Consider the following 54,829-nt stretch of genomic DNA (forward strand, 5'->3'; position numbering starts at 1 on the left):
GGGTGGAAAACCCTCCTTGAAGCAGGGGGTGCGGGGGGCGGCAGCCCCCCGCCCTCGGTCGCCCGAGGCACGAGGGCGAAACCCTGACGCCTCAATCCAGGGCCGTCTCGGTCGGAGCGGTCGCGGCATTGGCGGTGTCGACCGCGGCATCGATGGCTTCGCGTTCCGCGTCGCTGAGCCCGCCCCACCAGTAGCGCGAGGCGAGGATCGCCCGGGCCGGGATGATCACGCCCGGATCGGCGTCATTCCTGACGAAATCGGTCTGGCCGACGCTGATCGCATGAAGGGCAGCGCGGCATAGGCGAGGCGCCAGTCTTTGAGGGCGGCGAGGGCGGTGAGGGTGCCGACCAGGCATTTGCCCAGGGGCGGCGGGACCAGCAGGTCATCTGGCCGGTCTCCAGCACCGGATAGGGCGAGATGCAATGCCCCTCGGTGATCGGATTGCGGGGCGCTAAATTTGAAAAGCGCGATGGCACTGGGCAGCGGGCCGGGCGCCATCGGGTAGGTCCGGCACCCTGCCCCTCGGTCAGGACCGGGGCGTGTCGCGCGGCCGGACTTCGGCCAGAAGGGAATCGACGATCTGGCGGCGCAGGGCCTTCTGCCCTTCCTCCGAGAAGAAGCCTTCGCCGAAGAGCGCGGAAAAGGTCGGCCGATTCGAGACGTTGAAGAAGCTCAGCGCGCTGATCTGCCAATGCAGCGCCACCGGGTCGAGCCCCGGGCGGAACAGGCCCTCGGCCTCGCCCCGGCGGCAGATGTCGCGCAGCTTCTCGATGGCCGAGACGTTCATGTTGCGGATCACCTCGGAGGCGGCGAGGGTCTCGGCGTTGTGGATGTTCTCGATCATCACCATGCGGATGAAATCGGGATTGCTGCGGTGGTGGTCGAAGGTGAAGGCGACGAGCCGGGCCAGAGCCTCGTCCGGGGGCAGCGTGCCGAGGTCGAGCTGATCCTCGCCCGCGCGGACCTTGGCATAGGCGGCTTCGAGCGCCCGCATGTAGAGGCCCATCTTGTCGCCGAAATAATAGTAGATCATCCGCTTCGATGTCTGGGTCCGCGCTGCGATCTCGTCGATGCGGGCGCCCGACAGGCCGCTTTCGGAAAAAACCGCGACGGCGACGCGCAGGATGTCCTCCTGCACGGCCTCGGGGTTCTGTTTCCAGCGTCTCCTCGCCCCCTCGGCGGCCTCTGAAGTCACGGATTTTCCTCCTCTATCCCGACCCGGGCCCGAGACTAGCACAGGGCGCGGGGCGCGGACAGGCAGCAAATTAACCGGCTGGTATATTCTCTTGCAAAATTGTACCAACTGTTACATTAAGGGGAAAAGCAGCTGGGAGGAGACCCGCGTGCATCGTCAGCAAGACCCGGCCAGCACGACGGTCCGCGTGGGCCTGATCGGGCGGGGCATCCAGAAATCGCGCACCCCCGGCATGCACGAGGCCGAGGGACAGGCGCAGGGGATGACCTATCGCTATGACCTTTTCGACACCGCCGCGGGCACGCCGGACGATCTGGCCGGGATCCTCGACCGGGCCGAGGCCGAGGGATACGCCGGCCTCAACGTCACCTACCCCTACAAGCGCGCGGTGATGGCGCTGCTCGACACGCTCTCGCCCAATGCCGAGCGGGTCGGCGCGGTCAATACCGTGGTCTTCCGGAACGGACGGCGGCAGGGGCACAACACCGATGCCTGGGGCTTCGCCGAAGGGTTCCGGCGCGGCCTGCCGGGGGCGGGGCTGGACAGGGTTCTGCTGCTGGGTGCGGGTGGCGCGGGCGGGGCGGTGGCGCATGCGCTGGTCGATCTGGGCGCGCGGCGGCTGTTGATCCGCGATACGGCGCGGCCCGCGGCCGAGGCGCTGGTGGCCTCGATCAACGCCCATGCCCGGGCCGAGATTGCCCGGGTCACCGAGGACGGGGTCGCCGAGGCGGACGGCATCGTCAACGCCACCCCCGTCGGCATGCTGGCCCTGCCCGGCACGCCGCTGGACCCTTCGGCGCTGAGCCCGCACCACTGGGTCGCCGATATCGTCTATGTGCCGCTGGCGACCGCCCTTCTGACCGCGGCCGCGGCGCGGGGCTGCCGGGTGCTGAGTGGCGAGGGGATGGCGGTGTTCCAGGCAGTCCGGGCCTTCGAGCTGTTCACCGGCCGCCCCGCCGATCCCGAGCGGATGCGCGCCACCTTCCACCGGCTGGGCGCCACGGCGGGCATTCAGGCGTCGGGGGTTCAGGCATGAAGACCGGGATCGCCACCGTCTCCATCTCCGGCACTCTGGAGGAGAAGATCGTCGCCATCGCCGCGGCGGGTTTCGACGGGATCGAGATCTTCGAGCAGGATTTCATCGCCGACACCCGCTCGCCGCGCGAAGTCGGGCGGCGGATCCGCGACGCCGGGCTGGAGCTGCTGCTGTTCCAGCCGTTCCGCGATTTCGAGGGGCTGCCGGGCGATCTGCGGCGCCGGGCGTTTGACCGGGCGGAACGCAAGTTCGACCTGATGCAGGAGCTGGGGACCGATCTGGTGCTGGTCTGTTCCTCGGTCCATCCCGAGGCGCAGGGCGGCATCGACCGCTCGGCCGAGGATTTCGCCGAACTCGGCGCCCGGGCGGCGAAGCGCGGCCTGCGGGTGGGCTACGAGGCGCTGGCCTGGGGCCGCCATGTCAACGACCACCGCGACGCCTGGGAGATCGTGCGCCGCGCGGATCATCCGAATGTCGGGCTGATCCTGGACAGTTTCCACACGCTGGCCCGAGGCACCGATCCCGACACGATCCGCCGCATCCCGGGCGACCGGATCTTTTTCGTCCAGCTGGCCGATGCGCCGCGGATCGAGATGGATCTGCTCTATTGGTCGCGGCATTTCCGCGCGATGCCCGGCGAGGGCGATCTGGATGTGCAGGGGTTCATGCGGGCGGTGATGGCGACGGGCTATGCCGGGCCGATCAGCCTTGAGATCTTCAACGACCAGTTTCGTGGCGGCAAGACCAAGCAGCTGGCACGGGACGGCCACCGTTCGCTGGTCGATCTGATGGATGCGGTGCGCCGGGCCGAGCCGGGGCTGACGGTCGATCTGCCGCCGATGCCCGCGCCGGTGCCGCCGCAGGGCACGGCCTATGTCGAATTCGCCACCCGCGGCGCCGAGGCCGAGGCGCTGGCGGCAACGCTGTCGGGCCTTGGTTTCGCGCAGACCGGGCGGCATGTCGGCAAGGATCTGACGCTCTGGCAACAGGGCGGGATCCGGCTGGTCCTGAACCACGAAAGGTCCGGGCATGCCGAGGCGATCTTCACCACGCATGGCACCAGCGTCTGCGATCTGGGGCTGAGCGTCGCCTCGGCCGCGGACACGCTGGACCGGGCCCGGGCGCTGGGGGCCGAGGTCTTTGCCCAGCCGCGCGGCCCGGCCGAGATGGAGATCCCGGGCATCCGGGGCCTTGGCGGGTCGGTGCTGCATTTCCTCGACGAGGGCAGCGGGCTGGACAAAGTCTGGGTCCGGGAATTCGGCGCCGGGTCCGATCCGGTGCCGGGGGTCGGGCTGCGGCGGGTCGATCACATCGCCCAGACCATGAGCTATGACGAAATGCTGTCGTGGTCGCTGTTCTACACCTCGCTTTTCGCGATGAAGAAGGCGCCGATGGTCGATGTGATCGACCCCGACGGGCTGGTGCGCAGTCAGGCGGTGGCGGCGCCCGGCGGGGATTTCCGCATCACGCTGAACGGGGCCGAGACGCATCGCACGCTGGCCGGCGCCTTTCTGGCGGAGAGTTTCGGCGCCATCGTCCAGCATCTGGCCTTCGCCACCGACGACATCCACGCCACGGCCGAGGCGCTGGCGGCGCGCGGATTCGAGCCCTTGCCGGTCTCGGCCAATTACTACGACGACCTCGCCGCCCGCTTCGACCTGCCGCAGGCCGAGATCGCGCGGCTCCGGGCGCTGAACCTGTTTTACGACGCGGATGGGCGCGGCGGGGAGTTCCTGCAGCTCTATTCGCGGCCCTTCGCGCATGGGCTCTTCTTCGAGATCGTCGAGCGGCGCGGTGGGTACGACGGCTATGGCGCGGCCAATGCGCCGGTCCGCATCGCCGCGCAGAAGCGGCTGGGGCGGCCCAAGGGGATGCCTTCTTCCTGAAAGCGCGACATGAAGGGATAGATAATCTCTGACATTCTTGATATTGACCTATAGATCATAGAATGCGGAACTGAGAACGACCGAATCTGAACCGACGTCAAAGGGAGGAAACCATGACGCCCATTACCCGCCGCGCGGCCCTTGCCACCGGGCTTGCCCTCACCACGGCCCTGACCGCCGCGCCGCTCTTTGCCCAGAACCGGCCGGTCCTGCGCCTGTCGTCGGTGGTGTCGAACAACGACATCCGGGCCGAGGCCTTTGCCGCGATCTCGGAAGCGGTCGCGGCCGAGTTCGACCTGCAGGTGTTCAATGGCGCCACGCTGGTGTCGCAGGGGACCGAGCTGATCGCCCTGCAGCGCGGCAACCTGGAAATCGGCCTGGTGGCGCCGCAGACCATCGCCGAACAGGTGCCGGAATGGTCGATCGTCACCTCGGCCTATCTGTTCAATGACGTCGACCACCTGCAGCGGGTCTTCGACAGCGAGGTCGGCGAGCAGCTGCTGGCGCTGACCGAGGGGATCGGCATCCATGTGCTGGCGCCGGTCTATTTCGGCACCCGCCAGGTCAACCTGAAGCCCGAGATCGAGGTGCAGACGCCCGCCGATCTGAACGGCCTGACCCTGCGCATGCCCGGCGGTGACGCCTGGCAGTTCCTGGGGTCGGCCATCGGCGCAAACCCGACGCCGCTGGCCTATGCCGAGGTCTATACCGCGCTGCAGACCGGGGCCATCGACGGCCAGGACAACCCGCTGCCCAACGATTACAACATGCGCTTTTACGAGGTCACCTCGCAGATCGTCATGACCGGGCATCTGATCGGCTTCGACGTGCTGGCCGTCGCCAATGACACCTGGAACGGCATGACGCCCGAACAGCAGCAGCTGCTGCAATCGGCCGTCGACACCGCCATCGCCGAAAGCACCGAGCGTCACCTGGCGCGCGAAGCCGAGCTGGTGCAGTTCTTCCAGGACCAGGGGCTGCGGGTCTATGAACCCGACCGCGCCGCGTTCCGCGAGTATGCCCAGGCGCGCTATCTGGAAAGCGAGTTTGCCGCCAGCTGGCCCGAGGGCATGCTGGAGGCGATCAACGCCCTGGCCGAGTAACACCGCCTGCGGCAGGCGGGGCGGCGGGCGGCAGCGCCTGCCCGTCGCCCCGCCTTCATCGGAGATGCCCGAATGACACCCCCTGCCCGCAGCTGGACCCGACTTGCCGCGACCCTGGCCGATACCGTGCCCGGGATCCTGCTGGCGATCATGTTCCTGTGCTTCATCCTTCAGGTCTTCATGCGCTACGTCATGGGCAGCCCGGTCGGCTGGACCGTCGAGGTCTGCGTCATCGCCTGGCTGTGGGTGATCCTCTGGGGCCAGTCGGTCTCGGCCCGGGAAGAGGACGAGATCCGCTTCGACATCGTCTATGGCGCGGTCCCGCCCCGGGTGCGGCGGGTCTTCCGGGTGATCTTTGCCACGGCGCTGGTGGCGATCTATGCCATCGCCATCCCGGCCAACTGGGACTTCGTGACCTTCATGAAGATCCAGGACACCGCCTATTTCGACATTCCCTTCAGCTGGGTCTTCTCGATCCTGATGGTGTTCCTGGTCGTCTCGATCCTGCGCTACGCCTGGATCGGCTGGAGCGCGCTGACCGGGCGCGAGGTGCCGGCGGGCGAGGCCGCCCCCCATGAGGCGACACGCAAGGATTTCACCGAATGAGCTGGCAGTTCGACCTTATCGTCGCGGTGATCGTGCTCACCGCCGTCCTCGGCCTGCCCATCGGGCATGCCATGCTGGGCTCGTCGATCCTGTATCTGCTGCTGATGGGCCGGGACATGTCCATCGCCACCGAGCAGATGCTGAACGGGCTCTATGGCTCCTATGTGCTGCTGGCGATTCCGCTCTTCATCTTCGCTGCGGACCTGATGAACGTGGGATCTCTGTCCGACCGGTTGCTCGATTTCTGCAAGGCGCTGGTCGGGCGGTTCCGGGGCGGGCTGGGCCATGTCAACGTCGTCTCGTCGCTGATCTTTTCCGGCATGTCGGGCTCGGCCATCGCCGATGCCGTGGGCATGGGACGGATCATCATCAACCTGATGACGCGGGACGGGAAATACCCCGGCGCCTATGCCGGGGCGATCACCGCCGCCTCGGCCATCATCGGGCCGATCATCCCGCCTTCGATCCCGATGGTGCTGTTCGCGCTCGTCTCGGATACCTCCATCGGCTACCTGTTCCTGGGCGGGGTGATGCCGGGGCTGATCCTGGGCGTCCTGCTGATGATGGTGAACGCCTGGCAGGCGCGGGTCCATGACTACCCGGTCGAAGAGCCGGTGCCGCTGCGCGAGATCCCGCGCGTCACGCTGCGCGCCCTGCCCGCCCTGCTGATGCCGGTGATCCTGCTGGTCGGCATCTATGGCGGCATCACCACCCCCACCGAGGCCGCCGCGCTGGCCGCGCTCTATGCCTTCGTCGTCTCGACGGTGTTCTACCGCTCGGTCAGCCTGCGTCAGGCCTTCGACACGGTGCGCCAGAGCGCGCGGTCGACCGCCAGCGTCGGCTTCCTGATCGCCGGGGCGCTGGCCTTCAACTATGTCGTCACGGTCGAGCAGGTCCCCAACGTGATCCGCGACTCGCTGGGCGACACGCAGCTCACCTGGTTCTCGTTCCTGCTGATGGTCAACGTGATCCTGCTTCTGCTGGGCTGCGTGCTGGAGGCCAATGCGATCCTGCTGGTGATCGTGCCGATCTTCCTGCCGACCGCCATCTCGCTGGGCGTGGACCCGGTGCATTTCGGCGTCATCGTCGTGGTCAACACGATGATCGGCCTCGCCACCCCCCCCTATGGGCTTTTGCTGTTCGTCGTCTCGTCCATCACCAAGGCCCCGACCGGCGCCACCATCCGCCACCTGCTGCCGTTCCTGGCGGTCATGGTGCTGGGGCTGGCCATCATCACCTTCGTTCCCGACCTCATCCTCTGGCTGCCTCGGCTTTACGGCTACAGCGGCTGATCCCCCCGGAGACCTGAATGTCCGACCCGAAAACCATCCTCGTCATCAACGGCCCCAATCTGGACATGCTGGGCACCCGCCAGCCCGAGGTCTATGGCCACGACACGCTCGCCGATGTCGAGGCGCTCTGCCGCCAGACGGCCGAGGCTCAGGGCATCGCCGTCGATTTCCGCCAGAGCGACAGCGAGGCCGAGATCATGGGCTGGATCAAGCGCGCGCGGGGCACCGCGGCGGGCATCCTGATCAACCCGGCCGGCTTCACCTCGACCTCCATCGCCATTCTGGATGCGCTGCTGATCTATGATGGCCCGATCATCGAGGTGCATATCTCGCCGCTGTTCCGCCGCGACGAATTCCGGCACCTGTCCTATGTGTCGAAGGCCGCGACTGCCAAGATCGAGGGGTTCGGCATCCAGGGCTATGCCTTTGCCCTGACCCGGCTGGCCCAGCTGTCGCGCGCGGCCTAGGAGGGGATCATCCCCGTCGCCAGCACGTAATCCATGCCCGCCTGCACGTGATCGACCAGAAGCGCGCAGGCGGCATCCGCCTCGCGCGCCAGCACCAGATCGCGCAATTCGCGGTGCTGCTGCGCCACGCCTTCGCCACGGAAATCCAGCACCAGCATGTGATAGCGCGCGTAGCGGTCGAAGACCGAGGCATGGGTCTGCATCAGCGCCTCCTGCTGGCAGGCGGCGATGGTGGCGTGGTGAAAGCCCCAGTCATGGCGCACCCAGCGCTCGACCGAGGCGCGGTTGCCGGCCATCAGCTCGGCCTCGATCACCGACAGCGTGTAATGCGCGGCAACGACCGCGCCCTGCCATTCGAGATCGCCCTCGGCAATCGAGCGTCTGAGCGCGGTGGTTTCCAGCAGGATGCGCAGATCGGCCAGTTCGCGCAGATCGGCCCGGCTGATCGCCGCGACGCGAAAGCCGCGCTGGCCTTCGGCGGTGACCAGCCCCTCGGCCGCCAGACGGCTGAGGATCTCGCGCAGGGTCGAGACGCTGGCGCCATAATCGCCGCGCAACAGATCCGGCTTCAGCTTGGCGAGCGGCTTGAGCCGCCCGTTGACGATATCCGCCCTGAGCCGACGATAGGCCAGATCGCCAATCGTCTCGCCTTCGCGGGCAACGGTTTCGAATCTGAGAAATTCCATAGGTTCGACTTTATATCCGACAAACCCGGCGAAGAAGCCGAATGTCGGGGGGAAAGTCAATTGGGCTTGGGTCGGGTCACAGATGCGGATGCACGCCGCCCGAGACGGCCAGCACTTCGCCGGTGACGAAAGCCGCCTCGTCGCGCAGGAAGAAGGCGACGGCGGCGGCGGTTTCCTCGGGCTCGGCCAGCCGCGGGATGAAGCTGCCCGCGACCAGACGCGCGACCTCGGCCGGAGGCATGTTGCGGGTCACCGAGGTGTTGGTCAGCCCGGGCGCCACGCAATTGACCGTGACATGGGGCGCAAATTCGGCGGCGAGCGTGCGGGTGAGCGAGGCGACGGCGGCCTTGGCGGCGGCGTAATCGGCCTGCCCCTTCTCCCCGCCGAAGACGATGGAGGCGGTGTTGACCACCCGGCCGAAGCCCCGTTCCAGCATGCCGGGGACCAGCGCCTGCATCAGGTGGAAACCGCCCATCAGGTTCAGATCGAAGGTCTGCCGCCAGCGGCTTTCGTCCATGGTCAGGAATGGTTGATAAAGCTCGGACGAGCGCAGGCCGCCGACCAGATTGACCAGCAGGTCCACCCGGCCGAAAGCCGCGAGCGCCGCAGCGGCAACCGCCCCCGCCTCGGCGGCGAGGGTCACGTCGGCGCGCTTAGCCACCACCAGGGGCGCATCGGGGAGGGCGCGCAGCAGGGCGGCGGTTTCCTCCAGCCGACGGGCGGAGATGTCGGTCAGCATCAGCCCCGCCACGCCCTCGGCCGCCAGCCTCAGCGCCACGGCCCGGCCCATCGGCCCGCCCGCGCCCGAGATCAGGGCGATACGGCCCCGGCTCACAGCCCCATCTCGTCGCGCAGAAGCTTCCGGAGCGCGAATTTCTGCACCTTGCCCGAGGCGGTGGCGGGCAGCGCCTCGCGCAGTTCCAGCCGCTCGGGCCAGTATTGCGTGGCAAAGTGATGGGCTTTCAGATGCGCCTGCATCGCGTCGAAACTCAGCGACTGGCCGGGCTTCGGTACGACGAAGGCGCAGGCCCGTTCTCCCAGCCGCTCATCGGGATAGCCGACGATGGCGACGCTCTGGACCGCGGGATGCTTGAAGAGCGCGGCCTCGACCTCGACCACCGGGATATTCTCGGCGCCGCGGATGATGATGTCCTTGGACCGGCCGCAGATGCGGATATAGCCCGCCGCGTCCATCCGGGCGATGTCGCCGGTGTCGAACCAGCCTTCGGCATCGACATTGTTCCACTGCGGCCGCTTCAGGTAGCCGCCGAAATTCGAACATCCCCGAACGAACAACTCGCCCTCGATCCCGGGGCCGCTGACCGGCCGCCCCTCGCGGTCGCGGATCTGCAGCTCGATCCCCGGCAGCGGCACGCCATCGGTTTCCGCCGCACGCTGGGCCGGATCCTCGGGCAGGACGGTCGTCACCGCGCCGTTCTCAGTCATGCCCCAGGCCGAGATGACCCGCGCGCCCAGCACCCGTTGCGCGCGCTCCACCACCGGGCCCGGGATCACCGTCCCGGCGCAGAGGAAGATCCTGAGCGAGGCGGGATCGGTGCCCAGATCCTCGACCGCGCCTGAAAGGTCGATCAGGAACGGGGTGGAGGCCATGGTCCAGGTCACGCCGTCGCCCTCGATTGTGCGGGCGGCCAGCGCCTTGTCCCAGCTGTCCATCAGCACGAAGCGCGCTTTCAGCATCAGGGGAAGCAGCAGCCCGTACATGAACCCGGTCTGGTGGGCCATGGGCGAGAACATGAGGATCACGTCGTCGCCGCCCATGTGCAGCCGCTCGGCAAAGGGGGCGAGGTTGGCGTACATCGTGTTCGCGGTGTGCATGACGCCCTTCGGCTCGCCCGTGGTGCCCGAGGTATAGATCAGCTGGCAGACGTCATCGGGGCCGAGGCGGGTGTCGCGGGTGATCGTCGCGCGCTGGCTGTCGAAGGCGGGGTTGCAGAGGAGGGCGTCGAAGCTGTTCGCCCCCTCGCCCCCCGCCACGACGATGTGGGCCAGCGCGGGGAGGGTTGGTTTCAGCCCCTCGGCCATCGCCTCGTGATCGAAGCCGCGGAAGGTCTTGGGGACCAGGAACACCTTGCTCTCGCCATGCTTCAGCATGAAGCCCAGCTCGTGCTCGCGGAAGATCGGCATCACCGGGTTGAAGACCGCGCCGATCCGCGAGCAGCCGAGGTAGCTCGCGACGAATTCCCAGCCGTTCGGCAATTGGCAGGTGACCACATCGCCCCGGCCCACGCCCAGCGCCCGCAGGCCCAGCGCGGCGCGGTCGGCCAGCATGTCCAGTTCCGCCCAGCTGAGGTCCCGCCGCGCGCCACTCGCGGTGGTGATCGCCGATAGCGCCAGCGCATCGGGATGCGCGGCAAGGCAGGCGTCGAAGTAATCGTCGGCGGTCCTGTCCAGCCAGAGGCCAGCGGCGATCATCGCGGCCCGGCGGGGCTCGATGAGAACGGCGTCGAAATGCATGATCTTCCTCCCGAGACGAAGGGGATTGCCCCCTGTTGGATCCGGGCGCCCTCCCCGACGCCCGGGCTCGACGGGCCTCAGCCCGCGACGGCCTGACGGCCTGCCCGTTCCCGGGCGATGATGTTCTTCATGATGTGCGCGGTGCCGTCGCCGATCTGCAGGCCCAGCACGTCCCGCAGCCGTTGCTGAAACGGCAGCGTGTCGGAATAGCCGGCGTGGCCGTGGATCAGTAGGCAGGCATGGATCGCCTCATAGGCCAGAAGCGGCGGCCACCATTTGGTCATCGCGGCCTCGGCCGTGTGCGGCAGGCCCTGATCCTTGAGCCAGAGCGCGTTGTAGGACATGAGCCGCGCGGCCTCGACCTTGGTGTCGAAATCGGCCAGCTGATGCGTCACGCCCTGATAGGCGGCCAGCGGTTTGCCGAAGGCCTGACGCTCGCGGATATAGGCCCAGGTCTCATCGAGGCTGGCGCGGGCGGTGCCGAGGCATTGCAACCCGATCAGGCTGCGCGAGAAGTCGAAACCCTGCATGACCTGGGCAAAGCCCTTGCCCTCGTCGCCCAGCAGATGGTCGGCGGGGACTCTGACGTTATCGAACCAGATCGAGCCATGGCCGATGGAATTCTGGCCCATGTTCGAGAATTTCGAGGTGGTGATGCCGGGCAGATCCAGCGGGATTAGGATCGCCGAGACACCATGCGCACGGTCCTCCGGCCTTCCGGTGCGGGCGAAGGTGATGACGCCCTTGGCCAGCTGGTTGGCGGAAATCGAGGTCTTTTCGCCGTTGATGACGTAGTGATCGCCGACCCGCTCCATCTTCAGGCCCAGATTGGCGGCGTCCGAGCCGCCCTTGGGTTCGGTCAGCGCGATGGCCAGCATGTGCTCGCCCGCGACGAGCCCGGGCAGCCAGGCCTCGGCCACCTGTTTCTGCGCGAAGCTGGCGAGGATATGGCCGTTCAGCGAGGCCAGAAGCGAGACATAGCCGAAGGTGAAATCGGCCTTGCCCAATTCCTCGATGATGGCGCCGGAATAGAGATAGGGCGCGCCCATCCCGCCATAGGCCTCGGACAGTTCCGGGGCGATGAGGCCCAGTTCCCCCATCTCGCGCAAAAGCGCGGTGTCGAAACGCCCCTCGCGTTCGCGGACCAGATAGCCGGGCGCCACGCGGTCCTGCGCGAATTTGCGGGCGAGGTCGCGGATCTGGTCCAGCTCCTCGGTATCGAAAATCGTTCTCATTCAATCCTCCCAGAACCGGGGGGCGCAGCGGGCGCCCCCCGTTCGCCTCAACGATGGAACTTGCGGAAATCGGGCTTGCGCTTTTCCTTGAAGGCGATGCCGCCTTCCTTGCTCTCGTCGGTGTCGTAATAGAGCGAGAGCCCCAGCATCCCGAGACCGGCGATGCCGCGCTGATGCTCGGTGTCCATGTTGAAGCTGCGCTTGGCGAGCGCGATGGCGGTCGGGGACTTCTCCATGATCTCGGCGCACCATTTCTCGACTTCGGCGTCGAGCTGGTCATCCGGCACGACGGCGTTGACCAAGCCCATGGCCAATGCCTCAGGGGCCTTGTAGCGGCGGCACAGATACCAGATCTCGCGCGCTTTCTTCTCGCCCACCACACGGGCGAGGAAGGCCGTGCCATAGCCCGGATCGACCGAGCCGACCTTGGGCCCGACCTGCCCGAATTGCGCGCTTTCCCCGGCGATGGTGAAATCGCAGATCGTGCACAGCACGTTGCCGCCGCCGATGGCAAAGCCGCGGACCTTGGCGATGACCGGCTTCGGCACGTCGCGGATGATCGTGTGCAGGTCTTCCATCGGCAGGCCGATGGTGCCGCGGCCGTCGTATTGGCCCTCATGCGCCGATTGGTCGCCGCCGGTGCAGAAGGCCTTGTCGCCCGCGCCGGTTAGGACGATGACGCCGACCGACTTGTCCCAGCCCGCCTTGTTGAAGGCGTGGATCAGCTCCTCGCAGGTCTGGCCGCGGAAGGCGTTGTATTTGTCGGGGCGGTTGATGGTGATGGTGGCCGCACCGTCCTTCACCGAATAGAGGATGTCCTGATAATCCATGATCTTACCCGTGCATGGTCAGGCCGCCGGAGACGGAAATCACCTGGCCCGTGATGAAGGAAGCCTCGTCCGAGGCGAGGAAGGCGATGGCGCCGGGCAGGTCCTCGGGCTTGCCCAGACGGCCCAGCGGCACGGCGCGGGTAAAGGCCTCGCGCAGCTTTTCCTTGTTGCCAGCGCTGTCCATGAAATTCTCCAGCATGCCGGTCTCGGTCACGCCGGGGCAGACGCAGTTGAAGGTGATGCCCTGGCGCGAATGCTCGCGCGCCAGCGTCTTGGAAAAGGCGATGACCCCGGCCTTGCAGGCGGCATAGACGCTTTCGCCCGACGACCCGCCGCGCCCGGCGTCCGAAGCGATGGAGACGACGCGACCCGATTTGCGCTCGACCATCTTCGACAGCACCGGATGGGTGATGTTGAGGACCGCGCGCAGGTTGATGTCGATGATCTTGGACCAGAAGTCTGGGGTGGATTTCAGGAAGGGGACAAAGAGGTCCCAGCCCGCGTTGTTCACCAGGATCTCGATGGGGCCGAAATCGGCCTCGATCCGCTCGACGGCCTGCTGGCAGGCGGCGAGGTCGGTCAGGTCGAAGGCCAGCGCCAGCGCCTCGCCCCCCTGCCCGCGGATGCGGTCGGCCACGGCTTCGGCCGCGCTGTGGTTGATGTCGGCGACGACGACTTTCGCGCCATCCTCGGCAAAGCGCAGGCAGGTGGCCGAGCCGATCCCCCCGCCGCCGCCGGTTACGACAACAACTTTCCCTTTCAGACCCTTCACGGCGATCTCTCCTGTTCCCGAAGTCATTGGCCCGGGCCCGGATCCGCGCCTGCCCGCCCCTTGCGTGGCACGCAAAGCCGGTGAAACCGGTGCGAATCCCTCCCTGTCCTTGGGGTCCATGGTTAGGGGAGGCTCGATTTTATGTCAACTACTTTACATATCATCCAGCAACGCACGAGGCACGACGACGCCTTGACGTTGCGATGCAGCCCGGGGATAGTGGAAAAATGAAGCAAGACATTGACCAATCCGGCTCGTTGACTGCGGATCTGCAGAACCGTCTCGCGTTCCGGCTCTATCAATGCGCCAACCAGCTGAACAAGACCGGCACCCGCTGGCTGGACCGCCATGACGTGACCACGCAGCAATGGGCGGTGCTGGGCGCGCTGGTGCGCGAACGCTGGGTCAACGGCATTGCCGTGCGGGATCTGGCGAAGCTGCTGATGGTCAGCCGCCAGAACCTGACCGGCGTGCTGTCACGGCTGGAAGCGCGGGGCTGGATCGAGCGGGTGGTCGACGTGAACGACAACCGCTCGCGGCTCATCAAGCTGACGCCGGTCGGCTGGCAGCGTTGGGCCGACATGCAGGAGGACATCGCCTCGTTCTACAAGGAATCCATGGGGAACCTGTCGAACAACGACATGATCCACATGCTGCATTACCTCGACATCCTGCGCGAGAATTTCCGCGCCATCGACGAGGCGCAGGGCGGCGAGGAATAGCCCCGCCGCCCCGCCCTGCTTCAGCCCGCGTAGCCCGGGCGCGGCACCATGCCCATCAGCGCCTGCGACAGCCCCCCATCCACCACGATCTCCTGCCCGGTGACATAGGCGGCGCGGGGCGAGGCGAGGAAGAGCACGGCCTCGGCCATGTCGAGCGGCGTGCCGATCCTGCGCAGCGGCACCACGGCCTCGCGCCGGGATTTCACCGCGGGGTCGTCGTAGAAGCGCTGCGACAGCGGCGTCAGCACCAGCCCGGGGCTGACCACGTTCGAGCGGATCCCCTCGGGCCCCAGCTCAAAGGCCAGTTGCCGCGACAGCATCGCCATCGCCGCCTTGCCGGGGCTGTAGGCGCCGGAAAAGGGCTGCGGGTTGCTGGCCGAGATCGAGGCGACATGCACCAATGCCCCGCCGCCCCGCGCCCGCATCTGCGGCACCAGCGCCTGCACCATGCGCAGGGCGCCGGTCAGGTTGATGTCCAGCATCGCCTGCCAATCGGCGATGGGCACGCTCTCCAGCCCGCCGGGCTTGAGGATGCCCGCGTTGTTGACGAGGATATCGGCGCCGCCGTGGCGCCCGGCGATGGCCGACGCCGCCGCCGCGACCGCCCCGGCGTCGCCCAGATCGCAGGCGATCCCCTCGGGGTCGCTGGCGCTGCGGTCGACGGGAATGGCGATGGCGCCCGCGTCACGGAAGGCCTGAACACAGGCCATGCCGATCCCGCCCGAGCCGCCGGTGATCACCGCGACCTTGCCCTGAAGTCCCAGCCATTCCATCTCAGGCCACCCCGGCGATATGGCGGGCGGTGACATAGCCGAAGGTCATGGCCGGCCCCAGCGTGATCCCGGCGCCGGGGTAATTCCCCCCCATGACCGAGGCGCGGTCGTTGCCCACGGCATAGAGCCCCGGGATCGGCTGACCCGACATATCCAGCACCTGCCCCTTCGGCGTGCACTCCAGCCCGTCGAAGGTGCCGAGATCGCCCATCACCATCTTCACGGCATAGAACGGCCCCTGCCGGATCGGCGCCACGCAGGGGTTGGGCTTGTGCTCGGGATCGGCGAGGTAGCGGTTGAAGGCGGTGGAGCCCCGGTGGAATTCCGGGTCCTCGCCGCGGTCGGCGCCCGCGTTGAAGCGGCTCACCGTCGCCTCGAAAGCGGCCGGGTCGATGCCGCAGGCCCGGGCCAGTTCGCCCAACGTGCGGCCCGATTTCAGATAGCCGTTCCTGAGGAAACGGCCGATCGGCATCGGCGCCGGTTTCACGAAACCGAGCCCGTATTTGCGCAGGGCGTCGCGGTCGGCGATCAGCCAGCAGGCGGTCTCGGCCTGACCGGCGCAGGCGGCGATCATCGCCGCGCCCACGTCGTGGTAGCTGTTGCTTTCATTGGTGAAGCGCTTGCCATTGGCCAGAACCGCGATGATCCCCGGCTTGTAGCGGTCGATCAGATGCGGGAAGGGCGCGTGCTTGCCGCCGCCCAGGGGCACCTGCGACACCGGGATCCAGGCCGAGGCGGCGGGCAGCCGCGTCTCGAAACGGGCGCCTGCGCCCTGCCCCAAAGTGATGCCATCGCCGGTGTTGTCCTCGGGCACCGGGGACAGGTGCTCGCCCCCCTGCCGCAGATGCGGATAGGCCGCGCGGATCCGCGTGAGGTCCTGCGCGAAACCGCCCGCAGCCAGCACCACGCCCTTGCGGGCGGTCAGGGTGACGGGGCCTTGGGGCGTGGCGACCTCGACCCCCGTCACGCCCTCCGCCCCGTGGATCAGCCGTAGCGCGGGGGTGTCAGTGTGGATCCCGATCCCGAGGTCGAAGCAGCTTTTCGCCAGCCGCGCCGCCAGCGCATTGCCCGAGGTCACGTTGACCCCGCGCCCGTAGCGCGCCAGTTCGACGAAATGCGCGGCGAGGCGTTTGGCGACATAGACGAAAGACCGCGCCGATTTCGTCGCGTTGAAGAAATGCTTGATGTCGGCGTTCGAGGAATTGAACATCATCCCCATGAAGGTGATGGTCTTGAGCGGCGGGCGCAGCCGTTTCAGGTTCGCACCCAGCGCCGAGGCGTTGAACGGCGCGGCCAGGACCGAGCGGCCGACCTCGACGCCGCCCGGCGCGTCGGGGTGGTAATCGGGATAGAGCGTCGGCACGAAGGCCACCGCCGTCTCGCGCTCGAAGAAATCCAGCATCTTCGGCGCCTGATCGAGGTAAAGCTCGACCGCTTCCTCGTCATAGAAATTGCCGGTCTCGGATTTCATGTAGGTCCGGGCGGCCTCGCGGGTGCTGGGGTCACGCGGGTTGCCGGGGATCCACAGCACGCCGCCGGAAAAGGCCGTCGTACCGCCGAAGACCGGCGCCTTCTCGATGATGGTGACCTTGAGACCCAGCTTGGCCGCCGTGATGGCCGTGGCCATCCCCCCGGCGCCCGCGCCCACCACCAGGACGTCGCATTCGCGCTCCATGCCCTCTCCTCCGAAGCAGATTTCGGTCAAGGAACACCACGATCCGTCCAAGGACAGAATGGACGGAAATCGGCATTTATTGCACGATGCACCAAAGCCCCGAGGGAGGAGGCAAAGCGATGGACTGGACCGGCACCGGGATACCGAGTTGTTTTCTTTACGGAGATTCCGCGCCCGATGTGGAAATGGATTTCCTGCATATCGAGCGAATCCTCGAACGCAGCGGGCGTCACGATTGGACGATTCCGCCACATATCCACCCCGACCATGTGCAGATCCTGCTGGTCGAGAACGGCGGCGGCACCCTCAGGGTCGAGGGCGAGGATTACCCGGTGCCCCGGGGCTCGCTGGTCGTGGTCCCGGCCGGGCTGGTGCATGAATTCCACTTCGTGCCGCGCACCGACGGGGTGGTGATCAACGCCGCCATGCCCTTCATCGCCCGGCTGACGCAGGAAATGGTGGATGTGGCGCAGGCCCTGACCCAGCCCGCGGTCTATGGGCTGGAGACGCCGCCCCGGGCGTTGGATCACGCGGCGACGCTGTTTCACAGCCTGCTGGAGGAATACGTCCTGTCGGTGCCCGGCCGGGTGCGGGCCATCGAGGGCTATCTGCAACTGATCCTGATAACCGCCATGCGCCGCCACCGCGCCGCGCAGCCCGACATGCGGCCCTTGGCGCAGGACCGCGATTACGCGCTGCTCTGCCGCTATCGCACGACGCTGGAACAGAATTTCCGTCACCAGAAGTCGATGGAGTTCTATGCCGGGGAGCTGGGCGTCACCGTGCAGCGGCTGACCCAGGCCTGCCGGGCGCGCACCGGGCGCACGGCTTCGGAACTCCTGCACGAGCGGCTGGTGGTCGAGGCCAAGCGCCACCTCGTCTATATGGCGCGCAGCGTGGCCGAAGTGGGATATGAGCTGGGGTTCGAGGATCCGGCCTATTTCAGCCGCTTCTTCTCGCGCCGGGTCGGGATGGCGCCGGGCGAGTACCGGCGCTGCCGACAGGACGAGAAAGCACAAGAAATCACCGCCTGAGTCCCTGTCGCCTGGCCCGCTGCCGTGCAGACTGCCACCCGCAACGGAAGGGGGGCGCGATGATCTTTGAATGGCGCAGCTACGATCTGGGCGTCGGCAAGGCGTTGGAATACCTGAACCTCTTCAGCCGTGAGGGGGTCCAGTACGCGACCCGGCACCTGCCGATGGGCGGCTACTGGCTGGCGGAATCGGGACCGCTCAACCGCATTCATCACCTCTGGATCTACGACTCGCTGGCCGAGCGCGACGCCTGCCGCGCCGGTCTGGCGCAGGAAACCGGCTGGGTGCAGGGCTTCATGCCGCGCGGTTTCCCCCTGATCGTGCGGCAGGAAAACCGGCTGATGCGGCTGGAACGCGGCTCTGACGCGCTGGAGAGGGTGGTGGCGGGGCGGCTTCGGACGCATCCGGCGCTGGCGGAGGGAGCGCCCCTTTTCGCGCCGGGGTTCCAGAGCCTGACCTTCGGCACCGCCCCGGCGGAGGCGCTGGCCATCTGGCGGGTCGAGCAGGGCGAGAACCCGGGCGAGATCCTGGCGCTGAGCCCCGGCACCCCGCCCGCGCCCGACGGCGCGCGCGCGCATCAGCTGCTGCGCGCGCTCGGCGTCTCGCCCCTCAGCTAGCGTCGCCCGCCGCGCCGAAGGCCATCCAGCCCGCATCGACCGACAGCGTCGCCCCGGTGATGGCCGAGGCGGCGGGCGACAGCAGGAAGGCCACCGCCGCGGCGATCTCGGCCGGTTCGATCAGGCGGCCCATCGGGCAGCGTCTCTCGATGGTGCCGGGGTCGAGCAACCCGTCGGCGATCAGCTTGGCGACCAGTTCCGTGCGGACATAGCCGGGCGCCACGGCGTTGACCCGGATCCCCTGCCCCGCCCATTCGCAGGCGAGCGACCGGGTCAGCGCCACGATCCCGGCCTTGGCCGCGCCATAGCCGTTGCGCCGGGCAAGGCCGGTCAGCGCGGCGATGGAGGCCATGTTGACCATGGCCCCGCCGCCCGTCATGGCCCGCGCCGCCTCGCGCGCGACGAGGAAGGCGCCGGTGAGGTTCACCTCGACCAGCTTGCGGAAATGGGCGCCGCTCTGGTCCAGCGTCGGCAAATTGGCGTCGCCGATGCCCGCGTTGTTGACCAGCGCGGTGACGGGGCCAAGGGCGGCGACCCGGGCCAGAGTGGCGACAACCCCCGCCTCGTCCGTCACGTCGCAGGCAAGGCCCAGATGGCCGGGGCCGAGCGCCTCGGCCCGGGCGGCGGCCTTCGCGCCGTCGAGGTCAAGGAGCGCCAGACGATACCCGGCGGCGGCGAGGGTCTGGGCGCAGGCCCAGCCGATCCCCTCGGCACCGCCGGTGATGATCGCGGTTCCGCTCATGTCAGTTCATCAGGTTGGGCAGCAGCAGGATCAGGTCCGGGAAGGCCACGATCACGCCGATGATCACGATCTCGCCCAGCAGGAACGGTGCCACGCCCTTGAAGACGCTCTCCAGCGGGATGTCCGGGCGGATGCCGTTGACCACATAGCAATTGAGGCCCACGGGCGGGGTGACGACGCCCACCTCGATCAGCTTGACAAGGAGGATCCCGAACCACACCGGGTCATAACCCAGCGCGACGATGGAGGGGAAGACGACCGGCAGGGTCAGCAGCATCATGCCCAGCCCGTCCAGGATCATGCCCAGAAGCAGATACATGACGATGATCGCCGCCAGGATCACCCAGCGCGGCACATCCAGATGCGTGACGCTGTCCGCGACCGAGGCGGGCAGGCCGGTGAAGGCGAGGAAGCGCACGAAGACCATGACGCCCCAGATCACCATGAAGATCATCGCCGTGGTCTGCACGGTGTCGAGAAGCCCGTGGCCGAATTCCTTCAGCTTCATGCGCTTGCGCATCGCCATCAGGAGAATGATCGCCGTGGCGACGCCCGCCGATTCGGTGGGGGTCATCCAGCCCATGTAGATGCCGACCAGAATGACGCCGACGACCGAGAAGACGCCTGCCACCTGCGGCAGGGCGCGGATCTTCTCGATCATCGGGACGGCGGGCTCGATCGGGGCCAGCCCCGGGCGCAGCTTCACCACCACGGTGATGACCAGAAGGTACACGACCACCGACAGGATGCCCGGCAGGAAGCCCGCCAGCAGCAATTGGGCGACCGAGGTCTCGACGATGATGCCGTAGATCACCAGCAGCGCCGAGGGCGGGATCAGCGCGGCGAGCGTGCCGCCGACCGCCACCACACCCGCGGCGAAGGCGCGGTCATAGCCGCGTTTCTCCATCTCGGGCAGCGCGAGGCGGGTGAAGACGGCGGTCGAGGCGGTCGAGGCACCCGAGACGGCGGCGAAACCTGCCGAGGCGAAGATCGTGGCGGTGGCAAGGCCACCCGGCGCCCGGCCGACCCATTTGCGGGCCGCGTCATAGGCCGAGGTGGTGATGCCCGCATGCATGGCCAGGAAACCGATGGCCACGAAGAGGGGCAGCACGCTCAGCGAATAGCTAGCCGAATTGGCGAAGGGGATCATCCCCGCCAGCCCCTCGCCGACCGAGGGGTTGCGGATGTAGCTGATGCCGACGATGCCAACGAAGGCCGAGGCGAAGGCCACCGGCACGCCGAGGATGACGAGAAGCACGAGGGCGGCGATGCCCAGATAGCCGATAGTGATAGGATCCACGGGCTTACCCCTTGTCCGCGTTCAGGGCGGCCGTCGCGGGCCGGGTGATGCCGAAGACCAGCGACGAGGCGCGCGGCCGGGCCAGCAATCGCAGGGATTCGATCAGTTGCAGCACCAGCCGCGCCAGCAGCAGCGACAGCGAGACGGTGACGAAGCTGATGCCGATCCAGGTCGGGATATGGATCTCGGCCGTGTCGGCGCCGCTGCGCCAGGCGCGTTCGAGAAACCCGGTCGAGCCCTGCATCAGCACCCAGACCGCCCAGGCGGCGACGGCATAGGTCAGCACCTCGGCCAGCCAGCGGGGCCGGTTTTCAAGCCGCCCGGTCAGGATGGTCATCCGCACATTGCCGAATTTCGACTGGGTATAGGGGATGCCCCCCGCCGCGGCGATGGCCATCATCTGCGAGACGATGTCGATACTGCCCCGGATCGGATGGTTGAAGGCCGAGCGCCCGACGACCTCGGCGCAGACGACGACCATGAGGCCCATGATCACCAGCCCGGCCACCAGGCCGAAACTGCGTTCGATGAACCCCAGGATCTTGTGGATTGCCTCGATCAGCGCTTGCATGCTTGTCTCATTCGCTGGGTCCGGCGGGCCGCTTGCGCGCCCGCCGGTTCCGGGTTCGGGTTACTCGGCCGTGGCGGCCGCGGCGGAAGAGAGGATCAGGTCCAGCAGCTCCTGCCCCGGGGCGCCGCGGCTGTTCATATCCTCGACCCAGGCCTGCCAGCTGGGCTCGACCGCCGCCTGCAGCGCGGCGCGCACGTCGTCGGTCATCGGGATCCGCACCAGGCCGCGGGCCTCGAAATCGGCCTCGTTCTCGGCGTCGACGGTGGCATAGGCCTCGATCTGATGGGCGTAGGCGGCCGGGATCGCCTCGTCGATCAGGTCGCGGTATTGCTGCGGCAGTCCGGCATAGGCGTCCTCATTGGCGGCCAGCACGCAATTCACCGTGCCGAGGTTCCAGCGGTCGGTGACCCAGGTCGAGAGTTCCTGCAGCGAATAGGCGGTGAAGGCGTAGGTATAGGGATAGACGATCGCATCGAGCGCGCCGCGCTCCATCGAGCTGTAGAGATCGGGCGCCGGGATCGTGGTCGAGACCGCGCCCAGCGCCTGCATCAGCGCCGCATGCCCGCCCGAGGCGTTGATCCGAAGGCCCGACCAGGCGGCCAGATCCGCAGGCGGGGTGCCGCGGCCCATGACCTCGTAGTTGGGCATCAGCACCGACATCACCGGCACCGCGCTCCAGCCTGCCCATTCCGCGGCGACGGCCGGGTGGCGCAGATATTCGGCATAGGTGCGGTACTGGCTTTCCAGCGTCGGCAGCGGCAGCATCGCCAGGTTCAGACCGGTCGAGATCGGCAGCTTGCCGGGGTGGTAGAACGAGCAGACGGTCGCCATCTCGAAGGCGCCGATCTGGAGACCGTCGATGTTCTCGGTCGGGTCGGATAGCACCGCGCCGTATTGCAGCGACAGCTGGAAATTGCCGTCGGTCTTTTCCGAGAGATAGGCGGCCAGCGCCTCGACCCCTTCGGTGAAGCCCCGGCGGTTGCCCCAGAGCGAGACCTGCCAGGTGATCGCCGGGCCGTCGACCTCGGCGGCGCGGGCGGGGCCCGCGACCGGAAGCGTCAGGCCGCTCAGCATCAGGGCCCCAAGGGCAATGGGGGTGCTCAATACGCGCATCGTCATGTTTTCCTCCCGTGACGTGGTTGTTTGGGCCGGGCGCGGGCTGCGCTCAGCGATGGGTGAAGGCGGGTTTGCGTTTCTCGGCGAAGGCATTCATGCCCTCGCGCCGGTCGTCGGTGGCGAAGGTCGCGTAAAGAAGGCGGCGCTCCAGGTAGATCCCCTCGCTCAGATGCGTCTCGTGGGCGTGGTTCACCGCTTCCTTGGCCAGCATCAGGATCGGCCGCGACCGGGCGGCGATGTCCCGGGCCAGCGCGACGGCGGCCTCCAGATAGGCGTCGACCGGCAGGACCCGGCTGACGAGACCCCTTGCCAGCGCCTCGTCGGCGGTCATGACCCGGCCGGACAGGATCATGTCCATGGCGACGGCCTTGCCGACGATCCGGGTCAGCCGCTGCGTGCCGCCCGCACCGGGGATCACGCCGACCGCGGTTTCCGGCAGGCTGAAGCGCGCGGTTTCCGAGGCGACGACGATGTCGCACATCAGCGCCAGCTCGCAGCCGCCCCCCGCCGCATGGCCGGAGACAGCGGCGATGATCGGCTTGCGGCAGCGGGCGGGCCCCTCCCAGCTGCTGGTGATCAGCTGTTCGGCGTAGACCTCGACGAAGGTCTTGTCCTTCAGCTCCTTCAGGTCGGCCCCGGCAGCGAAGGCGCGGTCATCGCCGGTCAGGACGATGGCGCCGATGGCATCATCCGCGTCGAACGCCGCCAGCGCCGCCGACATCTCGGTCGTCAGCGCCAGATTCAGCGCGTTCAGCGCCTCGGGCCGGTTCAGCCGGACGACGCCGACCGCGCCCCGGGTTTCGGTCAGGATGGACGAATGGGTCATGCGATCTCCGTGTTCCCTGCCGCGATCCCGATGATCGCGGGACGTGAAACGAGGATCCCGCCGCGCCCGGCAGAGGCCCGCCGCCACTCCCCCTTCGGGGCGAGCGGGACACCCCCCTCGGAAGCCAAGCCTCCGGGGGTGCGGGCACGCAGGACGGCCGCCGTCATGAGATTCTCCTCCACCTCGCAACTATGTAAACACGTTAACACAGTTACAGCAAGCCCCACGCGATCCGCGCTTCACTCAGCCTGCATTCCCCGGGAACATTACTGCAAATCTCGGGAGAAAGCTGTGCACCTAGCGTGAGTTCTCTTGCACTTTGGCTGCGAGATTCAGCTTGCGCCAAGTGTCTAAAATGACAATATATTGCCTTTAAATTTGCGCAAGGGAGAGCATCCATGAGTCTCGACAAGGACATTCGCGACCAGTTGGTCGCCACCATTCGCCGCTTTGTCGAGGAACGGCTGATCCCGGCGGAGAGCGGCGTCGCCGAGAGCGATGCCATGCCCGAGGCTCTGGTGGACGCGATGCGCGAGCTTGGCCTTTTCGGCCTCTCCATCGCCGAGGAATACGGCGGCCTCGGCCTGACGATGGAGGAAGAGGCGCTGGTCATCCTGGAACTGGGCCGCGCCGCGCCTGCCTTCCGCTCGATGATCGCCACCAATGTCGGCATCGGCAGCCAGGGCATCGCGCTGGACGGCACGCCCGAGCAGAAGGCGAGCTACCTGCCGGATCTCGCCAGCGGCGCGCTGATCGGCTCCTTCGCGCTGACCGAGCCCGAGGTCGGCTCGGACGCGGGATCGGTGCGGACCAGCGCCCGGCGGGACGGCGACACCTACGTGCTGAACGGCACCAAGCGCTTCATCACCAACGCGCCGATTGCCGGGCTCTTCACCGTCATGGCCCGTACCGACCCGGCGCAGAAGGGCGCGCGCGGGGTTTCCGCCTTCGCAGTCGAGGCGGGAACGCCGGGGCTGTCGGTTGGCAAGCCCGAGCACAAGATGGGCCAGCAGGGCGCGCATGTCGCCGATGTGGTGTTCCAGGATTGCCGGATCCCGGCCTCGGCGCTGATCGGCGGGGTCGAGGGGATGGGCTTCAAGACGGCGATGAAGGTGCTGGACAAGGGCCGCCTGCATATCGCCGCCGCCTGCACCGGGCTGGCCGAGCGGATCATCGACGACATGGTGGACTACGCCACGGGGCGGCAGCAATTCGGCCGTCCGATCAGTGACTTCCAGCTGTTGCAGGCGATGTTCGCCGACAGTCACGCCGAGGCCTATGCGGCCCGGTCCATGGTGCTGGATGCCGCCCGGCGCCGGGATGCGGGCGAGGATGTGAGCGTCGAGGCGGCCAGCGCCAAGATGTTCGCCTCGGAGATGGTCGGGCGGGTCGCGGACCGCAATGTGCAGGTCCATGGCGGCAACGGCTATATCCGCGATTATCGGGCCGAGCAGCTGTTCCGCGACGCGCGGCTGTTCCGCATCTACGAGGGGACGACGCAGATCCAGCAGGGCATCATCGCCCGCGAGATGATCCGGCGCCGGGCGGGATAGGCCGCCAGAACGGGAAAGGCCGGGGTTTGCGCCCCGGCCTTTCTTGTCTCCCAGAGGGGGCGGTCAGGCCGCCTCACCCAGGCCCTTCAGCGCGGCCAGCAGCTGGGCCACTTCCTGCTCGGTGTTGTAGTGGCACAGCGAGATGCGGATGCAATCGGGCAGGCCCAGCGGGTTCAGCACGTTGCCGCTGTAATGGTCGGCCTTGCGGGTATGGGTGCGGATCCCCTGCTCGTTCAGCATCCGCACCACATCGGGCGAGGCCATGCCCTTGACCACGATGGACACCAGCCCCTCGCGCGCCGGGTTGTCGGCGCCCGCCAGGATCGTCACATGCGCCATGTCGCGCAGGCCCGGCAGGTTGCCGATGCCGTTGATCATGCTGTCGGTCAGGTGGGTCTCGTAGTCGTGGATGGCACGGCCCGCGGCCTCGATCCGGGCGCGGGGATCGGTTTCCTGCGAAACCTCGCCACCCAGCCAGTCGAAATAGGCCACCACATCCGAGAGCGTGGCATAGGCGCCGGTGTCGCGGGTGCCGAATTCCCAGCCGGTCGCCGGGGCGTCGATCAGCATGTCATGCGGCATCGCGCTCAGCTTGTCCGAGATCCAGGCCATGCCATAGCCGTGGCGCGAGAACATCTTGTAGGGCGAGATCACGTAGCCATCGACGTTATAGGCGTCGAGGTCCATCTGGCCGTGGGCGGCGTGCTGGATGCCGTCGACGATGATCAGGCACTCGGGCGCCACGGCGCGGATCGCCTTGGAGATCGCCGCCACATCCATCCCCATGCCGGTGACGGGCGAGGCATGCAGGATCGTCGCCACCGCCACATCCGGGGTCATCAGCGCGGCGTAATCGGCGGCGGTGACGGTGCCGGTCACATCGTCATGGGGGACGTTCACATAGTCCAGACCGGCAATCTCGGCCCAGCGGCGGGCGGCGCTGCGCGAGGCCGGATGCTCGATCGACGAGCCGATGACCTTGGCCCCTTTCGGCGCGTTCACGCAGGCGGTCCGGATCACCCGGAACAGCAGTTCGGTGCCGCTTTCGCCCATGAAGAACTGCCCGGATTTGGCGTTCATCAGCAGCGCCATATCGGCCTTGGCGGCGTTGATCTTGGCGACGAGGGCGTGGGCGGCGACGTTGTCACGGCCCTGATTGTCGGGGATGCCCGCGTAGAAGGCCGAGGTTTCGACCACCGATTTCAGGGTCAGCGCGCCCCCGGCATTTTCAAAGAAGATGCGCTCGCCCTGGAAGGGGCAGCTGTCGACATTCGCGAAGCGGTCGCGGATGGCGGAAATCAGGGTCGGGTTGCCGGTGATCATGGCGAATGTCCTGTACTGCGGTGCGCTGGCGGGCCGTCCTCGTCCGAGGGAAGGCGCGGTCGTTGGTCGAGGGTGAGCAGGCCGATATCGAGGTGATGGCGGTCTGACGGGATGGGAAACCTTGCGGACCCCGCCCAGAGGGCGGAGAGCTTCCGCCTCCCATAGCAATCCCGCAACCGGCTTGATGCGGCGTTTTTCCGGCTTCTGTGTTCAGAAAAACTGTGGTCCGGGGTGTGGGTCCGCAGCCAATCTGGCGATCAGGCCCCCCTCGCCCCGGTCAGGCTGCGGCGGTCCAGACGGCAATGCACGCCCTTCTGGCCGTTGACCACCTGCGTGATGCTGAGGTCGGCCAGCATGCTGGCATGGCGATAGGCCTCGAGCCGGGTGAGGTCGGTATGGGCGCAGATCCAGTCCAGCAGGCGCGAGGCTGCCTGCCGCGTGGCCGTGTCGAGGTCGGCGGCGAAGCCCATGGTGATGATCGCCTCGCCGATCTCGATTTCCGGGGCCTCGGGCGCGGTGCCTTTCTCCAGTTCGAACCGGAAGCGGCCGTTCAGCGCGGTTTCCAGGGCCGTGTCGCAGATCTCGCCATCGCCTTGCAGGGCGTGGCCATCGCCCGCGAGGAACAGCGCGCCGGGCACCTGCACCGGAAAGCTGATCCGCGCGCCTTGGCAGAAGGCGCGGTTGTCGACATTGCCGCCGAAGACGCCGGGCGGGACGGAACTGACGCGGCCCTGTGCCGGGGTCACGGCGAGGATGCCGAAGAAGGGCGCGAGCGCCACCTCCGGCCCCCAGGGCAGGCGGGCGGTGCCGCGGGCGGCGTCGATGGGCACGACGAGGCTTTCATAGGCGGGCGCGAGGTCCGGGAAGAGGCCGAAACCGGGCTCGATGGCGCTCCACCCCCAGTCCTGGGCGAAGTCCACCGCCTCCACCGCGACGATCAGCCGGTCGCCGGGCTCGGCGCCCTCGATATAGACCGGCCCGGTCAGCATATGCGGGCCGAGGTCGGGCTTCTGCGCGGCAATGACCGCGCGGTGGCTGTCCAGGGGCCGATGCGGGCTGCCCTCCCCCGGCAGGTTGCGCGGCCCGCCCGACAGCGTGTCGATGCGCACGCTGTCACCGGGCCGGATGCGCAGCACCGGGGCGGCGGCGGGGTCGAGATGGCCCCAGAGGATCGTCTCGGGCGTGGCGGGCAGATGGTGGAGCATGGCGGGTCCCGGAAGCGGTAAAGAGAAAGGCGGCGCGCCCTTCATGACGCGCCGCCCCGGCGATGGAAAGCCTTGAACCGGCCGCGGCTCAGACCGCGGCGCGCAGATCCCGGCGGGCGACGCGCGCCAGCAGGTAATCCACCTCGGCCCGGGCTTCCGCACTGAGGACGCTGCCCGGCTTGCGCTGCGCGGCCGAGGTCAGGATGCCGCGCTTTTGCAGCACGTATTTGCGCACGGCCAGGCCCACGCCCTGCTGCTGTTCGTAGCGCATCAGCGGCAGATGCGCGTCGAAGAGGTCATGCGCCGCCTCGCGCTCGCCCGCCGCCGACAGCCGCACGATATCGACCAGCGCGTCGGTGAAGCCATAGCCGGTCATCGCCCCATCCGCGCCGCGCTCCATCTCGAAATCGAGGAAAAGCGCGCCGTTGCCGGTCAGGATCGAGACCGGGCGCAGGCTGCCCTCGGCCTGGAACCGGCGCAGCGCCGAGATCTTCTCCAGCCCCGGCCAATCCTCGTGCTTGAGCATCACGCAGGAGGGATGCGCCTGGATGATGTCGCGGACCACGCCCGGGCTCATCACCACGCTCAGGGTCAGCGGATAATCCTGCAAGACCCAGGGGATATCGCGGCCCACGGCCTCGACCGCCTGGTCGAAATAGCCGCGGATCTGGTCGTCGGTGCGCAGCGCGGGCGTGGGCGCGATCATCACCCCCGCCGCGCCCAGCGCCATCGACTCGCCCGCCAGCCGCCGCATCGCCGCCAGCCCGGGGGCCGAGACGCCGACCACGATGGGCAGCGCCGAGCGCGACACCACCCGGCGCACAATCTCGAGCGATTCCTCGGCCTCGAGTTTGTTCGCCTCGCCCATGATGCCGAGGATGGTGATCCCCGTCGCCCCGGCCTCGGCATAGAAATCCGTCAGCCGGTCGAGGGAGTCGAGGTCAAGGCGGCCATCGTCGTGAAACGGCGTGGCGGCGATGGCGTAGACGCCCTTGGCGTTGTGATCGAGGCTCAAAACCCGTTCTCCGCCTTCCAGGCGGCGTAGCGCGCCTTGTTCTCGGCATTGGACGGATAGAGGCCCGGCAGCGGATGGCCCGCTTCGACCTGGCTCATGATCCAGCCTTCCAGGCGCTCCTGCTCGATGCCTTCGGTGACGACTTCATCGACCAGCTTGGCGGGGATCAGCACGGCGCCGTCCTCGTCGACCACGATCAGGTCGTCGGGATAGACCGCGACGCCGCCGCAGGCGACGGGTTCCTGCCAGTTGACGAAGGTCAGACCGGCGACCGAGGCCGGGGCGGCAACGCCCGCGCACCAGATCGGCAGCCTGGTGCCGCGCACGCCCGCCACGTCGCGCACCGCGCCATCGGTGACCAGCGCGGCGATGCCGCGTTTCTGCATCCGGGCGCAGAGGATGTCGCCGAAGATCCCGGCATCGGTCACGCCCATGGCATCGACGACGGCGATCACGCCCTCGGGCATCGCCTCGATGGCAGCGCGGGTCGAGATGGGCGAGCCCCAGCTTTCCGGCGTCGCCAGATCCTCGCGCGCCGGGACGAAGCGCAGGGTGAAGGCGCGGCCGACGATGCGGGGTTGGCCCGGTTCCAGCGGCATGGCGCCGCGCAGATAGACGTTGCGCAGGCCCTTTTTCAGCAGGATCGTGGTCAGGGTGGCGGTGGTGACGGCTTTCAGCTCGGCGATGGCCCGGGCTTCGTCATAGGGAAGGGTCATGGGAATATTCCTCAGATGCTGGGCACATAGCCACCATCCACGCGGATGGTGCTGCCGGTGATGTAGCCGGCGCGGGCGCTGGCCAGGAAGGCGACCATGTCGCCGTATTCGGAGGGATCGCCGTAGCGCCCGGCCGGGATCGCGGCGAGGCTTTCGGCCTGCACCTCGGCGACGCTGCGGCCCTCGCGCTGGGCTTTCTGTTCGTCGAGGAAGGTGATGCGCGGCGTGGCGATGCGCCCGGGCAGGACGATATTGGCGGTGATGCCATCGGCGCCGACCTCACGCGCCAGCGTCTTCGACCAGCCGACCAGCGCGATGCGCAGGGCGTTCGACAGGCCCAGATTGGGGATCGGCGCGATCACCCCCGACGAGGTCGAGGTGATGATCCGGCCCCATTTGCGGGCCTTCATGCCGGGCAGCACGCGGTCGGTGATGGCGATGACCGACAGCACCATGGATTCGAAGCTGGCCCGCCAGAGCGCCGGATCCTGACCCGAGACGGTGCAGGGACGCGGGCCGCCGGTGTTGTTGACCAGAATCTCGACCGGGCCCCATTCGGCCTCGATCCGGGCGATATTGGGCTCGATGGCGCCCGCGTCGCCCAGATCCCAGGCCATCGACATCGCCTGTCCGCCGGTGGCGCGCAGCGCTTCGGCATTGGCTTCCGCCGCCTTGGGGTCGATGTCGGCCAGCACCACCTTGACGCCTTCGGCCGCCAGCGAGCGGGCAATTGCCCCGCCCAGACCGCCCCCGGCGCCGAGGACCAGCGCCACCTTTCCCGTAATCCCGAAATCCATTGGTGTCGTCCTTTGTCGTGTTAGGCCAGTTTCGCGCAGGAAGCGGCGATCCGGCGGCAGGCCTCCTCGAGCCTTTCGGTCGAGGTGGCAAAAGAGATGCGGAAATAGGGCGCGAGGCCGAAGGCCGAGCCCGGCACCACCGCCACGCCGCCGTCTTCCAGCAGCCAGGTGGCGAAATCGGCGTCCGTGGCGATGACCTGCCCGTCCGGCCGCTTGCGCCCGATCATCCCGGCGCAGGAGGGGAAGAGGTAGAAGGCCCCGTCCGGCTTGCGGCAGGACAGCCCGTCGATGGCGTTGAAGGCGGCAAGGCAGAGGTCGCGCCGGGTCTGGAAGACCGCGTTGCGCTCGGCCAAAAAGTCGAGCGGGCCGGTCAGCGCCGCCACTGCCGCCGCCTGGCTGACCGAGCTGGGGTTGGTCGTGCTTTGCGACTGCAACGTCGCCATCGCCTTGATCAGCGCCGCCGGCCCCCCGGCATAGCCGATGCGCCAGCCGGTCATCGCATAGGCCTTGGAGACGCCATTGCAGGTCAGCGTCCGCTCGGCCAGCCGCGGCTCGACCGCGGCGATGGTGGCGAAATCGAAGCCGTCGTAGCGGATATGTTCGTACATGTCGTCGGTCATGATCATGACCTGCGGGAAGTCGAGCAGCACATCGGCCAGCGCCCGCAGCGCGGCGGCGGTATAACCCGCGCCGGTCGGGTTCGACGGCGAGTTGAGGATCAGCCAGCGGGTCCGGGGGGTGATCGCGGCGCGCAGGGCCTCGGCGGTCAGCAGGAAATCGTCCTCCTCGGGACAGGCCACCGTCACCGGCACCCCGCCCGCCAGCCGCACCATGTCGGGATAGCTGACCCAATAGGGCGCCGGGATGATGACCTCGTCCCCTTCGTCCAGCGTGGCGAAGAGCGCGTTATAGAGCACCTGCTTGCCGCCGGTGCCGACGCTGATCTGCGAGACATCGTAGCTCAGCCCGTTCTCACGCGCGAATTTGGCGACGATGGCGGCCTTCAGCTCGGGCGTGCCGTCGACATCGGTGTAGCGGGTCTGCCCGGCCTCGATGGCGCGGGCGGCGGCCTGGCGGATATGCTCGGGCGTGTCGAAATCGGGCTCGCCCTGCGACAGGCCGATGACATCGCGCCCGGCGCGGCGCATCTCGTTGGCCAGCCGGGTGATGGCGATGGTGGGCGAGGGCTGCACCGCGCCCATACGCGCGGCCAGTTTGATCGGCAGTGCCGCCATGGATCGTGATCTCCGAATTGCAGACCGAGGGCGTCCGAGCCGCCCGGTTCGCCCCTATGTGACGCAAAGCGGATGTTCAGAAAATGGCAGCATTTCCACATTCATTCTGTAGAAAAACTGAATTCACGGGGAAAGACCCGGTGGATCGCCGGTGAATCTCGGGCGACGATCCGATATTCCCCTACCATTTCAATACACTACACCAGCACTCCACCCCATCACTCCACCGCGACCATCCCGGCCCCCCGACACACCAGCCCGGACCCGGGCTTGTGGGGGACCGGGGGCGCGGCTAGCTTCCGGCCACCAACGCCCCGGGGTCCTGCGCCCCGGGGCCCCAGCAGTGACAGAGGATTCCATGAGCAAAGCCTGGCACCAGGAAACCGCGGCCGATCTGGGCCGCGGCATCGGCGAGGGGCGGATCTGCCCGGTCGAGCTGACCGAGTATTTCCTGGCGCGCAGCGCGGGAGAGGGTCTTGAGGGCGGCGCGGCGCTGGCCGACCGGATCTATGCCAGGCTGATGGCGCCCCAGGCCCGAGCCGAAGCCGAAGCCGCCCGTGACCGGGCGCGCAATGGCATGCGCCGCGGGCTTCTGGACGGGGTGCCGGTCGCCTGGAAGGACCTGTTCGACACCGCGGGCGTGGCGACCGAGGCGGGCTCGGCCCTGCTGGCCGGCCGCGTGCCGACGGCCGACGCCGTGGTGGTCGAACGCCTGACCCAGGCGGGCCTGCCGCCGCTCGGCAAGACGCATATGACGGAGCTGGCCTTCTCGGGCCTCGGCCTCAACCCGATCACCGCCCATCCGCCCTGCGTCAACGATCCCGAAGCCGCGCCCGGCGGCTCGTCCTCGGGCTCGGCGGCGGCGGTGGCCTTTGGTGCAGCCCCCCTCGCCATCGGCTCGGATACCGGCGGCTCGGTGCGCCTGCCCGCGGCCTGGAACGATCTGGTGGGGCTGAAGACCTCGCCCGGGCGGATCCCGGCCAAGGGCGCGGTGCCGCTGGCCGCGCGCTTCGACACGATCGGACCGCTGGCGAAAAGCGTCGAGGATGCGGCGCAGGCCTTCGCCCTGCTCGACGGCTCGCCGGCGCCGGATCTGACGGGCGCCAGCCTCAAGGGCAAGCGGCTGCTGGTGCTGGAAACCATCGCGCTGGACGACCTGCAAGAACCCGTCGCGCGGGGCTTCGAGGCGGCGCTGTTCCGGCTCGCCGCGGCGGGGGCCGAGATCAGGCACGGTGCCGTGCCGCCGGTGGCCGAGGCGATGGCGATTTCCGGAATTCTCTATACCGCGGAATGCTATGGCACCTGGGAGAAGGTCATCGAGGCCGCGCCCGAGAAGATGTATCCGCCGGTGCTGGAACGCTTCCGCGCCGGGGCCGAGCATCGCGCCTGCGACTATGTGGCGGCCTGGCTGCGCCTCGATGAGCTGCGCGAGGAATGGGCGCAGCTGGTCGCCGGTTATGACGCGGTGATCCTGCCGACCAACGCCATCCTGCCGCCGAAGGTGGCGCCGCTTCTGGCCGATGCCGCGGCCTTCGCGCGCACCAACCTCGCGACCCTGCGCAACACGCGGATCGGCAACCTGTCGGGCGGCTGCGGGCTGACCCTGCCCAGCGGCACGGCCTCGGTCGGGGTGTCCTTCATGGCGCCTGCGGGCGGCGAGGCGGCTCTGCTGCGGCTGGGCGCTGCGGCGGAAAAAGCGCTGGCGGACTAAGGCGTTGCCCCCGGGCGCGGGTTCCGCGCCCGGGGGCCATCAGGCCTGACCGGCCTCTTGCAGGAAATTGCGGATCAGCGGCAGGCGCCCGGCCGAGCGCGACCAGAGCACGCCCACTTCGCGCAGCGGCGCGTCCGGCAGCGGGAAGCTTTCGACCTGCACGCCCGCAGGCCAGGGCGCGGGCCAATCGGGGATGATCGAGACGCCGAGCCCCCGGGAAACCATGATCATGATCGCTTCGAGCGAATCGAGTTCATGCCCGTCGCGCGGCTGCAATTGCTGGGCGCGCAGGTATTGCTCGACCGCGCGCCCGCCCCAATGGTTGCGGTCGTAGCGCAGGAAGGGGAATTCGGCGAGCAGTGCCTCGGTCGGCGCGGCGGGGGTGCCGGGGGGGGCGATCAGCAGGTGTTTCTCGCGCCGCAGAGTCAGCCAGTCGTAGCTTTTGGGCAGCGGGAAATGCGGCCTGACCAGCACCGCCAGATCGAGCGACCCGCCGCTGAGCTGGTCCCACAGATCCCCCGAGGCGCCCGGCACCAGATAGAGGTCGATCCCCGGCCGGTTGCGCCTGAGCGCCAGCAGGATATCGGGCATGATCCCGGTCAGCGCGGTCTGGATCACGCCGACCCTGAGCAGGCCCGACGCCCCGTCGACCGAGGCCGCGGCGCGCAGATCGTCCTCCAGCGCCAGCATGCGCTCGGCGATGATCATGATCGCCTCGGCCGCGGCGCTGGGGCGCAGGCGCTGGCCGTGGCGTTGCAGCAGGGGCTGGCCGATCTCGGCCTCCAGCGCCCGGATGCGCTGCGACACGGCCGAGGGGGTGATGTTCATGCGCCGCGCCGTCTCGGCAGCCGAGCCGGTGCGGACGATGGTGAGGAAGGTCTGGAGGAATCGGGTATCCATCGGCACATTTCTTAATCAAAAGAAAAATGGCCGCAAGTTTTTCTGAACGCCAGGGGCGACCTTTCCCTTGCCGCCCCTGCCCCGGTCCTCAGTCCAGTTCGAGGATCACCTGCCCCGCCGCCAGCAGCGCGCCCGGCTGCGCCAGGATCCGCGCCACGCGCCCGGCGAGGGGCGCCAGCAGCGGGCTTTCCATTTTCATCGCCTCGATCACCGCCAGGCGCTGCCCGGGTTCGACCCGGTCGCCCTCGGCCACCAGCAGCGTGCTGAGCTGGGCGGCGGCCGGGCTGCGGAGCTGGCGTTCCTCCTCGCCCTGATCGGGGGTGGGCATGGTCTCGATCAGCCGGTCGGCCAGCGCGTCCAGCACCCGCAGCCGGGTCACGGCGCCGCCGCGACTGATGGTCCAGCTCTCGCCCTGACGCTCCAGCGCGGCGGTGACCGGCTGGCCGTCGATCCGCCCGCGCCAGACCGCCTGCCCCGGCAGCCAGTCGCTGACCACAAGCGCCGGATTGCCGAGGCCGTCGATCCGCAGCGCGCCGTCGCTTCCCGCGTTCAGCGTGACGTCCTGCGCCGCCGCGGCGCTGCGCAGAACCAGCGCGCGGGGCAAGGCGACGTCCGGCTCACGGCTGTGGGTTGCGGCGGCGGCGATGAGAGCGGCGAGGCGGCGGTCATCCTCGCTGCCCTCGGGCGAATAGCCCTCGGGGAATTCCTCGGCCAGGAACCCCGTGGCCAGCCGCCCCTCGCGCCAACGCGGATGGCGCATCAGGCGGGACAGGAAGGGGATGTTGTGGCGAATGCCGCCGATGGCAAAGGCGTCGAGCGCCTCGGCCTGCGCCTCGATCGCCTCGGCGCGGGTGGCGGCATGGGTCACCAGCTTGGCGATCATCGGGTCATAATGAACCGGGATCTCGCCGCCCTCGAAGACGCCGGTGTCGTTGCGGGTGGTGACGCCCGCGACCACGCCCTCGGCCGGGGGACGATAGGTGGTCAGCCGCCCGGTCGAGGGCATGAAGCCCTGCTCGGGATCCTCGGCATAGATCCGGCTTTCGACGGCCCAGCCGTTCAGCCGGACGTCCGTCTGCGCCAACGACAGCGGCTCGCCCGCGGCAGAGCGGATCATCAGCTCGACCAGATCCTGCCCGGTGACCAGTTCGGTGACCGGGTGTTCGACCTGCAGCCGCGTGTTCATTTCGAGGAAATAGAAGCTGCGGTCCTGGCCGACGACGAATTCCACCGTGCCCGCGCTGTCATAGCCGACCGCCTGCGCCAGCGCGACGGATTCCGCCCCCATCCGCGCCCGGGTCTCGGCGTCCAGAAGCGGCGAAGGCGCCTCTTCCAGAACCTTCTGGTTGCGGCGCTGGATCGAGCATTCGCGCTCGCCCAGGAAGACGCAATTGCCGTGCTTGTCGGCGATGATCTGGATTTCGATATGGCGCGGGTTCTCGATGAATTTCTCGACGAAGACCCGGTCGTCACCAAAGGATGCCGCCGCTTCCGACTTCGCCCGGGCGAAACCTTCGCGCACTTCGCCTGCGCTATGGGCGATCCGCATCCCTTTGCCGCCGCCGCCGGCCGAGGCCTTGATCATCACCGGATAGCCGATGCCGGCGGCAATTCGCTCGGCCTCCTCGGGCGTATCGATGACGCCGACATGGCCCGGGACGGTGCTGACACCCGCCTGCACCGCCGCGCGCTTCGATTCGATCTTGTCGCCCATCGCCTCGATGGCGTGGGGGTTGGGGCCGATGAAGGTGATCCCCTCCTCGGCCAGCCGCCGGGCGAAGAGCGCGCGCTCGGACAGGAACCCATAGCCGGGATGCACCGCCTCGGCGCCGGTGGCCTTGCAGGCGGCGATGATCTTTTCGATGGACAGGTAGCTGTCGGTGGCGGGCGCGGCGCCGATCAGCACCGCCTCATCGGCCAGTCGGACATGCAGGGCGCGGGCGTCGGCCTCGGAATAGACGGCGACGGTCTTGATGCCCATGCGGCGCGCGGTGCGGATGATGCGGCAGGCAATTTCGCCGCGATTGGCGATCAGGATCTTGGAAAACATCGAAAAACCTTACCGCTGAGGGGTGTCTTGACCGGCGAGCGCCGCGATCAGGGCGCGCTTGGTCTGGTTGGGGGAAAGGGGCTGCGGGGCCTCGGCCCCCTCGCTGCCGCCCCCAAGGCCGAGGCGCGCGCCGGGCCAGGCCAGCAGCCGGGTGCGGGCGCAGCCGAGGCCCAGCGCCAGCGCGGCGATCCCCTGCGCGCGGCGCAGGACCAGCGCCACCGGCGGCTGCGGCAGCGCATTCAGGGCCCGGCGCAGCGCGGCGGCTTCGGCCAGCGCGCCTGCGGCTTCCTCGGCCTGACCGGGCAGGCTGCCGGGGGTGTCCAGCAGCATGACCAGCGGCAGCCCCTGCCCCGCCAGAAAATCGACGAACCGGCGGGCCTTGCGGCTGGCGGCGGCGTCGAGCGCGCCGCCGTTCTGCGCGGGATTGCTGGCGATGAGGCCGACCGGCTGGCCACCGATCCGCGCCAGATGGCAACCCAGCGCCGTGCCGTGGTCGGGCCAGAGGGCGAGACTTTCGCCCTCGTCCGCGACAAGGCGGACCAGCGCCGCGCTGTCCCAGCCCTCGAACGGGTCGAGGGGCAGGAGCGTGGTGTAAGCCTCGTCGCTTTCCGCCAGCGCCGCGGCGCGGGGCCGGGTCAGGCCCAGCAGGCGGCGGATTTCCAGCACCAGCCGCACGTCATCGGCGGCGCAGAGGGCGGCGAGCCCGGTGCCTGCACCATGCAGCTCGGCCCCGCCATAGGCGGCTTCGGGGTCGTCCTCATGCCCCAGACGATGGGCAAGCTCGGCCCCGCCCAGCGACCAGAACCCGGCGGCCCGGTGCATGACCACCAGATCGGCCAGCGCCGGGGTCAGTGCCATCGGGCCCAGCGCCGGGCCTGACAGCGCGGTGATCGACAGGCCCCGCCCCTTGAGCGCCGCGCGGGCGGTCAGGCAGGCGTCCATCGCCGCCAGCCCCTCGGTCCCGGCAGCGCCCGTCAGCGGCGGGCAGTCGAGGAATTCGACCAGCGCGCCGCCCTCGTTCGCGGCACGCCGGTAGAAGGCCGCACGCTGGTGCAGCGCCGCCGGATCGCTGGGTCCGGCATCGGCCAGCGCCAGCACCGGCCGCCCGTGGACCAGACCCGAGCCGAACCGAAGCGCGCCCGAGCCCTCGATCCCGGCGCTGCCCGGATCGAAGAGCAGCCGCAGGCGATCCTCGGCGGTCAGGAGCCCGCGCGCGGCCTCGGGATGCGGAGAGGGGGAAGAAGCAAGCATTGAAATGTCCCTGATAATCCCGCGCGTCCCGGGGTCTGGGGGCGGACCCTCAGATCGCCGCCAGCAGCGCGATGATGCTTTTCTTGACGTTTTCGATATGGGTTTCGACCAGATGGCGGGATTCGGCTTGATCGCCCCGGCGCAGGGCCGCGACGATCCCCAGATGCTCGCCATGGCCGATGCGGAACCGCTCGGGGATCCGCTCGACGTTGAACATATGCGTCTTCAGCCGCAGGTCGGCGATCATCCGGGCCAGCAGCGCATTGCCCGAATGCTCGGCAATCGCGCCGTGCAGCAGGTTGTCGATGGCCCAATCCTCGTCCGGGCGGGGCGCGGTCTTGGCCAGAAGGGCGTGGATCGCCTCGTCGATAGCGTCGAGGTCGGCCTCGGGGATCTTGCCCGCGGCGTGAAAGGCCGCCTCGCCCTCCAGCAGACGGCGGACGTTCAGCGCCTCGATCAGCTCGCGGGTCGACAGGCCGCGCAGGACCAGCGCCCGCCCGGCTTCGCGCACGACGATGCCCTCGGATTCCAGCCGGTTCAGCGCCTCGCGCGCCGGGGTGCGCGAGACGTTCAGCATCTCGGAAATCCGCCGCTCGTGCAGGACCGAACCCAGCGGCAGGTCGCGGCGCAGGATCATGTCCAGAAGCTGATGATAGACCCGCTCGCTGAGCAGCGTCTCGGGGGTGGAGGGCTCGGCCATCGGCGCGCTCACAACGGGGCGAGCGGGCGCACGGCGATCCCCGCCGCTTCCAGCCGGGCGCGGAGGCGCGACGCCATCTGCACCGCGCCGGGCGTGTCGCCGTGGACGCAGACGGTGTCGATGGCCACCGGAATCCGCGCGCCCGAAAGGGTTTCCAGCGCCCCCGCTTCCAGCATCCTCAGCACCCGGTCGGCGGCCAGATCCGCGTCGTGGATGACCGACCCGGCGATGCGGCGGGAGACCAGATTGCCGGTCTCGGCATAGGCGCGGTCGGCGAAGATCTCGCGCGCCAGCCGCAAGCCGTGGCGTTCGCCCGCCTTCTCCGTCTCCATCCCCGGCATGACCATGAAGATCAGGTCCGGCGCGCAGGCCTTCAGCGCCCGGGCGATGGTCTCGGCCAGGACCGGATCCTCGTTGGCCATGGTGTTGAGCGTGCCATGCGGCTTGACGTGCTGGAGGGGGACGCCGACCACCGCGGCCATGCCGCGCATGGCGCCGATCTGGTAGATGATCTGCTTCTCGATATCCTCCATGCTTTCGCCGCGGATCTCCCGCCGGCCGAAACCGTAAAGGTCGAGGAAGCCGGGATGCGCGCCGGGGCGGACGCCCTTTTCCCGGGCCAGCGTCAGGGTGCGGTGCATGACGCTGGGATCGCCGGCATGGAAGCCGCAGGCGATATTGGCCGAGCTGACGATGTCCAGCATCGCCGCGTCATCACCCATCGTCCAGGCGCCGAAGGCCTCGCCCATATCGCAATTGAGATCAATGGCGCGCATCGCGACCTCCTCTTCCGCATCCGGTGGCACCCTGTCGCGCAGGGCGCTTGGCGTTAGTGTTCCAGTGGTATACCACTAGAATACCGATTCTGAAAACAGAGGGAAGCGCCAATGCGACACAATCCGCCGCCGCGCGAGCCGACGCTCGACAGGCCCTTGGAATTGCCGCGTTTTCTGCCTGCGGGGACCGGCGCCCTGGTGGTGGAATTCGGCGCCCAGGTGGACGAATCGACCAGCGAGGCGGTGCTGGCTCTGGACCGCGCCGTGACCGCCGCCGGCATCGAGGGCGTGATCGAGCTGGTGCCGACCTATCGCTCGCTTCTGGTGCATTTCGATCCGACCGTGATTCGGGCCGCCGCCCTGCGCCAGACGCTCGAGACGCTGGTCGCCCATCCCGAGGCCGCCCCGCGCGAGGAGCGTCTGTGGACGATCCCGGTCTGCTATGGCGGCGCCTGCGGCGAGGATCTGGAGGCGGTGGCGAAACTTCACAAGCTCGACCCGCAGGAGGTCGTGGCGATCCACGCCGCCTCGGATTTCCGGGTCTACATGATCGGTTTCGCGCCGGGCTTTGCCTATCTCGGCGGCCTCGATCCCAGGCTGCATACCAGCCGCCGGGTCGAGCCGCGGCTCAGGACGCCCGCGCGCTCGGTTTCCATCGGCGGGGCGCAGAGCGCGCTCAACCCGCCCTTCGAGCTGCCGAGCGGCTGGCATCTGCTGGGCCAGACGCCGGTGCGTCTGTGGGACCCGCGGCGCGAGGGCGATGCCACCATCGGCCCCTCGTTGCTGCTGCCCGGCGACCGCGTGCGCCTCAGCCCCGTCGAGCCCGGGGAATACCGCGATCTCTGCGCCAGGGCCGACGCGGGCGATCCCGTGGCACAATTGCAGATCCTGTCCCGAACCGCCGAGGAGACACCGGCATGAGCGCGAACGACACCCCCGGGCTGCGGCTGGTTGAAGCGGGCCTCGGCACTTCATTGCAGGACCTCGGCCGGCGGTTTTTCCAGCGCTTCGGGATCTCCGAATCCGGCGCGCTGGATGCGCCCGCGCTGCGGCTGGCGAATGCGCTGCTGGGCAACGAGCCCGGCACCGCGGCGTTGGAGATCACGCTCTCCGGCCCGGTGATCGACATCGAGGCCGAGCGCGTGCGCCTGGCGCTGGTCGGCGCCGATTTCCCGGTCACGCTGAACGGTCAGGCCCTGCGCACCGGCCGCTCCTTCGAGGCCCAACGCGGTGACCGGCTGGTCATCGGCCTGGCGCGTCAGGGGGCACGGGCCTATCTGGCCGTGGCGGGCGGGTTCGCCGCCGCACCGACGCTGGGCAGCCTGTCGACGCATTCGCGCTCGCGCCTTGGCGGGCTGGATGGCGGCTATCTGAAGGCAGGCGACCGGCTGGCGCTGACGCCGGGTGCCGCGGGCGAGGGTCCGCAGCTGGCACTGCCCGCCCTGCCCGCCCCCGAGGCCGCGAAGCTGCGCGTGGTGCTGGGCCCGCAGGACGATTTCTACACCGATGAGGGGATCGAGACCTTCCTCAGCGCGCGCTACCAGGTCTCGCCCCGCGCCGACCGGATGGGCTATCAGTTCGAGGGCCCGGCCATCGCCCATGCCAAGGGGTTCAACATCGTCTCGGACGGGATCGTCAACGGCTCGATCCAGGTGCCGGGCAACGGCCAGCCCATCGTCCTGCTGGCCGACCGCCAGACCACTGGCGGCTATCCCAAGATCGCCACGGTGATCGAGGCCGACCTGCCGATCCTGGCGCAGCTGCGCCCGGGTGAGGGCATCGGCTTCACCGCCGTCACCGCCGACGAGGCCGAAGAGATCGTGCTGGAAGCCCGCGCCGCGCAGGCCGCGCGGGAGGCGGCGCTGGTCGAGGTGGGCGCGGCGCGGCGTCCGCCCGCGATCCGGGCGCTGCTGAGCGCCGATCTGACCGCAGGTCTGGCGCGGGTCTGACCCCGCGCCCACCGGCGCCTTCGAACTACGGGGCGCCTGCAAAGGTCCGGGCGGAGGCAACCGCCGCCCGGACAGGCTCACGCCACCACCGGCAGCGTTTCGACCGCATAGGACAGCCGCAGCGAGCGGTTGCGGCGCGGGTCGTAGAGTTCGCCCTCGAAATGGCTGCCCGGACGAATCCCGCCCTGCACCCCCAGCGTGCCGCAGAACATCGCAAACCCGGGGGCCAGCTGGCGGTCGGCGAAGCCGTAGCGCTCGAACAGCTCGCGCGGATGCAGCAGGCTCGCCACCGTTCCCTCCTGATAGAGGCAGCGCTCGCCGTCGATCACCGCCCAGGAGCGCAGGACCAGCTCGTCCCAGTAATCCTCGACATCCTTGAGGCGCCACAGCTCGCGCGAGACGGGCTTGGCCGAGATCTGCTTGGAAAAGGCGATGGAATAGGCTTCGAGCTTGCGGTCGGTATGGTCCGAACCGACACCGAGCAGCAGGTCGTCGCCATCGGCGAAGAGCACCGCCTCGATCTCGCCCGAGGTGTCGCCGCCCAGCACCTGCACCGGCTGCCCGGCGTCGCATTGGCAGAGCAGCGCCTCGGCCACGCGGTAATAGACCGGCACGCTCGACGGCGCGGGCACGCCGATGGCGGCCAGTTCGTGGATATGTTCCTCGACCGCGGCACGGTCGCGCCCGGCCCAGCCGGCCACGATCAGCTGCGCGACGTCGAAGCGGCGCTCGGCGCGGCCGCCCTCGGCGTCCAGAACGGAGAAGGTCATCTGCATGTGGGTATCCTTGGACAGAGAAAAGGGGCCGGCCAGTCGCCGGCCGGCCCCGCAGGTCACATGGCGCGGGTCTAGCCGCCCGTCGCCAGATTGGGCAGGAACAGCGCCAGCCCCGGGAAGGCGATGAGCAGCAGCACCATCACGAACATCAGCAGGACGAAGGGGATCGAGCCGACGATCACCTCGTTCAGGTTGCCGCGCTTGCGCACGCCCTGGACGACGAAGAGGTTGAGGCCCACGGGCGGCGTGATCAGCGCCATCTCGATCAGCACGATCAGCAGGATGCCGAACCAGACCGGATCGAAGCCCAGCGAGGTGATCAGCGGCGCCACCAGCGGGATGGTGATGATCATCAGGGACAGCGTTTCGATGAAGAAGCCCAGGATGATGTAGAAGCCGATCAGCAGGAACAGCGTCTGCATCGGCGACAGGTCCAGCGTGGCGATGGTCGACAGCAGGGAGTCCGTCAGCCCGATGGAGGCCAGGATGAAGTTCAGGAAGTTCGCGGCGATCATGATCAGCATGATCATGCAGGTGGTGCGCATCGTGCCTTCCAGCGCCTCGCCCACCATCTTCCACGACAGCGTGCCCGCCATGAAGGCCATGATCAGCGCCACGACCGTCCCGATGGCCGCGGCCTCGGTCGGCGTGGCCCAGCCGGTGTAGATCGCGCCCATGATGAAGCCGAAGAGCACCAGCACCGGCACCAGATGCACCAGTTTGGCAAAGCGCTGGGCCATGGTCGACTTGCGCCGCTCGCCGCCCCATTCGGGCTTGATCAGGCACATGACCAGGATCGCCAGCATGAAGAGGCCCGACAGCACGAGACCGGGGATGATGCCCGCCATGAACAATTGCGGGATCGAGGCCTGGGCCAGGAAGCCGTAGACGATCAGGTTGATCGAGGGCGGCAGCAGGATGCCCAGCGTGCCCCCGGCGGCGATGGACCCGGCGAAGAAGCGTTCGTCATAGCCAAAGCGCGGAGCCTGCGGCAGGGCGATGGTGCCGACGGTGGCGGCGGTCGCGACCGACGAGCCCGAGGTGGCCGAGAACATCGTCGCGGTGCCGATATTGGCGTGCATCAGCCCGCCCGGCATCCAGGACAGCCAGGAATCGAGCGCGTCATAGACCTTGGTGGCGATGCCCGAGCGCAGCAGCAATTCCCCGATCAGGATGAACAGCGGGATCGAGACCAGGATGAAATTGGTGCTGGTGTCCCAGATCTGGTGGCCCAGCGCCCGGCTGAGCGGGGCGGCGGCGAATTCCCATTCCAGCACCATGGCGAGGATGAACAGCGCCGCGGCGACCGGAATGGTCAGCGCCAGAAGGCCGAGCAGGACGAAAATGGCGGTCAGAAGCATCAGCCGTTCCTCTTTTGCAGGGCTTCGGCCTCGGCGATGGCCTGTTCGGTCTCATCGAGGACAGAGACGGTGCCGGTGATCCGGTTGACCACGGCGTAGTCGCGCTCGATCAGCACCGCGGCCAGCACGCGCAGTAGGATCAGCGCGGTGACGAGGGTGAAGAACACGAGCCCGGCGACGAACAGACCCTGCGGGATCCACATCGGGGTCTCAAGCGTGGTGATCGAGGTGGAGCCGCGGTTCCACGAGCGCTGGAAGACATGGAACATCGCCTGCGTGGTGGCGAAGGCCATGTAGCCCAGGCCCAGCAGGGCGATGATATGCAGGACGACCTTGCCCAGGTCGGGGACCCGGTTGGTAACCAGGTCGATGCGGATATGCGCCTTGATCAGCAGCGTATAGGCGCAGGCCCAGCTCGTCGAAACGGCGAGGGCGTAATACGACAATTCATCGGCGCCCCAAGTGGACAGGCCGAAGAAACGCCGCGAGAGAATGTCGAAGCTGATCAGGAAGGCGGAGATCAGGATTGCTCCGCCCCCGGCATAGACGGCCCAGCGAGAGACGACGAGGGCCCCCGCCAACAGCCGATCGAGGAGCCGCGGCAATGCGTGCATGGGTGGGTTCCGGGATAGGGGTCAAATAAGGCGCGCCGCCCCCGGACGCATCCGGGGGCGGCGGCATTGAGTATCTTACTCGGTCAGGACGGCGTCGAGCAGGGGCGCCACGGTGGCGGCGAAGGTCTCGGCGCATTCACCGGCGCAGCGCTCGTTCCAGCGCGGCAGCACGACGTCGCGGGTCAGTTCCACGGCGCGGCGCTGGTCGGCCTCGGTGATCTCGACCAGGGTCAGGTTCTGCGCGGTGCCGACCGCGCATTCGCCGCCGGTGTTGCAGGCGATGCCCAGCTGGTTGTCGGCCACGGCGTTGTTCCAGATCTGGTCTTCCAGCGCGGCGACCTGCTCGCGCAGCAGGGTCTGGGTTTCCTCGTCGAGGCTGTTCCAGCTGTCGTTGTTCATCGCGAAGCCGACCGGGTCCCAGCCGCCGATGGGCAGCGGGTAGAAGTGGGTCGAGACCTCGGACCAGCCGCCGAAGAACCCGGACAGCGTGCCAGTGATGCCGCAGTCGATGACACCGCGGTCCAGCGCGACCGGAACCTCGTTGAAGGCGATGGAGACGCCGGTGCCGCCGACCGCTTCGATGAAGTCCATGGTCATGCGGCCCGAGCCGCGGATGCGCAGACCGGCCAGATCGTCGAGCCCGTTGATCTCGGCCTTGCAGAACACCACCTGCGCGGTGAAGGGCGCGACGCCCAGCAGCACGGAATCGAAGGCCTCGTCAAAGACGCGCTCCAGATAGGGGCGGTAGGCGATCGAGATCTCGCGGGCCAGCGCCGGGTCGGCGATGGCGGGGATGTCCAGCCCTTCGACGCGCGGCTCGTCACCGGCCACGTAGTCGATGATCGTGGTGCCGATGTCGTAGACGCCCTGTTCCACCATCTCGTAAACCGCGGCGCCGCCAAGGCCGAGGCGGTCGAAGGCCTGCACGGTGACGTTGATGCGGCCACCGCTGGCGGCGGGCAGGGTCTCGGTCCAGAAGGGCAGTTCGTAGGTCGGATAGAGGCTCGAGGTGCTGAGGCTGCCGACGACGTTCAGGTCGTAGCTCTGGGCCAGAGCGACCCCCGAGGTGCTGAGCAGCAGGGCTGCGGCAAGAGCGGTTTTCATGGTTGTCTCCCGTGTTGGTTAAGGGGTTCTCCGGCGAACCGGATCAGAGGATGGAAAATTCGGTGTTCTTGCGGTCGGTGACCAGCATGCTGCCCGGCGCATGGGTGATGGCGAACGAGGGCTTGGCCTGGGCGATCACCGCCTGGGGCGTCACGCCACAGGCCCAGAAGACCGGGATCTCGCCCTCGCGCGGGGGGTTCGGATCGCCGTAATCGGGCTTGGCGATATCGGCAATGCCGATCGCCTCGGGCAGGCCGATATGGATCGGCGCGCCATGGACCGAGGGGAAGCGCGTGGTGATCTGGATGGCGCGGATCGCCTGGGCGGGCACCAGCGGGCGCATCGACACGACGGTCGGCCCGTGGAAGCGCCCGGCCGGGACGCAGGGAATGCTGGTGCGGTACATCGGCACGTGCTGGCCGTTCTCGACATGGCGCAGCGGCAGGCCTTCCTGCAGCAGCGCCTCTTCGAAGGACAGCGAGCAGCCGATCACGAAGCTGACCAGATCGTCGCGCCAATAGTCGCTGACGTCCTTGACCTCGGCCACCATCTCGCCGTTCTCCCAGACGCGATAGGCCGGAAGGTCGGTGCGCAGGTCCAGATCCTCGCCCAGCGAGGGCACGAAGGGGCTGCCGCGCTCGGCCACGCCGATCACCGGGCAGGCGCGCGGGTTGGCATTGGCGAAGCGCAGGAATTCCTCGGCATATTCATAGGGCAGGATGGCGAGGTTCGCCTGCACATAGCCCGGCGCGGTTCCGGCGGTGCTGTAGTCGATCTCGCCCGAGCGGCAGGCGAGGCGCACGTCGCGGCCGGTCGAGCCGTTGCCCCAAGTCTCGCGCGCCATAGGTTGCTTTGTTGCTGTCATGATGTCGTCCAGGGAACATTCTTGTTACCGAAAGAAGATCATCCCGCGTTTTGCTTGTCCAATAATGGTAATCGATGCTTTTCGATAACGATCTCTTATAGTATTGCGCGCCATCTGCCAGGGTCAGGGGGCCTCGTGACCGATTTCCGCTCGCTTGAATGTTTCTACTGGGTGGCCCGGCTGCAAAGCTTCAGCCGCACCGCCGAACGGCTGAACACCACGCAGCCCGCCATCTCGCAGCGGGTCTCGGCGCTGGAGCATGAGCTGGGCGGCAAGCTGCTGGACCGCAACGGCCGCTCGATCAGCCTGACCGCGCGCGGCCTTGTTCTGGTTGAGTATTGTGAGCGGATGCTCGATCTGCGCTCCGAGATGCTGACCGCCGTGACCGCACCGCAGGCGGTGCGCGGCACGGTTCGGCTGGGGGTGTCCGAGACCATCGTGCGGCTCTGGCTCAACGACTTTCTGGAGCGCGTGCATGCGCTCTATCCCAACCTGGTGATCGACCTGTCGGTCGATGTGACGCCGGTCATGCTGGAGCAATTGCTGCGGGGCGATCTGGACCTCTGCCTCTGCCTGTCGCTGACCGAGGATGTGCGAATCGCCAATCTGCCGCTTTTCACGGCGCCTTTGGTTTTCCTCGCCTCGACCGAGATGGAGATCGGCCCCGAACCTTTGGGGATCGAGGCGCTGCGGGCGGTGCCGATCATCACCTATCCCAAGGCGACCTCACCCTATACGACGCTGATGCGCGCCCTGCAGCGCGCCGGCGAGACGCGGCCGCGGATCTATACCAATTCCTCGCTCGCCTCGATGATTCGCATGACGCTGGACCGGATCGGCATCTGCGCCATCCCCGAAGAGGTCGCCCGGACCGAGATCGAGGAGGGCAAGCTGCGGGTGATCCAGACGGTGCTGGAGCTGCCCGAACACCGGTTCAGCGCCTGCTACCTGCACCGCACCAGCGCCGGGGTGGTCGAGCATCTGGCGATGCTGGCGCAGAAGGTGGGCGGCAGCGACCGGCAGTCCTGACCGCTGCCCGCCTCAGCGCCGGATGCCCCAGACGCTGATATCCTGTCCCATCGACACCGCCAGATCCTCGATCGAATCGTACAGCAGTTCCAGCGCGTAATGCGGGTTATGCGCATAGGCGCCCGGGTCGGCGGTGACGAATTTCCAGTTATAGGCCGCGCGCAACAGCCGGGGCGTCCAGGCGTTGAAGGCAACCGCGCGCCCGTCCGCCATGTCCGGCTGGCCGTCGCCATTGGCATCGGCGAAGAAATAGGGATAGCGCGCGCCATCATAGAGCAGCGCCGTACCCGCCACCCCGGCGGCATAGTCGCGCATCACCGACAAAAGCCGCGCGGCATTGGCGGCGATGTCGGCGCGGATCCCCTGCCCCAGATTGCCGCTGCCGTCATAGCTTTGCCGCGCGATGCGGATATCGGCCGGGGTGCCGGTCTCGTGGCAGGTGCGGCAGGTTTCCTCGGCCACCTCCAGCGAATGCGGCTCGTGGCACGAGACGCAGGTGGCAACGGGGCGGGCGTGGAAGAAGCGGCCGGAATAGGTCCGGTCCGCGTAATGGTAGCCGCCCTGCGCATAGCCCCCCAGCCAGACCGCCCCGGCGACGGCGTAATGCGGGTTGATGAAGCCCAGCGCGGGATCGGGCGTATCCACCGCCTCGGCCCCCGTCGCCTGCGCCACCTGCACGCCCGAGGCGCGGCCCTGGTGGCAGGTGAGGCAGGCCGTCTCGGCCGTGGTGGCGATGGGATGCATCACGCCGCTGGGCATGCGGACCTCGGTCACGCGGCCCAGGTTCGGATCGTGGCAGGTGGCGCAATCGACCACGCCGCCGGTGGGCAGGGGTGCTGCGGGCAGGCCCGGCGCGCTGCCGTCGAGGCCATGGTAGGACCGGAAGCCCGCGCCCGCGTGGCAGACGGCGCAGGCGGGCGGGATCTCGCCCTCCTCGTTCCAATGGGCGAAGGATTCGGATCGCGCATCAGCATGCGGCGAGCGCGCCCAGGCACTGATCATCGCCTGTTGGGCGATGGTGATCTGGTCGGGCCGGTAGGGGCCGGAGCGGGGCATGACGAAGAGTTCGAGCTGCTCGGCCAGAGCCTCGATATCGGGGGTGGCGGCGGGCTCCTGCGTCTGCGCAGGCGACGCAACCGGAGCGAGTGCCAGCAGCGCGCCGAAAACATACATCAAAAATATTGCTTTCGATTTCAATAGCATGTTCTCGGCCCTCACATCCTATGGTCTACTCAATCCGGCCCATCCATGCTATCCGGGGAATGGACTTCCCGCAACGCCGACCGGGTCCGGACCCGGCGGTGCGCGCCGCGCCTGGCCCGCGGACCATGGAGACGCGATGCTGCCCGCCCGTTTTTCCGCAGGCCTGATCCTGCCCCAGCCCCGCCTGCCCGACCCGGCCGACCCCGTCGCGACCGAGCTTACGGTCGAGGCGGCGGTTCAGCCCGCCCCGGGCGAGACGCTGCGGGTCGAGCTGCTGGTGACCGAGGACGCCGAGGTGGCGCAGGGCCAGCCGCTGATGCGGCTGAAGACCGCGCCCGGGATCGCACTGGTCGCGCCGATGGCGGCGCGGGTGGCGCGGATCGACCTGCAACCGGGCCGCCGCCTGTCGCAACTCGTGCTGTTTCACGAGGCGGGCGGCGCGCGGCATGCCTTCGACACCCGCGGCGCCGAGGGGGACCCGGCGCGGTTGCGGGCCTTGCTGCAAGACAGCGGGCTCTGGCGGATGATCCGCAGCCGCCCCTTCGGCCGCATGCCCGCCCCGGACGAGGCGCCCGCCGCGATCCTGGTCATGGGCCGGGACACCCGACCCGGCGCCCCCGATCCGGCGCTGGCGGTCAAGGGGCGCGAGGAGGATCTGGCGCGCGGCCTGTCTGCGCTGGCCTCCCTGACCGCCGGGCCCCTCCTTTATGCCGGACCCGGCGCCCCGGCCCCGGCCCGCCCCATCGCCACCGGCCCGCTGCATCCGCAGGGGCTGGCCGGGCCCGTGCTGCACCGCCATTTCCCGGCCCGGACCGGCGCCCCGGTCTGGGACCTGACGGCGGAAGACGCCGCCGATATCGGCGCGCTGCTGGCCACCGGGTTCCTACCGCCGACGCGGCTGATCGCGATCACCGGCGAGGCGCTGCGCAGCCCGGCGCTGGTCCGCTGCCAGCCCGGTGCCGATCTGCGCGGATTGACCCGGGCCCGGGTCCTGCCCGGCCCGCATGACTTGCTGAGCGGCTCGGCTTTGGACGGGGGCCCGGCGCTGTGGCTCGGGTCGCGCGACCGGCAGGTGACCGCCCTGCCCCGCGCCCAGCGCCCGGCGGGCCGCCACTGGTTCCGCGCCGCGCTGGACCGCGCCGCGCGCCATGCGCCGATCATCCCGACCGCGGCGCTGGATCAGGCCCTGGGCGGCGACCTGCCCGCCGCCGCCCTGGTCCGGGCGCTGGCCGCGGGCGATGCCGAAGGGCTGATTCGGCTGGGAGGGCTGTCCTTGCTGGAGGAAGATCTGGCGCTGGCCGATTACGCCACCGGCTCGGATCAGCGTCTGGCGCGGCAATTGCGGGCGCTGCTGGACCGGATCGCCGCCGAGGAGGGTTTGGCATGAAACAGGGCCTCTGGGACCGCGAGACGGTGGCGCTGCTGCTGCTGGCGGCCTTGCTGCCAATGCTGCTGGCCTGGCTCTGGGACGGCGGGCTGACGGCGGCGGGGCGGCTGGGGTTCACGCTGGTCGTCTCGGGCTTCTGGCATCTGGCCTTCATGCTGATCCGCGCGCAGCCGCCCTCCTTCGCGGGCGTGCTGACCGCGCTGGCCGTGGCGATGCTGGCGCCCGAGGATCTCAGCCTGTTGCAGCTGATCCTCGGCATCAGCTTCGGCTCGGTCATCGCCGAGCTGGTCTTTGGCGGCTGGGGCCGCAACGTGCTGAACCCGGCGACGGTGACGCTGGCCTTCCTGGGCTTCGGCTTTCCCGCCGCACCCTGGCCGGATCTGTCCCTGCCCATCGGCTGGGCGGCGATCCCGGCGCTGGCGCTCGGCGTCCTCTTCGGCGTCATGGCGCTGCGGCTGGTGCTGGGCGCGGTGCTGGCGCTGGCCTTGTGCCTCTGGGCCGGGGTGCCGCTGGCGCCGCTGCTGCCGGTCGCCGGCATCGTGCTGGCGCTGCTGGTCAGCGATCCGGTCGCCAGCGCGTCCACGAAGCTGGGCGGCTGGCTGAACGGCGCGCTTTACGGCCTGTTGCTGGCGCTCTTCGCCGCCCATTGGCAGGGCGCGGCGCCGGTGCAGATGGCAGTTTCGGCCGCGCTTCTGGCGTCCCTCGCCGCCCCCCTACTCGATGAAATCGCGCTCGCGCTCTGGATCCTGCGCAGGAGGATGCGTCATGGCTGACCTCAACCCCCTCACCGCCTGGCGCCGCCTGCTGGCGCTGCCGAACGAGAGCCGGACCAAGACGCTGGTCATGGCCTTTCTGGTCTCGGTGATCTGCGCGCTGGCGGTCAGCGGCGCCACGGTGATCCTGCGCCCGATCCAGGCCGCCAACCGCGCCGCCGAGCAACAGGCGCGGCTGGAGGCGCTGGTCGCGGGCATCCCCGGCATGTCCGAACTGCTGGCCAGCGCGGGCGGCACGCTCACCACGGTGGTGATCGACCTGAAGCGCGGCCGAGCCGCCGAGGAGGTCACGCCCGCCACCCTCGCCGCCGCGCTGCAGGACAGCGGCAACTGGACCGCCCTCACCCCCGCGCAGGACCTCGCGGGCCTCGGCCAGCGGCCGGATTTCGCGCAGGTCTATCTGCTGCGGGGCGAGGGCGACGCGCTGTCGCTGGTGCTGCTGCCGGTCAGCGGCGCGGGCTACAACGGCCCGATCGACGCCATCGTCGCACTCAGGGCCGACATGAACACCATCGCCGGGCTGGCGATCACCGGCCAGTCCGAGACCCCCGGTCTGGGCGGCAGGGTCGAGGAACCGGCCTGGCTGGCGCAATTCCCCGGCACGCAGGTGGCGGATGCCAGCGGCACGGTACGCTTTGCCGTGGCGCGGGGACCGGCGGGCAGCGAGTACGAGGTCGACGGCATCACCGGCGCCACCCGCACCTCGAACGCGATGACGCAGATCATGCGCTTCTGGCTGGGGCCGGACGGCTATGGCCCCTTCCTGAGTGCCGTGCGGCGCGGGGAGTTCTGAGGCATGGCGGCGCGCCCCTCCTCCTGGTCGATCCTGACCGATCCGCTGATCCGGCAGAACCCGGTGACCTTGCAGATCCTCGGGCTCTGTTCGGCGCTGGCGGTGACCACCTCGGTCGCGACGGCGCTGACCATGTCGGCGGCGCTGACCGCGGTGCTGGTGCTGTCCGCGGCGCTGATTTCGATGATCCGCAACCATATCCCCGGCTCGATCCGGCTGATCGTGCAGATCGTCATCGTCGCCTCGCTGGTCATCGTCATCGACCAGATCCTGCAAGCCTATCTCTTTGAGATCTCGCAGCGGCTGTCGGTCTTCGTCAGCCTGATCACCACCAATTGCCTGGTGCTGGGCCGGACCGAGAGTTTCTCGCGCCACAACCCGCCGGGTCGCGCCATGCTCGACGCGCTCGGCAACGGCCTGGGCTATTCGCTGGCGCTGGTGGTGATCGGCTCGATCCGCGAGCTGTTCGGTGCGGGGTCGTGGCTGGACTGGCAGGTGTTCCAGACGGTGGACAACGGCGGCTGGTTCACGCCCCTGTCGCTGATGCTGCTGGCGCCGTCCGGGTTCTTCCTGCTGGGCGGGCTGGTCTGGGCGCTGCGCTCGGTGCTGCCCGAACAGGCCGAGGACCCGGAACTCCTGCCCCCCGACCGGCCGGAGGATATCGCATGAGCGATCTCGCCTCCCTCTTCCTGCGCGCGGCCTTTGTCGAGAACATGCCGCTGACCTTCTTTCTGGGCCTTTGCACCTTCATCGCGCTGTCGCGCAAAACGGGCCCGGCGCTGGGTCTGGGCGTGGCGATGGTGGCGGTGATGGGCGTGACCGTGCCGCTCAATCACCTGATCTTCAACGGGCTGCTGGCGCCGGGCGCCTGGGCCTGGGCCGGGCTGTCCGACACCGACCTGTCCTATCTGCGGCTCATCGCCTTCATCGGCGTCATCGCCGCCACGGTGCAGTTGCTGGAGATGGTGCTCGACCGCTTCTTTCCGGCGATCCATGCCTCCTTCGGCGTGTTCCTGCCGCTGCTGACCGTGCAATGCGCGATCCTGGCGGGCAGCCTGTTCATGGTCGAGCGCAGCTACACGCTGGCGCAATCGGCAGTCTTCGGTCTGGGCGCGGGCTTCGGCTTTGCCGTCGCCGTGGTCATGCTGGCGGCGATCCGAGCGCGGCTGTCCTATGCCGACCTGCCGCGCGGGTTGAACGGGCTGGGGATCACTTTCTTCCTAGCGGGGCTCATGTCGCTCGGGTTTTCCGCCTTCGCGCAGATGGTGGCCTCATGACCGAGATCCTGCTGGGCGCCCTGCTGGTTACCCTGCTGATCGTCCTGCTGACGCTGGTGCTGCTGGCCACCCGTCAGCGGCTGATCCCCGCCGAAAGCATCACCGTCACGGTGAACGAGACCGAAACCATCGAGGCCCAGCGCGGCGACCGGCTGCTGGCGGTGCTGCACGGGGCGGCGATCGGCATCCCGGCGGCCTGTGGCGGCTCGGGCACCTGCGGGCTTTGCCGCTGCACGGTGACGGGTGAAGGCGCCGGACAGGCACAGGCCACGGAAAAGGGCATCCTGTCGGCTGCCGAGCGCAAGGCGGGGGTGCGGCTGGCCTGCCAGACGGCGCTGCGCGGCCCCTGTTCGGTCACCGTTCCGGCCGAATTCCTCGGCGCCACCGGCTTCACCTGCACCGTCGTCTCGAACCGGCAGATGGCGCCGCTCATTCGCGAACTGGTGCTGGAACTGCCGCCCGGCCAGCCCTTCGACTTCCGCGCCGGCGGCTTCCTGCAACTGACCGCCCCGCCCTATGCGCTGGATTTTCAGGACGTCCCCGTGGACGAGCCCTTCCGCGAGGCCTGGCGGCTGGCCGACTGGCCCAGCATGCGCTCGGTCTCGGACCAGCGGGTCACGCGGGCCTATTCCATCGCCAACCGGCCCGAGGATCAGGGCCGCGCCGTCTTCAACATCCGCCTTGCCGCGCCGCCTGCCGGGCAGGAACACGACCTGCCGCCGGGCGTCGTCTCGTCCTGGCTCTTCGCCCGCAAGCCCGGCGACAAGGTCGAGGCCTCGGGCCCCTTCGGCGAGTTCCACGTCCAGCCGACCGGGCGCGAAAAGATCTTCATCGGCGGCGGGGTCGGCATGGCGCCGCTCCGCTCGATGATCCACGAACAGGTGGGCCAGGGCAGCACCCGGCCGATGCGCTATTTCTATGGCGCGCGCTCGGCCGCGGACCTGTTCTATGTCGAGGAATTCGAGGGGATCGCCGCCACGCATCCGCATTTCCGCTGGACGCCCGCGCTGTCCGACCCGGCCCCCGGTGACCGCTGGCAGGGCGAAACGGGCTTCATCCATGACGTGGTGCGCGCCCATCTGTCGCGCCATCCCGCGCCCGAGGACTGCGAATACTACCTCTGCGGGCCGCCGGTGATGATCAACGCCGTGCTGCACACGCTGGCCAAGCTGGGCGTCGAGCCGCAGTCCATCTTCAACGACGATTTCGGAGGCTGAGCCATGCCCTTCCACCCCACCCGTCGCCAGATGATCGCCGCCAGCGGCGCCTTCGCCTCGACCCTGCTGCTGCCGGGGCTGGGCCGGGCGCAAAACCCGGTCGAGGTGATGGAGGGCCGCGCCTTTGCCAGCCATTGGCGGGTGAGTGCCCCCGCCGGACAGGGGATCGAGGCGCACCGCCCGGCCATCGACGCGCTGCTGGCCGGGATCGATGCGCAGATGTCGCCCTGGCGCGCCGATAGCGAGGTGACCCGCTTCAACGAGGGCACCGGGGCAGAGAGCCCCGTCTCGGCGGAGACTGCCCATGTCGCCCGCGCCGCGCTGGATCTGGCGGCGGCAAGCGGCGGCTGGTTCGATCCGAGTGTCGGCCCGCTGGTCGCGCGCTGGGGGTTCGGCCCGATCCGGGGCAGCGAGGCGGGCGATTGGCGTGGGCTGAGCGTCGGCGATGCGAGCCTCGGCCGCGATCGGCCCGGGCTGACCATGGACCTGTGCGGCATCGCCAAGGGCCGGGCGCTGGATCTGGTGCGGACGCTGCTGCAAGACGCGGGCGTCAGCGGTGCGCTGGTCGATCTGGGGGGCGAGCTGGGCAGCCTTGGCCGCCATCCGGCCGGCCGCGACTGGCGCGTGGCGGTCGAGGATCCGCGACCCGGCAACCCCGGCGCGGCGATGGGCCTGCGCCTGCCCGCAGGGATGGCGGTGGCGACCTCGGGCACGCGGGCTCAAAGCTACGCCCTGGGCGGGCACCGCTATGGCCATATCATCGCGCCGCGCGACGGGCGGCCCAGCGAGGGGCGCTTTGCCTCGGTCTCGGTCCTGGCCGACAGCGCGATGCGCGCCGATGGCTGGGCCACCGCCCTGATCGCGGCGGGCGAGGTCGGGCCGGATCTGGCGCGCGCGCAGGGCATCCCTGCCCTGTTCCTGGCCGTCGAGGGGGATGCCCTGCGGCCGGTGATGACCGGCGATGTCGACCGCTACCTGCTGTGACGGAGGGTGTGATGGAACTGCTTCTGGGGATCGTCGTGGTACTGCTGGCCGCGGGCGGGCTGGCCCTGGGCCTCGCCTTCGGCCGCGGGCCGGTCAAGGGCTCGTGCGGCGGCATGGCCTGCCTCAAGGACGTGGCCTGCGAGGGCTGCCCGCACCGGCCCGAGGGGCGCGAGGCATGAGCGCGCATGAGACCCTGCACACGCTGGTGCGCACCGACGGCCCGGTTCTGGCGCCCGACATGCCGATCCGCCGCGCGGTGGCGATGCTGGTGGCCGAGCGCGTCTCGGCCGCGCCGGTGATCGACGACAGCGGCGCGCTGGTCGGCATCCTCAGCCAGAAGGATTGCTTCCGGCCGACGCTGAACGCGAGCTATTATCAGGAATGGAAGGGCAATGTCGTCGATTTCATGACCGCCCGCGTCGTGACGCTGAGCGCGGGGATCGACATCGCCGAGGCCGCCGAGGCCTTCGTCGCCCATTCCCACCGCGCCTTTCCGGTGCTGGAAGGCGACCGCTTCCTTGGCATGCTGCACCGGTCGGACCTGCTGCAGCGGCTGGTCGAGCTGAGTTGAACGGCCCTCCGGCCCTCGGTCATTGACAAAGCGCCTGCGAAGCCCCACATCAGACGGGCGCCACTGCTTTGCCGCGTGAGCAGGCGGGTTCCATCCGCCCCCGGCCTTGGCGCAGAGTTTTCCCACATCACGAGAGGGGGGACGCCGCCCGGTGCGGCTCGCGGTACAATACGGTGCCGGAGTGTTCGCCAGGGTGCACCCCGTTCGACCCGGCGCATGGGCGCTGGTCGGCGATACCCGGGCCTCGGTCCGGACAAGGATTGACATGACTTTCACTGAACTCGGGCTCAACGCCCGCATGGTCTCGCGGCTCGAAGCCCTGGGGCTGACCACGCCCACCCCGATCCAGCAGCAGGCGATCCCGGTGGCTCTGCAAGGCCGCGACGTGCTGGGTATCGCCCAGACCGGCACCGGCAAGACCGCCGCCTTCGGCATCCCGCTGGTCGTGGCGCTGTCGAAAGCCCCCGAACGCCCGCAGCCGCGCGCGGCCCGCGGGCTGATTCTGGCGCCGACGCGCGAACTGGCGGGCCAGATCGTCCGCACGCTGGAAGGGCTGACCGCCGACCTGCGCATCACTCTGGTGGTCGGCGGCAAGTCGATCCACGGCCAATCCTCGGCCCTGTCGCGCGGCACCGATATTCTGGTCGCGACGCCGGGCCGCCTGATCGACCTGATCGACCGCGGCGCGGTGACGCTGGGCCAGACCCGCTTTCTGGTGCTGGACGAGGCCGACCA

The 54,829-nt window shown here is 68.7% G+C and carries 56 protein-coding genes (1 of these 56 cut by a window edge); 24 read left to right on the plus strand and 32 right to left on the minus strand.

Annotated features, from left to right (window positions below; all coding sequences use genetic code 11):
- Positions 1-91: 91 nt before the first annotated feature.
- Together VDQ18_RS02095 and VDQ18_RS02100 are read right to left on the minus strand one after the other, a co-directional pair.
- On the minus strand, positions 92-229 hold the full coding sequence (locus tag VDQ18_RS02095; protein ID WP_323019361.1) for a hypothetical protein: 138 nt from the start codon (positions 227-229) through the stop codon (positions 92-94).
- A gap of 297 nt (positions 230-526) precedes the next feature.
- The gene (locus VDQ18_RS02100) at positions 527-1,195 is read right to left on the minus strand and encodes a TetR/AcrR family transcriptional regulator (protein ID WP_323019362.1); all 669 of its coding nucleotides are present in this window, start codon (positions 1,193-1,195) and stop codon (positions 527-529) included.
- Between the two features lie 148 nt (positions 1,196-1,343).
- On the opposite strand from VDQ18_RS02100, the gene VDQ18_RS02105 reads away from it, so the two are divergent.
- From VDQ18_RS02105 to VDQ18_RS02130, 6 genes are all read left to right on the plus strand, one after another.
- Positions 1,344-2,231, plus strand: a complete 888-nt coding sequence (locus VDQ18_RS02105; RefSeq protein WP_323019363.1) for a shikimate dehydrogenase — start codon at positions 1,344-1,346, stop codon at positions 2,229-2,231.
- Positions 2,228-4,117 carry a bifunctional sugar phosphate isomerase/epimerase/4-hydroxyphenylpyruvate dioxygenase family protein gene (locus VDQ18_RS02110; protein WP_323019364.1) on the plus strand — a complete coding sequence of 630 codons (1,890 nt, stop codon included), beginning with the start codon at positions 2,228-2,230 and terminating at the stop codon, positions 4,115-4,117. Before VDQ18_RS02105 ends, VDQ18_RS02110 begins: the two co-directional genes overlap by 4 nt.
- Positions 4,118-4,230: 113 nt before the next feature.
- Positions 4,231-5,220 (plus strand): TRAP transporter substrate-binding protein DctP, encoded by a 990-nt coding sequence (dctP, locus tag VDQ18_RS02115; RefSeq protein WP_323019365.1) that lies wholly within the window; start codon positions 4,231-4,233, stop codon positions 5,218-5,220.
- 72 nt (positions 5,221-5,292) lie between these two features.
- Complete coding sequence (locus tag VDQ18_RS02120; protein ID WP_323019366.1) at positions 5,293-5,826, plus strand: TRAP transporter small permease; 534 nt, start codon at positions 5,293-5,295, stop codon at positions 5,824-5,826.
- Positions 5,823-7,118 carry a TRAP transporter large permease gene (locus VDQ18_RS02125; RefSeq protein WP_323019367.1) on the plus strand — a complete coding sequence of 432 codons (1,296 nt, stop codon included), beginning with the start codon at positions 5,823-5,825 and terminating at the stop codon, positions 7,116-7,118. The genes VDQ18_RS02120 and VDQ18_RS02125 overlap by 4 nt, the downstream gene beginning before the upstream one ends.
- Before the next feature lie 17 nt (positions 7,119-7,135).
- Positions 7,136-7,585, plus strand: coding sequence for a type II 3-dehydroquinate dehydratase (locus tag VDQ18_RS02130; protein WP_323019368.1), 450 nt, complete (start codon positions 7,136-7,138; stop codon positions 7,583-7,585).
- Here the strand turns inward: VDQ18_RS02130 and VDQ18_RS02135 are convergent.
- From VDQ18_RS02135 to VDQ18_RS02160, 6 genes are all read right to left on the minus strand, one after another.
- Positions 7,582-8,271: a GntR family transcriptional regulator gene (locus VDQ18_RS02135; RefSeq protein WP_323019369.1), complete on the minus strand. Its 690-nt coding sequence runs from the start codon at positions 8,269-8,271 to the stop codon at positions 7,582-7,584. The genes VDQ18_RS02130 and VDQ18_RS02135 overlap by 4 nt on opposite strands.
- Positions 8,272-8,347: 76 nt before the next feature.
- Positions 8,348-9,106, minus strand: coding sequence for an SDR family NAD(P)-dependent oxidoreductase (locus VDQ18_RS02140; RefSeq protein WP_323019370.1), 759 nt, complete (start codon positions 9,104-9,106; stop codon positions 8,348-8,350).
- Positions 9,103-10,746 (minus strand): cyclohexanecarboxylate-CoA ligase, encoded by a 1,644-nt coding sequence (aliA, locus tag VDQ18_RS02145; RefSeq protein ID WP_323019371.1) that lies wholly within the window; start codon positions 10,744-10,746, stop codon positions 9,103-9,105. The genes VDQ18_RS02140 and aliA overlap by 4 nt, the downstream gene beginning before the upstream one ends.
- A gap of 77 nt (positions 10,747-10,823) precedes the next feature.
- Entirely contained in the window at positions 10,824-11,981 is a 1,158-nt protein-coding gene (locus VDQ18_RS02150; RefSeq protein ID WP_323019372.1) for an acyl-CoA dehydrogenase family protein, read from the minus strand.
- 47 nt (positions 11,982-12,028) lie between these two features.
- On the minus strand, positions 12,029-12,811 hold the full coding sequence (badI, locus tag VDQ18_RS02155; protein WP_107754622.1) for a 2-ketocyclohexanecarboxyl-CoA hydrolase: 783 nt from the start codon (positions 12,809-12,811) through the stop codon (positions 12,029-12,031).
- A gap of 4 nt (positions 12,812-12,815) precedes the next feature.
- Positions 12,816-13,583, minus strand: a complete 768-nt coding sequence (locus tag VDQ18_RS02160) for a glucose 1-dehydrogenase (protein ID WP_323019373.1) — start codon at positions 13,581-13,583, stop codon at positions 12,816-12,818.
- A gap of 227 nt (positions 13,584-13,810) precedes the next feature.
- Here VDQ18_RS02160 and VDQ18_RS02165 point away from each other — a divergent pair, with 227 nt between their 5' ends.
- Positions 13,811-14,305: a MarR family winged helix-turn-helix transcriptional regulator gene (locus VDQ18_RS02165; RefSeq protein ID WP_107754623.1), complete on the plus strand. Its 495-nt coding sequence runs from the start codon at positions 13,811-13,813 to the stop codon at positions 14,303-14,305.
- 20 nt (positions 14,306-14,325) lie between these two features.
- Here VDQ18_RS02165 and VDQ18_RS02170 read toward each other — a convergent pair whose 3' ends face one another.
- Both VDQ18_RS02170 and VDQ18_RS02175 read right to left on the minus strand, forming a co-directional pair.
- Positions 14,326-15,078 (minus strand): SDR family oxidoreductase, encoded by a 753-nt coding sequence (locus VDQ18_RS02170; protein ID WP_323019374.1) that lies wholly within the window; start codon positions 15,076-15,078, stop codon positions 14,326-14,328.
- A 1-nt stretch (position 15,079) separates the two neighbouring features.
- Positions 15,080-16,753, minus strand: coding sequence for an FAD-dependent oxidoreductase (locus VDQ18_RS02175; RefSeq protein ID WP_323019375.1), 1,674 nt, complete (start codon positions 16,751-16,753; stop codon positions 15,080-15,082).
- A gap of 185 nt (positions 16,754-16,938) precedes the next feature.
- Between VDQ18_RS02175 and VDQ18_RS02180 the strand changes: the two genes are divergently transcribed.
- On the plus strand, positions 16,939-17,787 hold the full coding sequence (locus VDQ18_RS02180; RefSeq protein WP_323019376.1) for a helix-turn-helix domain-containing protein: 849 nt from the start codon (positions 16,939-16,941) through the stop codon (positions 17,785-17,787).
- Between the two features lie 59 nt (positions 17,788-17,846).
- A complete protein-coding gene (locus VDQ18_RS02185) occupies positions 17,847-18,404 on the plus strand; it encodes an NIPSNAP family protein (protein WP_323019377.1) in 558 nt (185 codons plus the stop codon).
- On the opposite strand, the gene VDQ18_RS02190 is transcribed toward VDQ18_RS02185, so the two are convergent.
- From VDQ18_RS02190 to VDQ18_RS02210, 5 genes are read right to left on the minus strand one after another with little or no spacing between them, the layout of a single operon-like run.
- Entirely contained in the window at positions 18,397-19,146 is a 750-nt protein-coding gene (locus VDQ18_RS02190; RefSeq protein ID WP_323019378.1) for an SDR family oxidoreductase, read from the minus strand. The genes VDQ18_RS02185 and VDQ18_RS02190 overlap by 8 nt on opposite strands.
- Position 19,147: 1 nt before the next feature.
- Positions 19,148-20,446 (minus strand): TRAP transporter large permease, encoded by a 1,299-nt coding sequence (locus VDQ18_RS02195; protein WP_323019379.1) that lies wholly within the window; start codon positions 20,444-20,446, stop codon positions 19,148-19,150.
- 4 nt (positions 20,447-20,450) lie between these two features.
- Positions 20,451-21,017: a TRAP transporter small permease gene (locus VDQ18_RS02200; protein ID WP_323019380.1), complete on the minus strand. Its 567-nt coding sequence runs from the start codon at positions 21,015-21,017 to the stop codon at positions 20,451-20,453.
- A gap of 60 nt (positions 21,018-21,077) precedes the next feature.
- The gene (locus VDQ18_RS02205) at positions 21,078-22,136 is read right to left on the minus strand and encodes a C4-dicarboxylate ABC transporter substrate-binding protein (protein WP_323019381.1); all 1,059 of its coding nucleotides are present in this window, start codon (positions 22,134-22,136) and stop codon (positions 21,078-21,080) included.
- A 46-nt stretch (positions 22,137-22,182) separates the two neighbouring features.
- On the minus strand, positions 22,183-22,959 hold the full coding sequence (locus VDQ18_RS02210; protein ID WP_323019382.1) for an enoyl-CoA hydratase-related protein: 777 nt from the start codon (positions 22,957-22,959) through the stop codon (positions 22,183-22,185).
- Positions 22,960-23,357: 398 nt separating this feature from the next.
- On the opposite strand from VDQ18_RS02210, the gene VDQ18_RS02215 reads away from it, so the two are divergent.
- A complete protein-coding gene (locus VDQ18_RS02215) occupies positions 23,358-24,512 on the plus strand; it encodes an acyl-CoA dehydrogenase family protein (RefSeq protein ID WP_323019383.1) in 1,155 nt (384 codons plus the stop codon).
- Positions 24,513-24,575: 63 nt separating this feature from the next.
- Here the strand turns inward: VDQ18_RS02215 and VDQ18_RS02220 are convergent, their stop codons facing one another.
- The 6 genes from VDQ18_RS02220 to VDQ18_RS02245 form a co-directional block, all read right to left on the minus strand.
- Positions 24,576-25,835: an aminotransferase class V-fold PLP-dependent enzyme gene (locus VDQ18_RS02220; protein WP_323019384.1), complete on the minus strand. Its 1,260-nt coding sequence runs from the start codon at positions 25,833-25,835 to the stop codon at positions 24,576-24,578.
- A gap of 257 nt (positions 25,836-26,092) precedes the next feature.
- Entirely contained in the window at positions 26,093-27,040 is a 948-nt protein-coding gene (locus VDQ18_RS02225; RefSeq protein WP_323019385.1) for an acetamidase/formamidase family protein, read from the minus strand.
- An 88-nt stretch (positions 27,041-27,128) separates the two neighbouring features.
- Positions 27,129-28,055 (minus strand): dihydrodipicolinate synthase family protein, encoded by a 927-nt coding sequence (locus tag VDQ18_RS02230; RefSeq protein ID WP_323019386.1) that lies wholly within the window; start codon positions 28,053-28,055, stop codon positions 27,129-27,131.
- On the minus strand, positions 28,052-28,771 hold the full coding sequence (locus VDQ18_RS02235; protein ID WP_107754637.1) for a ribonuclease activity regulator RraA: 720 nt from the start codon (positions 28,769-28,771) through the stop codon (positions 28,052-28,054). Before VDQ18_RS02235 ends, VDQ18_RS02230 begins: the two co-directional genes overlap by 4 nt.
- 11 nt (positions 28,772-28,782) lie before the next feature.
- Positions 28,783-29,568 (minus strand): SDR family oxidoreductase, encoded by a 786-nt coding sequence (locus VDQ18_RS02240; protein WP_323019387.1) that lies wholly within the window; start codon positions 29,566-29,568, stop codon positions 28,783-28,785.
- Between the two features lie 20 nt (positions 29,569-29,588).
- Entirely contained in the window at positions 29,589-30,803 is a 1,215-nt protein-coding gene (locus tag VDQ18_RS02245; RefSeq protein ID WP_323019388.1) for a pyridoxal phosphate-dependent aminotransferase, read from the minus strand.
- Positions 30,804-31,161: 358 nt separating this feature from the next.
- On the opposite strand from VDQ18_RS02245, the gene VDQ18_RS02250 reads away from it, so the two are divergent.
- Positions 31,162-32,514, plus strand: coding sequence for an amidase (locus tag VDQ18_RS02250; RefSeq protein ID WP_323019389.1), 1,353 nt, complete (start codon positions 31,162-31,164; stop codon positions 32,512-32,514).
- A 39-nt stretch (positions 32,515-32,553) separates the two neighbouring features.
- Here the strand turns inward: VDQ18_RS02250 and VDQ18_RS02255 are convergent, their stop codons facing one another.
- The 5 genes from VDQ18_RS02255 to VDQ18_RS02275 all read right to left on the minus strand — a co-directional run bounded on the left by VDQ18_RS02255 (position 32,554) and on the right by VDQ18_RS02275 (position 38,191).
- A complete protein-coding gene (locus VDQ18_RS02255; protein ID WP_323019390.1) occupies positions 32,554-33,414 on the minus strand; it encodes a LysR family transcriptional regulator in 861 nt (286 codons plus the stop codon).
- Between the two features lie 88 nt (positions 33,415-33,502).
- Positions 33,503-35,464, minus strand: coding sequence for an acetyl/propionyl/methylcrotonyl-CoA carboxylase subunit alpha (locus VDQ18_RS02260; RefSeq protein ID WP_323019391.1), 1,962 nt, complete (start codon positions 35,462-35,464; stop codon positions 33,503-33,505).
- A gap of 9 nt (positions 35,465-35,473) precedes the next feature.
- Positions 35,474-36,715: a carboxyl transferase domain-containing protein gene (locus VDQ18_RS02265; protein ID WP_323019392.1), complete on the minus strand. Its 1,242-nt coding sequence runs from the start codon at positions 36,713-36,715 to the stop codon at positions 35,474-35,476.
- Between the two features lie 49 nt (positions 36,716-36,764).
- Positions 36,765-37,415 (minus strand): GntR family transcriptional regulator, encoded by a 651-nt coding sequence (locus VDQ18_RS02270; protein ID WP_323019393.1) that lies wholly within the window; start codon positions 37,413-37,415, stop codon positions 36,765-36,767.
- Between the two features lie 8 nt (positions 37,416-37,423).
- Complete coding sequence (locus VDQ18_RS02275; RefSeq protein WP_323019394.1) at positions 37,424-38,191, minus strand: 5-oxoprolinase subunit PxpA; 768 nt, start codon at positions 38,189-38,191, stop codon at positions 37,424-37,426.
- A 111-nt stretch (positions 38,192-38,302) separates the two neighbouring features.
- On the opposite strand from VDQ18_RS02275, the gene pxpB reads away from it, so the two are divergent.
- Together pxpB and VDQ18_RS02285 are read left to right on the plus strand one after the other, a co-directional pair.
- On the plus strand, positions 38,303-39,112 hold the full coding sequence (gene pxpB / locus VDQ18_RS02280; RefSeq protein ID WP_323019395.1) for a 5-oxoprolinase subunit PxpB: 810 nt from the start codon (positions 38,303-38,305) through the stop codon (positions 39,110-39,112).
- Entirely contained in the window at positions 39,109-40,140 is a 1,032-nt protein-coding gene (locus tag VDQ18_RS02285; protein WP_323019396.1) for a biotin-dependent carboxyltransferase family protein, read from the plus strand. Before pxpB ends, VDQ18_RS02285 begins: the two co-directional genes overlap by 4 nt.
- 77 nt (positions 40,141-40,217) lie before the next feature.
- On the opposite strand, the gene VDQ18_RS02290 is transcribed toward VDQ18_RS02285, so the two are convergent.
- The 5 genes from VDQ18_RS02290 to VDQ18_RS02310 all read right to left on the minus strand — a co-directional run bounded on the left by VDQ18_RS02290 (position 40,218) and on the right by VDQ18_RS02310 (position 44,839).
- Entirely contained in the window at positions 40,218-40,916 is a 699-nt protein-coding gene (locus VDQ18_RS02290) for a DUF2848 domain-containing protein (RefSeq protein ID WP_323019397.1), read from the minus strand.
- Positions 40,917-40,987: 71 nt separating this feature from the next.
- The gene (locus tag VDQ18_RS02295) at positions 40,988-42,277 is read right to left on the minus strand and encodes a TRAP transporter large permease (protein WP_323019398.1); all 1,290 of its coding nucleotides are present in this window, start codon (positions 42,275-42,277) and stop codon (positions 40,988-40,990) included.
- Positions 42,277-42,891 (minus strand): TRAP transporter small permease, encoded by a 615-nt coding sequence (locus tag VDQ18_RS02300; protein ID WP_323019399.1) that lies wholly within the window; start codon positions 42,889-42,891, stop codon positions 42,277-42,279. Before VDQ18_RS02300 ends, VDQ18_RS02295 begins: the two co-directional genes overlap by 1 nt.
- A 75-nt stretch (positions 42,892-42,966) precedes the next feature.
- Entirely contained in the window at positions 42,967-43,995 is a 1,029-nt protein-coding gene (locus VDQ18_RS02305) for a TRAP transporter substrate-binding protein (RefSeq protein WP_323019400.1), read from the minus strand.
- A 43-nt stretch (positions 43,996-44,038) separates the two neighbouring features.
- Complete coding sequence (locus VDQ18_RS02310; protein ID WP_323019401.1) at positions 44,039-44,839, minus strand: putative hydro-lyase; 801 nt, start codon at positions 44,837-44,839, stop codon at positions 44,039-44,041.
- 156 nt (positions 44,840-44,995) lie between these two features.
- Between VDQ18_RS02310 and VDQ18_RS02315 the strand changes: the two genes are divergently transcribed.
- The gene (locus tag VDQ18_RS02315; protein WP_323019402.1) at positions 44,996-45,889 is read left to right on the plus strand and encodes a LysR family transcriptional regulator; all 894 of its coding nucleotides are present in this window, start codon (positions 44,996-44,998) and stop codon (positions 45,887-45,889) included.
- Between the two features lie 12 nt (positions 45,890-45,901).
- Here VDQ18_RS02315 and VDQ18_RS02320 read toward each other — a convergent pair whose 3' ends face one another.
- The gene (locus tag VDQ18_RS02320) at positions 45,902-47,062 is read right to left on the minus strand and encodes a cytochrome C (protein ID WP_323019403.1); all 1,161 of its coding nucleotides are present in this window, start codon (positions 47,060-47,062) and stop codon (positions 45,902-45,904) included.
- A gap of 166 nt (positions 47,063-47,228) precedes the next feature.
- On the opposite strand from VDQ18_RS02320, the gene VDQ18_RS02325 reads away from it, so the two are divergent.
- From VDQ18_RS02325 to VDQ18_RS02370, 10 genes are all read left to right on the plus strand, one after another.
- The gene (locus VDQ18_RS02325; RefSeq protein WP_323019404.1) at positions 47,229-48,479 is read left to right on the plus strand and encodes a Na(+)-translocating NADH-quinone reductase subunit A; all 1,251 of its coding nucleotides are present in this window, start codon (positions 47,229-47,231) and stop codon (positions 48,477-48,479) included.
- Positions 48,476-49,252, plus strand: coding sequence for an RnfABCDGE type electron transport complex subunit D (locus VDQ18_RS02330; protein WP_323019405.1), 777 nt, complete (start codon positions 48,476-48,478; stop codon positions 49,250-49,252). The genes VDQ18_RS02325 and VDQ18_RS02330 overlap by 4 nt, the downstream gene beginning before the upstream one ends.
- Positions 49,245-50,045: an NADH:ubiquinone reductase (Na(+)-transporting) subunit C gene (gene nqrC, locus VDQ18_RS02335; protein WP_323019406.1), complete on the plus strand. Its 801-nt coding sequence runs from the start codon at positions 49,245-49,247 to the stop codon at positions 50,043-50,045. The genes VDQ18_RS02330 and nqrC overlap by 8 nt, the downstream gene beginning before the upstream one ends.
- 3 nt (positions 50,046-50,048) lie before the next feature.
- The gene (locus VDQ18_RS02340; protein ID WP_323019407.1) at positions 50,049-50,714 is read left to right on the plus strand and encodes an NADH:ubiquinone reductase (Na(+)-transporting) subunit D; all 666 of its coding nucleotides are present in this window, start codon (positions 50,049-50,051) and stop codon (positions 50,712-50,714) included.
- Positions 50,711-51,322, plus strand: coding sequence for an NADH:ubiquinone reductase (Na(+)-transporting) subunit E (nqrE, locus tag VDQ18_RS02345; RefSeq protein WP_323019408.1), 612 nt, complete (start codon positions 50,711-50,713; stop codon positions 51,320-51,322). The genes VDQ18_RS02340 and nqrE overlap by 4 nt, the downstream gene beginning before the upstream one ends.
- Positions 51,319-52,539, plus strand: coding sequence for an NADH:ubiquinone reductase (Na(+)-transporting) subunit F (gene nqrF / locus VDQ18_RS02350; RefSeq protein WP_323019409.1), 1,221 nt, complete (start codon positions 51,319-51,321; stop codon positions 52,537-52,539). The genes nqrE and nqrF overlap by 4 nt, the downstream gene beginning before the upstream one ends.
- Before the next feature lie 3 nt (positions 52,540-52,542).
- A complete protein-coding gene (locus tag VDQ18_RS02355) occupies positions 52,543-53,523 on the plus strand; it encodes an FAD:protein FMN transferase (protein ID WP_323019410.1) in 981 nt (326 codons plus the stop codon).
- An 11-nt stretch (positions 53,524-53,534) separates the two neighbouring features.
- Positions 53,535-53,702 (plus strand): (Na+)-NQR maturation NqrM, encoded by a 168-nt coding sequence (nqrM, locus tag VDQ18_RS02360; protein ID WP_323019411.1) that lies wholly within the window; start codon positions 53,535-53,537, stop codon positions 53,700-53,702.
- Positions 53,699-54,094: a CBS domain-containing protein gene (locus VDQ18_RS02365; RefSeq protein ID WP_323019412.1), complete on the plus strand. Its 396-nt coding sequence runs from the start codon at positions 53,699-53,701 to the stop codon at positions 54,092-54,094. Before nqrM ends, VDQ18_RS02365 begins: the two co-directional genes overlap by 4 nt.
- A gap of 265 nt (positions 54,095-54,359) precedes the next feature.
- Positions 54,360-54,829, plus strand: the 5' portion of a protein-coding gene (locus VDQ18_RS02370; protein WP_323019413.1) for a DEAD/DEAH box helicase. 736 nt of this gene lie beyond the right edge of the window; only the first 470 of its 1,206 coding nucleotides appear in the window; the start codon lies at positions 54,360-54,362; its stop codon lies off the right edge, out of view.

The organism is Pararhodobacter sp. (assembly GCF_034676075.1).
Lineage (GTDB): Bacteria > Pseudomonadota > Alphaproteobacteria > Rhodobacterales > Rhodobacteraceae > Pararhodobacter.

Bases quoted from the DNA above. Each gene is read 5' to 3' on its own strand.
- VDQ18_RS02110 (WP_323019364.1), top strand. From the start codon at position 2,228: ATGAAGACCGGGATCGCCACCGTCTCCATCTCCGGCACTCTGGAGGAG.
- dctP (WP_323019365.1), top strand. From the start codon at position 4,231: ATGACGCCCATTACCCGCCGCGCGGCCCTTGCCACCGGGCTTGCCCTC.
- VDQ18_RS02120 (WP_323019366.1), top strand. From the start codon at position 5,293: ATGACACCCCCTGCCCGCAGCTGGACCCGACTTGCCGCGACCCTGGCC.
- VDQ18_RS02125 (WP_323019367.1), top strand. From the start codon at position 5,823: ATGAGCTGGCAGTTCGACCTTATCGTCGCGGTGATCGTGCTCACCGCC.
- VDQ18_RS02130 (WP_323019368.1), top strand. From the start codon at position 7,136: ATGTCCGACCCGAAAACCATCCTCGTCATCAACGGCCCCAATCTGGAC.
- VDQ18_RS02135 (WP_323019369.1), bottom strand. From the start codon at position 8,271: ATGGAATTTCTCAGATTCGAAACCGTTGCCCGCGAAGGCGAGACGATT.
- aliA (WP_323019371.1), bottom strand. From the start codon at position 10,746: ATGCATTTCGACGCCGTTCTCATCGAGCCCCGCCGGGCCGCGATGATC.
- VDQ18_RS02150 (WP_323019372.1), bottom strand. From the start codon at position 11,981: ATGAGAACGATTTTCGATACCGAGGAGCTGGACCAGATCCGCGACCTC.
- badI (WP_107754622.1), bottom strand. From the start codon at position 12,811: ATGGATTATCAGGACATCCTCTATTCGGTGAAGGACGGTGCGGCCACC.
- VDQ18_RS02165 (WP_107754623.1), top strand. From the start codon at position 13,811: ATGAAGCAAGACATTGACCAATCCGGCTCGTTGACTGCGGATCTGCAG.
- VDQ18_RS02170 (WP_323019374.1), bottom strand. From the start codon at position 15,078: ATGGAATGGCTGGGACTTCAGGGCAAGGTCGCGGTGATCACCGGCGGC.
- VDQ18_RS02175 (WP_323019375.1), bottom strand. From the start codon at position 16,753: ATGGAGCGCGAATGCGACGTCCTGGTGGTGGGCGCGGGCGCCGGGGGG.
- VDQ18_RS02180 (WP_323019376.1), top strand. From the start codon at position 16,939: ATGGATTTCCTGCATATCGAGCGAATCCTCGAACGCAGCGGGCGTCAC.
- VDQ18_RS02185 (WP_323019377.1), top strand. From the start codon at position 17,847: ATGATCTTTGAATGGCGCAGCTACGATCTGGGCGTCGGCAAGGCGTTG.
- VDQ18_RS02190 (WP_323019378.1), bottom strand. From the start codon at position 19,146: ATGAGCGGAACCGCGATCATCACCGGCGGTGCCGAGGGGATCGGCTGG.
- VDQ18_RS02200 (WP_323019380.1), bottom strand. From the start codon at position 21,017: ATGCAAGCGCTGATCGAGGCAATCCACAAGATCCTGGGGTTCATCGAA.
- VDQ18_RS02205 (WP_323019381.1), bottom strand. From the start codon at position 22,136: ATGACGATGCGCGTATTGAGCACCCCCATTGCCCTTGGGGCCCTGATG.
- VDQ18_RS02210 (WP_323019382.1), bottom strand. From the start codon at position 22,959: ATGACCCATTCGTCCATCCTGACCGAAACCCGGGGCGCGGTCGGCGTC.
- VDQ18_RS02215 (WP_323019383.1), top strand. From the start codon at position 23,358: ATGAGTCTCGACAAGGACATTCGCGACCAGTTGGTCGCCACCATTCGC.
- VDQ18_RS02220 (WP_323019384.1), bottom strand. From the start codon at position 25,835: ATGATCACCGGCAACCCGACCCTGATTTCCGCCATCCGCGACCGCTTC.
- VDQ18_RS02225 (WP_323019385.1), bottom strand. From the start codon at position 27,040: ATGCTCCACCATCTGCCCGCCACGCCCGAGACGATCCTCTGGGGCCAT.
- VDQ18_RS02235 (WP_107754637.1), bottom strand. From the start codon at position 28,771: ATGACCCTTCCCTATGACGAAGCCCGGGCCATCGCCGAGCTGAAAGCC.
- VDQ18_RS02240 (WP_323019387.1), bottom strand. From the start codon at position 29,568: ATGGATTTCGGGATTACGGGAAAGGTGGCGCTGGTCCTCGGCGCCGGG.
- VDQ18_RS02245 (WP_323019388.1), bottom strand. From the start codon at position 30,803: ATGGCGGCACTGCCGATCAAACTGGCCGCGCGTATGGGCGCGGTGCAG.
- VDQ18_RS02250 (WP_323019389.1), top strand. From the start codon at position 31,162: ATGAGCAAAGCCTGGCACCAGGAAACCGCGGCCGATCTGGGCCGCGGC.
- VDQ18_RS02255 (WP_323019390.1), bottom strand. From the start codon at position 33,414: ATGGATACCCGATTCCTCCAGACCTTCCTCACCATCGTCCGCACCGGC.
- VDQ18_RS02260 (WP_323019391.1), bottom strand. From the start codon at position 35,464: ATGTTTTCCAAGATCCTGATCGCCAATCGCGGCGAAATTGCCTGCCGC.
- VDQ18_RS02265 (WP_323019392.1), bottom strand. From the start codon at position 36,715: ATGCTTGCTTCTTCCCCCTCTCCGCATCCCGAGGCCGCGCGCGGGCTC.
- VDQ18_RS02270 (WP_323019393.1), bottom strand. From the start codon at position 37,415: ATGGCCGAGCCCTCCACCCCCGAGACGCTGCTCAGCGAGCGGGTCTAT.
- VDQ18_RS02275 (WP_323019394.1), bottom strand. From the start codon at position 38,191: ATGCGCGCCATTGATCTCAATTGCGATATGGGCGAGGCCTTCGGCGCC.
- pxpB (WP_323019395.1), top strand. From the start codon at position 38,303: ATGCGACACAATCCGCCGCCGCGCGAGCCGACGCTCGACAGGCCCTTG.
- VDQ18_RS02285 (WP_323019396.1), top strand. From the start codon at position 39,109: ATGAGCGCGAACGACACCCCCGGGCTGCGGCTGGTTGAAGCGGGCCTC.
- VDQ18_RS02290 (WP_323019397.1), bottom strand. From the start codon at position 40,916: ATGCAGATGACCTTCTCCGTTCTGGACGCCGAGGGCGGCCGCGCCGAG.
- VDQ18_RS02295 (WP_323019398.1), bottom strand. From the start codon at position 42,277: ATGCTTCTGACCGCCATTTTCGTCCTGCTCGGCCTTCTGGCGCTGACC.
- VDQ18_RS02300 (WP_323019399.1), bottom strand. From the start codon at position 42,891: ATGCACGCATTGCCGCGGCTCCTCGATCGGCTGTTGGCGGGGGCCCTC.
- VDQ18_RS02305 (WP_323019400.1), bottom strand. From the start codon at position 43,995: ATGAAAACCGCTCTTGCCGCAGCCCTGCTGCTCAGCACCTCGGGGGTC.
- VDQ18_RS02310 (WP_323019401.1), bottom strand. From the start codon at position 44,839: ATGGCGCGCGAGACTTGGGGCAACGGCTCGACCGGCCGCGACGTGCGC.
- VDQ18_RS02320 (WP_323019403.1), bottom strand. From the start codon at position 47,062: ATGTATGTTTTCGGCGCGCTGCTGGCACTCGCTCCGGTTGCGTCGCCT.
- VDQ18_RS02325 (WP_323019404.1), top strand. From the start codon at position 47,229: ATGCTGCCCGCCCGTTTTTCCGCAGGCCTGATCCTGCCCCAGCCCCGC.
- VDQ18_RS02330 (WP_323019405.1), top strand. From the start codon at position 48,476: ATGAAACAGGGCCTCTGGGACCGCGAGACGGTGGCGCTGCTGCTGCTG.
- nqrC (WP_323019406.1), top strand. From the start codon at position 49,245: ATGGCTGACCTCAACCCCCTCACCGCCTGGCGCCGCCTGCTGGCGCTG.
- VDQ18_RS02340 (WP_323019407.1), top strand. From the start codon at position 50,049: ATGGCGGCGCGCCCCTCCTCCTGGTCGATCCTGACCGATCCGCTGATC.
- nqrE (WP_323019408.1), top strand. From the start codon at position 50,711: ATGAGCGATCTCGCCTCCCTCTTCCTGCGCGCGGCCTTTGTCGAGAAC.
- nqrF (WP_323019409.1), top strand. From the start codon at position 51,319: ATGACCGAGATCCTGCTGGGCGCCCTGCTGGTTACCCTGCTGATCGTC.
- VDQ18_RS02355 (WP_323019410.1), top strand. From the start codon at position 52,543: ATGCCCTTCCACCCCACCCGTCGCCAGATGATCGCCGCCAGCGGCGCC.
- nqrM (WP_323019411.1), top strand. From the start codon at position 53,535: ATGGAACTGCTTCTGGGGATCGTCGTGGTACTGCTGGCCGCGGGCGGG.
- VDQ18_RS02365 (WP_323019412.1), top strand. From the start codon at position 53,699: ATGAGCGCGCATGAGACCCTGCACACGCTGGTGCGCACCGACGGCCCG.